The following is a 57,671-nucleotide window of genomic DNA, read 5'->3' on the forward strand; positions in this document are numbered from 1 at the left end:
CCGGGGTGCATCTGTATGACCGTGACGGGCATGAATATCTTGATGCCTACAACAATGTCGTCTCGGTTGGCCATGCCCATCCGCGCGTTGCCGACGCCATCTGCAGGCAGGCCCATACATTATGTACGCATACCCGTTACGTGCAGGATGGCATCTTACGGTATTCCGATGAAATCCTGGGCACATTTGGCGGGAAGCTCGGGGCGACCGGTCACATGATGTACACCTGCACCGGGTCGGAAGCCAATGACCTGGCCTTGCGGATCGCGCAGCATCATACCGGCAGGCGTGGCGTCATCATCACGTCCGAAGCCTATCATGGCAATTCGTACCTGACGGCCGGGCTGTCCCCCTCCCTTGGCGCGCGTTCCCCGCTGGGCACATGGGTCCGGCGCATACCCGCGCCAGATTCCTACCGCCCGCCCAGCAGCGACATGGGCGCATGGTTCGCCGACTGCGTGCGCAGGCAGATCCACGACCTGGAACGCCATGGCAACGGGCTTGCGGCTTTCATTGCGGATTCCATTTTCTCGTCCGATGGCATCTACGCCCACCCGACCGACCTTCTGGCGCCCGTGGCGGAGGTCGTGCGTGAAGCCGGCGGGGTGTTCATTGCCGATGAAGTGCAGTCCGGCTTTGGCCGTACCGGGGACAAGATGTGGGGCTACCAGCGCCATGGCGTCGATCCGGATATTGTCTCCATGGGCAAGCCGATGGGAAATGGTTTTCCTGTCGCCGCCATTGCCGTCCGCCCCGAAATTGTTGCGAAATTTGGCGGCGACATGCGTTATTTCAATACATTTGGCGGGAATTCGGTTGCGATCGCGGCAGCGCAGGCGACCCTTGATGTGATCCGCGATGAACAGCTTGTCGCCAACGCGCAACGTGTTGGCGCCTTTTTGCGCAAGGGGCTGGGGGAACTCCAGGCACGTTATCCGCAAATGGGCGATATACGCGGCGCGGGTCTGTATATTGGCGTCGAGATGGTAAGGGACCCGGTTGGCAGGCAGCCGGATGCGGCGCTGGCGTCCGCCATCGTCAATGGCCTGCGCGAACGTCGGGTCCTGATTTCCGCCACCGGATTTTATGCCAATATCCTGAAAATCCGGCCTCCGCTGGTGTTTTCTGAAGGTGACGCCACCCGCCTGCTGGAAGAACTGGATCGCGTGTTATCCAGTCTCTGAAATGACGATATGCCGTATTTTCCACACATGTTCAGGCGCGCCACATAAAATTGCGAATTCGGTACAATGACGTTAAAGAAACGATAGACATAAAATATCGAATCGCGACTTTCTGTGGCATATAGGGAAGACCTCATCGGTTATTTTATTTATTCACCATTCCGTGATATTGGTGATTTATTATTGGATGGTTGTTTTGTTTGAGTGCGCAATCAGTTACGGTGTGGGAACGTGCGGTGCGTTTCTGGCGGGCATGGCCATGCCAGAAACGGTGATGCACCAGATTGATGGCTTTTTGGGAAAAATCATGACTACAATGTACGTTACTTACCCTGGCAAATCTGACGCATGGTTCGATCGCGACTATTACGTGGCGCACCATATGCCACTGGTCATGGAAGCATGGGGCAGTATCGGCCTGAAATCCGCCACGGCCTTTTTCCCGACGGATACCGGCAACGGGACAGTCGCGATCTGTGAATGCCAGTTCCGGGATGAAAGCGCTCTTCAGGCTGCCCTCGCCTCCCCTGAAACCCCCCGGGTTCTGGCTGACCTGAAGAATTTCACAAAAATTGAGCCGGTTCTTCAGCGTGGCGTTAACATTTGATATTTTGATATACAGATACTGAATTTGCCATTCCGGGCCTGGAATGGTCAGGCAGGCCATATGACGCATGTAACCGCGCGTCATATGGCCTGTTTTCATTTGTGGAAACCTTCTGGCAGTTGTCCTCCATTTTGAATGGTGGCCTGTTCTCCCGCCTCATGCGCCTTGTGCCCGGATGCATGCCGCTGGCCATGCATGGTCGGCTGCCCCGGTCCATTCGCCTGCTGCCTGGTATCTGGCATTATAAAATGTGGAAATTGGCGTTGGCGCCATAAAGATATTTACGTTACGAATTTATAGTAACGTAGCAATTTGTGCTTTCATTCCTGTAAAATTTACTCGCTTGGCCTCGGCCACAGGCTGATGTCGAAACGGCGTATATTACAGAAAAAGAATGTTAACAGAAATCATGTTGTAATTTTGCCATATCCCGGACTGTTCAGCATCCAGCATGTTTGAGCGTTTGACAGATCATTGTTCTGAAAAATAGGATCGATAACGAAATTATGGTTCACAAGAAACAATATGAAATAACAACCAGGCAGCAACGGCCTTGTTCGTATGCATGCACTTCCTATAGGTATTTCTTCGCGCTGGGGCCAATATCTGTTCCGCATTCGACGTGAGAAAAAAATGACAAGATCCCGATTTTTTTGCTCCCTCCTCGTTACGACGGCTTTTATTTCTGCGTTTTCGGAAACAGGCCGGGCAGCACCTGCCAGTAGCGGAAAAACTGTTCACCCCACCGCGAAACCCGTCCGTACGGCTGCCGCAACCCCGTCTGCCCCCCCGGCGCCAAAGGTTGAAACGCTGAACGCCGTCGGCATCCGCAGGCGTTCGCATGGCACCCAGATCAGCATGGGGCAACAGGTGCTGCGCACCATGGTGCCCGGCACCAACCCGCTGAAGGCGCTGGCCCAGACCCCGGGCGTCGTATTCCAGTCGGACGACCCGCAGGGCGTGGATACCTATTCCGTCAACCTGTACATGCATGGTTTTGCCCAGAACGAAATCGGCATGACCATGGATGGCATCCCGCTGGGTGAGCCGGTCTATCGCGCCTATAACGGCCTTAACCCCGTACAGGCCATTTCGTCCGAAAACGTCGAGCGGCTGGATGTCACCCAAAGCGCCGGCGCGGAAGGGGCCGCCAGCACCAACAACCTTGGTGGTTCCATCAATTATGTCAGCAGCGACCCGAAAGACCGCATGGGTGGCCAGGCGGCCCAGACTTTCGGCAGCAACAAGATGTACCACACGTTCTTCCGCTTCGACAGCGGCGCGCTGAACAGGACGGGCACCAAGTTCTACGCATCCTACATGCGTAACGAGACCGGAAAATGGAAAGGCGGCAGCGACCAGTTCATGCAGCAGGTCAATGCCAAGATCGTGCAGCCCATCGGGCAGGACAGCAAGATCACCGCGTTCTTTGACTGGGATAACCTGCAGCAGACCAACTACCAGGATTATTCGCCTTACTGGATGCAGCATAACGGCACCGGCCTTGATAACTTCATCGGCACGCCGAATGGTTACCAGAACGCCTATAACTATGCCGTAGGCCATGGCCTGCCATCGAATGTCTATGATGCGCGTGATTCGTCCTATTACGACAGCACCTCCATGTCATATGACTATTTTGGCGGCCTGACGGCGGACCTGGCGCTGACGAACCATGTCCGCTGGAAAACGACCATCTACGGACATGAGGAACTGACCCGCGGCACCTATACCAACCCCTATGGGTGCGGTTCGAACTATTATATCGCCGATCCCACCGGTACAAGCGCCGATGCGGCGTACTGTTCCAACAACCGGGTCGGCCTGAACGGCAACCCGATGTTTGAACAGACCAAGCGGCCCACGGACCACCGTTACGGCATCCTGTCATCCGTGACCTATAATGTCGCCCATCACCAGATCACGGGCGGGGTCTGGTATGAAAACAACAAATACGTCTCAGACGAATATGGTTATGCCGTCCCCTTCCCGAAGGAAGGGCAGATGTGGGACCAGTATGGCAACCTGCCATCGGGCGGCCGCGAGCTGTGGGGCCAGACGTATAACACCAATACATTCACTGCCTTTGTCGCGGATACCTACCATCCGGTCCACAACCTGGCGCTGCATTTCGGATTCAAGTCGATGCTGAATACGACCCGCGTCGGCCAGGATGGCAATTACGAACCGTTTACGGGCGTCAGCGCCATTACCGGGGGCGAAAGCCTGACAACGGCAGAAGCCTTCATGCCGCATATCAGCGCGGACTGGACCTTCCTGCACAATCATGAACTGTTCTTTGATATTTCAAAGAACGCCCATGCCTATTCCCAGTCGGGCTATAACCTGACGGCATCGCCCATGGCCGTGTCACAGGCCGCGTTTAATGACGCCAAGAGTTCGCTCCGGCCGGAAACGGCCTGGACCTATGCCGTCGGCTACCGTTACCACGACCGTCTGGTGCAGGGTTCGATCTATGCCTACCGCACCAATTTCAGCAACCGCATGCAGCAGATCGTGACCGGCGGCACGGTGTCCAGCCTGCTGTCCGAAGTGCGTAACGTTGGCGGCGTTACCATGAACGGCGTTGATGCCGGTGTGACCCTGACCCCGGTTCGCGGTCTGGCGATTACGAACAGCATCAGCTACAATCATTCCACGTATGATAGCGACATGACGGCTTCCGGCGTCACATACGGAACGCACGGCAAGCAGGTGGTTGATTATCCCCGCCTTATGTACAAGGCGCGGGCGGCCTATAACTGGCGCAATGCCGAGTTCTATGTCGATGCCCAGTATATGGGCCAGCGCAGCTATTCCTATACGGGCGATTACCAGCTACCCAGCTACTGGCTGACCAATGTTGGCGCGCGCTATGTGCTGGGTGAGATGGGTCATTACAACAAGCACCTGTCTTTCATGCATAACGTGACCTTCGCCTTCAACATCTACAACATTACCGATACGAAATACGCATCGACTGTTGGCCAGAATGGCTTCCTGATGAGCGATCCGAAGGGCCAGAACCAGTCCATCCTGCTTGGCGCGCCGCGTCAGTTCTTCGGCAGTGTGAAGGCTGATTTCTAACCGGCAAGGACGCGCCCGACGCGAAAATGGATAACGCATTTCCCGGCATTGCATTCCTGTATATGCCGGGAAACGGGTTTCCGGGGCGCCTTTCGCCGTAAGCCCCGGTCCCATCCATGGGGTGCCGGTCGCATGGCTTTGAAATCCCCGGCCGCACTGTCCGCCAAAGTCATGCCGCATGCGGGACAGGCTGCCCGGACAGGGCCGCGGCACGGCAGGACACATGGCCGGAAAGATGTGACCTTCGGCCAGCAGTCTTGAAGGCGCCGGGTGGGCATCCCTGCCTGCCGGTCATGGCGTAAGGCCGCATGTCCATGTGGCCTTGATGCGGCTGATCAGCCAGATGGCGTCCCTCCCTTTTCCTACCTTCAGGCAGGGTGTGTCAGCCAGACCGTTTGCGGTACGGCCGTCATGCCCGCCCGGTCTTTCATGATCCGGGCAAAGGCCCGTCTTTCCGGCTTTTCCGGTGCTTGCAAGACGCCTTGCCTGGAGCAGTTCCACTGAACTCTGGCTCAGTGAAATTGCTCTAACTCATTGTTTACCGGGCATCTTCACCAGTTCGAATGTGTCCATTCAAACTGGATCTGCTCTGGCGGTGACATGCCAGGGCGGGCCATGGCGGCTGGCGAAGGTCACGCCGTTCGGCATATGATGGGCTGCGTCACCAGGGTGGCGTCACGCCACAAAAAACGGGCCGGAGCCAATGCCGCCCCCACAGCCGGTCCCGGCACGGAATTCACTCCATATAATCGATATCGTAATATAGGATCGTGTTTTTCCGTGCTGGCGATCGGCGGGCTGAATTCCTTGGTCATGATCTGTATTGCGGCCTATGTTCCGGCGATGATTGTCCGTAACTGTCCGGCCCTGGCCTTCCCACGCTATTTTTAATGGCCTGATATTCAATAGCAGCCCTTAAACGCCTATACGTGTGGGGAATGTGATGCGCCATCCGCAGGAAAGGATAGAAACCGTATGTTGCCATCTTCCATTTTCGATGCAGGCAGCGGGCAGAAACGGGGAGCCGCCTCGGTCATGGTCAGTGCGGCGTTACGGACCTCCATCCTGTCGGGCATATTGCCCGCGGGCCAGCCTTTGCCGCAGTCGGAACTGGCGACGGGGTTCGGCACCAGCATCATTCCCGTGCGTGAGGCGCTGAAGCAACTGGAGGCCGAGGGGCTGGTCACCTTCATGCCCAACCGGGGGGCCATGGTCACAGGCATGTCGGAACAGGATATTATTGAATATTCCGAAATCCGTGCCGCGCTGGAAGAAATGGCGGCCCGCCATGCGGTCAGCCGGATGTCGCGCGTTGACCTTGCGCGGGTGGAAGATGCCTATGACGCCTTTGTGCAGGGTGCGGCCCAGGCAACGGGCCGGCATCATTCAGGCGACCTGAACCGGGCTTTTCACAACGCGATCTATGCCGCTGCCCAACGCCCGCGCCTGCTGGAAATGATCGATGACCTGCACATACGGCTTAACCGCTATATTCGCAGCCATCTGGAAATCGAAGGCCGCAAGGAAGTCACGGATATCGAACACGAAGCCATCATGCAGGCCTGCCGCCGCCGCGATGCGGAAGAAGTCGCCCGCCTGACAAAACGCCATATCCTGGAAGCTGCCGATATTTCCCTGCAGGTCATTCGCGGGCGCGTGCCGGACTGACGCAGGCTCCCTTGGGGGGCACATATCGCAAGGGCGCTAATGACGGGACATGACGGCCTGCGCCACGGTTCGCCCTGCAAGGCAGGCAGAAGCAGGGCGGACACGACGCCACCAGTGAACAGGCCAGCGAGAGGAAGCACGGGACCGGCCCAACGTCACGGATGGGCCGAACAGGGACAGGCGGCGGCTCAGCCCAGCGTCATCAGGCTGGCGTTGCCACCGGCGGCCGTGGTGTTGATGCTGATGGACTGTTCCTCCACCACGCATTCGGCATGGGGCAGGCCGCCGCCCGTCAGCCATGCGGAAACGATCGGCCGGTTTGCGTCACACAGCGCCTGACAGGCGGCGGCAAAGGCCGCGTCATCCGTTTCACTCAGGATAACGGCGCAGGATTCCGCCGTGGCGCTGTCCACTGGCCTGACCCTGGCCCGCACGGCATCAGGCAGGGCGGCATACCATGCGGCCGGCATGGCATGGCCCGGCACAAGGGCGGTATTCCCCCCCGACAGCGCAAGGGATATCTGGTCATACAGCGCCGCCCTGCCGGTCGCCAGACACAGGACATTGCCGCGGCCTGTCAGTTTATAAAGGTTTTCCTCCCCTACCGGGCCGGGCAGGGTCAGCGTCCCCCCGGTCAGCGGCCTGTCACGCAGGGTTATGGCTTTATTGGCCGCAGCCGTTTCCCCCTGCCCCCGCAACCAGTCTGTCCATACGGACATGGCCACAGGTGCCTGTCCCTGTACCAGTCGGGGCAGGACCGGCGCCTGCGCCAGCAGCCTGCGCAGGATAAGCGGCCCGCCCGCTTTCGGGCCGGTCCCCGACAGGCCACGCCCGCCAAAGGGCTGGACGCCCACTACCGCCCCGATCGTATTGCGGTTTACATACAGATTGCCCGCGTCCACCCGGGACAGCACGTGTCTCACCGTGGATTCAATGCGCGTGTGCAGCCCAAATGTCAGGCCATAGCCGGTGGCATTGATATCGGCCAGTACCTGGTCAAGGTTGCGGCGGGAATACCGCAATACATGCAGGACCGGGCCAAATACTTCCTTTTCCATCTCCTGCACGTTCAGGATTTCGATCAGGGTGGGGGAAACAAAGCTGCCGGCGGCACAGGATTCCGGCATGGGCGGGGCAAAGACGGGCGCCTTTTTCTGGCGAAACGCCTCGATATACCGGGTAATGTCCTGAGCTGCCCGTGCCGTAATGACCGGGCCGACATCGGTGGACAGCAGGGCCGGATTGCCCATGGCCAGTTCCCGCATGGCGCCGCGCAGCATGGTCAGGACATGATCCGCGCACTCTTCCTGCACACATAGCAGCCGCAGGGCGGAGCAGCGCTGCCCGGCGCTGTCAAAAGCCGATGCCACGACATCCGCCACCACCTGTTCCGCCAGTGCCGATGAATCAACGATCATGGCGTTCTGGCCCCCCGTTTCCGCAATCAGCGGTACAGGCTGGCCGGTATGCGTGCGCCGTGCCACAAGCTGGCGGTTGATGGCCTGCGCCACGGCGGTGGACCCGGTGAACATAACGCCCGCGATCCGGTCATCGCCCACCAGCAGCGCGCCGATATCCCCCTCGCCGGTCAGCAGTTGCACGACATCCGCGGGCACCCCGGCTTCATGCAGGACCCCCACGGCCATGGCCGCGACCAGCGGGGTTTCTTCCGCCGGTTTGGCCACAACCACGTTGCCCGCCGCAAGGGCCGCCGCAATCTGGCCCAGGAAAATGGCCAGCGGGAAGTTCCATGGGCTGATACACGCCACCGTGCCAAGCGGGACATGGGTGGCGTTATCAAAATCCCGGCGGATGGTGGCGGCGTAATAGCGCAGGAAGTCCACGGCCTCGCGCAGTTCGGCAATGCCGTTTGGCAGGGATTTCCCCGCCTCCCGCGATAGCAGGGCCAGCAGTTCATCGCGGCGGGATTCCAGCAGGTCGGATGCCTTTTCCAGAATGCTGGCACGGGTCGCGGGCGGCGTGCCGGCCCAGCCGGCGCACGCGACCCCGGCCGCGGTCAGGGCCTGTTTTACGATTTCCGGTGTCGCCACAACGACCGTCCCGACCTGATCGCGATGATCGGCGGGGTTGGTCACGGGCATGGCCGCGCCATCAGGCCGCGCGCCGGCAACAAGGGGAACGGCTGTCCAGCTTTCCGGGGCCTTTCCCAGCCCGGCGGCCAGTTCGGACAGGACCCGGTCATCGGCCAGGTCCAGCCCCGCGGAATTGCGGCGTTCCGTGCCGAACAGGTCGCAGGGCCTGCGTATTTCCGGGTGGGGCGCGCCATAGGGAACAAAACCGCGTGCGACGGCCAACGGGTCTTCCACCAGCTTCGCAACCGGAATGGCGTCATCGCCGATCTGGTTTACGAAGGACGAGTTCGCACCATTTTCCAGCAAGCGCCGCACCAGATAGGCCAGCAGGGTTTCATGCGTGCCAACCGGGGCATAGATACGGGTCGGGCGGCCAAGTTTGTCCGGACCGACCACCTGCCTGTACAGTGGTTCCCCCATGCCATGCAGGCACTGGAATTCATACGATCCGACTTCAAACGGTTCGCCAGCCAGCGTGTGGATGGTCGCCAGCGTGCGGGCATTATGCGTGGCGAACTGGGGAAAGATCACATCGCGCGCCGCCAGCAGCTTGCGTGCGCAGGCGATATAGCTGATATCGGTGTGGCATTTGCGCGTAAAGACGGGAAAGTCGGGCAGCCCGTCAACCTGCGCTTTCTTGATCTCGCTATCCCAATACGCCCCTTTGACAAGGCGGACCATCAGGCGGCGGTTGCTGCGGCGCGCCAGGTCGATGATGTAATCCAGCACGTAGGGACAACGCCTGCCATAGGCCTGCACGACAAAGCCGATGCCGTTCCAGCCTTCCAGCCCCGGCGTGTGGCATAAGGCTTCCAGCAGGTCGAGCGACAGGTCGAGCCGTTCGCTTTCCTCCGCATCGATATTGATGCCGATATCGTAGCTGCGCGCCAGCAGGGTCAGTTCCCGCACCACGGGCAGCAGTTCGGCCATGACCCGTTTGCGCTGGGCGCGGGCATAACGGGGGTGCAGGGCCGACAGCTTGATGGAAATGCCCGGGCGTTCATAGACGTTGGCGCCACGGGCGCTGCGCCCGATGGCATGGATGGCGTGAAGGTAGTCCTGCCGGTAGCGGCGGGCGTCATGCGCGGTAAAGGCAGCCTCGCCCAACATGTCGTAGGAATAGGAAAAGCCGGCTTCTTCCAGCCTTACGCTGTTTTCGCGCGCCAGTTCGATCGTCTCGCCCAGCACGAACTGCTCCCCCATAAGCCGCATGGCGGCATCGACCGCCGAGCGGATGACAGGCTTCGTACTGCGCGAGACAAATCCCAGCAGGGCGGATTTCAGGGTCCCTTCGCCATGCCGGGCAACGATCACCCCCGTAAGCGCCAGCCCCCACGCGGCGGCATTGGCAAAAAGCGGCCGGTCGCGCGATACATGCGCCAGCCAGTCGCCATCGCCGATCCTGTCCTGGATCAGCGCATCGCGCGTGGGCATGTCGGGAATGCGCAGCAGCGCCTCGGCCAGGCACATAAGCGCCACGCCTTCAGCCGAGGACAGGGCGAATTCCTGCACCAGCGTTTCCACAAGGCCGGGATGGCGCTTCGCGCGCAGTCCCGTCGCAAGCCGGGTCGCCAGGGCGTCGGTCCGCGCGTTTTCGGTGGGATCAAGCGTTGCGGCGGGCGTCAGCGCCGCGACACACTCGGCTTCCGGTCTGCGGATCGCCGCCATGACGGCCTGGCGCAGGGGGGAGCGGGATGAAAACGCGGGAGCGAACGTGTCATGAAAAGACATGAGTGCCTGTTCCGGTATGTAAGACGTTGCCCCTCCGGCGCGTGGCGCGGAAGGTTCTGGCATCAGAATGATCCCTCCATTGCACGATCATATACGATTTGCAATATAATATATAACGTGGCCACAGCCACCGGGACGCGCCATGAAAACACCGGAAATGCTCGCAGGCGCGGGGGCTGCCGCCGGGGTCAGGACCACATGGCGCCGCGCGGCGCGTCAGTCGGTCGTGCCCGTCACGCGCCATACGACGCCGCCGACATCATCAGCGACCAGCAACGCCCCGGAGCGGTCAAGCGCCAGCCCCACCGGGCGGCCATGCACATGCGCCTCGTCGGGTGTCAGGAACCCGGTCAGCGCATCAACCGGCGGCCCTGATGGCTGCCCATTGGCAAAAGGCACGTAAATGACCCGGTAGCCGCTTTTGGGGCGTCGGTTCCACGACCCGTGCTGGGCCACGAACAGGCCATGGCGCCATGCCTCCGGCAGCAGGGCCGCGTCTTGGGAAAATGCAATGCCAAGCGAGGCCGTGTGGGGACCAAGCGCATAATCAGGCGCGACCGCCTCCGCCACCAGGTCCGGGCGCTGGGGCGCGACACGGGTATCGACATGCTGGCCGTAATAACTGTAAGGCCAGCCATAGAATGCCCCCTCCTTCACGGCTGTAATGTAGTCGGGCACGAGATCACTGCCGATTTCGTCCCGTTCGTTGACGGCGACCCAAAGCGCGCCACTTTCCGGTTCAAGGGCCAGTCCGTTCGGGTTGCGCAGCCCCGTCGCATAGGGCGTGAGCTTTCCTGTCGCCAGGTCGAGCCTGTCTATCCGCGCGCGCCCTTCCTCGACCTTCATCCCGTTATCGGCGACATTGCTGTTTGACCCCACCGTCACGTACAGGAACTGGCCGTCCGGGCTGGCGAGCAGGTTTTTCGTCCAGTGATGATTATACCCCGCCGGCAGGTCCGCGACCTTTGTGCCCGGCGTGGCGATCCGCGTGTCACCGTCATGATAGGGAAAGCGGAGGATTGCGTCGGCATTGGCGACATACAGGTCATTGCCGACCAGCGCCATCCCGAAGGGCGAATAGAGATGGTCGAGGAAAACCGTGCGGCTATCCGCCACGCCCCTGCCCGTCGTGTCGCGCAGCAGGATGATCCGGTTCGGGCTGGGCGCGCCCGCGCCCACCTTTCCCATCACGAACCCCGCCACGCGGTTCTTGAGCGTCGAGATATCCGTTTTCGGCGAGTTGCTTTCCGCGACAAGGATATCGCCGTTGGGCAGGCGGTAAAGCCATCGTGGATGGTCGAGGCCAGTCGCGTAAGACGCCACCGCAAGCCCCGTGGCGGGCAAGGGTTTCTGTTCGCCCGACCAGCCGACGGGCGTGGCCACATTAACGGTCGGGAACAGGGTCCTGTCCGGCTGGGGCAGGTCCGGATGGGGGCCGGTCCCGGCCATGACGGGCAGCGTGGCCACTTCCGGGCGCGCCACGATTTTCCATGTGACGGCACCGAGCACCGCAAGGCCGATCACGCCGGCGCTGCCCCAACGTCTCCATGTTTTCATGATGTTCTCCCGCTTCCGTGTTGTCGTCAGAATTCTGGCAACCAGTATGACGCGTCTCCGCCATCGTGCGACACAATAAAGCCCGGAAGCCTTGAAAGATGCGCCCGCCCGCCCGATCGGTGGCGGGCGCGTCCCTGACGGCCGTAGCACGACAGGCCGGGCGCGGGCCTGTTTCCAGTGACCGACCGGCCGCGCGGGGGCGGGCCATGGGCCATATCGATGGCCTTTGCCCGCAAAGAACGCCCCGGACATAAAAAATCCCCGGGCCACGGAACCACCGTGGCCTGGGGACGCCTGAAAGGGGGACGCCCGAAAGGGGAATGCCCAAAAGCCGGTCCCCGCCCTTCTGGCGCAGGCCCGGACCGGATCAGGCGCAGACGCGGGCGGGTTCATCCCCTGCGAACGCCATCTCGCCCCAGACCCGGTTGCATATCATCCCCACGACCGCGGTATCGGTCAGCGCCGACAGGTCGCCCAGGTTGCCTGTCTCGCCCGATGCGATCTTGCGCAGCAGGCGACGGACGATCTTGCCGGAGCGGGTGCGCGGCAGGTCGGGCACGATATAGACCGCCTCGGGCGCCGCGTACCGGCCCAGGCGCTGGCTGATCAGGCGCGCCACCCCCTCCCCGGTCAGCCCCGCCGCATTGTCGCCACGTGGCATGATGAACACCACCAGCCCCTCGCCCTTGACCGGATGGGGCACGCCAACCGCCGCGCTTTCCAGTATCCGGTGGTCATCCCCCAGCACGTCCTCGACTTCGGCCGTGCCCAGCCTGTGCCCGGCGATGTTGATGACATCGTCCATGCGGCCGGTAATCCAGTAATATCCGTCACTGTCACGCCTGGCCCCGTCACCCGTGAAGTAAAACCCCGGCACCTTGCTGAAATAGGTCTGGCAAAAACGTGCATGGTCCCCCCATATCGTGCGGGCCTGCCCGGGCCAGGAACGGGCGATGCACAGGCTGCCCTCCGCCGCGCCGTGGAGGATGCGCCCCTGCGCGTCGGCTATCGCCATTTCGATCCCCGGCAGCGGCCGGGTGGCCGAACCGGGTTTGAGCGGCTGCACGCCGGGGACCGGACCAAGGACGATGCCGCCCGTTTCCGTCTGCCACCATGTATCCGCCACGGGGCAGCGTTTCCTGCCCACCACGTCGTGATACCACAGCCAGGCGTCGGGGCTTATGGGTTCGCCCGCGATCCCCAGAAGGCGCAGGGAGCCGAGGTCGTGGCGGTTCACGACATCATCGCCATCCGCCATCATGGCGCGTACCGCCGTGGGCGCGGAAAACAGCATGGTTACCCTGTATTCATCCACCAGGTCCCACCACCGCCCCGGATGCGGATAGGCTGGCAGGCTGTCGGAAATCATGGTCGTCCCGCCATTGGCCAGCGGTCCGTACACCACCGAGCTGTGCCCGGTGATCCACGCGACATCGGCCGTGCACCACAGCACGTCCCCCGGGCGGTGGGTGTAGACCATGTCCATCGTATAGGCCGCCCACACGATATAGCCGCCACACGCATGCACGACCGCCTTGGGCTTGCCGGTGCTGCCCGAGGTGTACAGCATGAACAGGGGGTCTTCGGCCTTCATGATGACGGGCGCGAAATCCGCGTCGCACCGATCGACAAAATCATGATAGTCACGGTCCCTGCCGGGCAGCATCGGCACGGCGTCATCGGCGGTGCGCACCACCAGCACCGCACGCACCGCGCTGGCGGCCCCGGCCCTGGAAAGGGCTGTATCCATCGTTTCCTTGAACGGGACCCGTTTCGTGCCCCGCCAGGCGACACTGGCCGTAATCACGGCCACCGCCCCGCTATCGACCAGGCGTTCGGCAATGCCGTCGGCCGAAAAACCGCCGAACAGCACGACATGCACCGCGCCAATCCGCGCGCAGGCCAGCATGGCCACCACCGCTTCGGAAATCATGGGCAGGTTGATGGCCACGCGCTGGCCCTTTTTCACCCCCAGGGCGGTCAACGCATTGGCCAGGCGGCAGACACGTTCGTGCAGCATGGCGTAGGTCAGCCTTTCAGCCTCGCCATGGCCCTCACGGTGCGCGATCAGGGCGACCTGGCCGGCCCTGTCGGCCAGGTGGCGGTCCAGGCAACTGGCGGATACGTTCAGCAGCCCGTCCGCGAACCACGCGATGGAGACATTGCCTTCAAAACTGCCCTCAAATCCGCGGGTCGGCCTTTCGTGCCACTGCACGCGCCCGGCCTGTTGCAGCCAGAAGCCATCGGGGTCCTCGCGGGCCTGCCGGGTCATGGTGTCCAGGGCCGCCTGCGTCATGATGGCGGGATAGTGCCCGTAATGGCCGGGCTGTATGACTGTGGGGTCCGACATATTTCCGTTTCCCTGTATTTTGTGGTGTTGGGGGGGGACAGCAGGGACAGGGCTACGCCGCGTCGCGGCCGCCCCGGCCGATATGGGGCAGCACGGTCGCGACAATGCCCGCGTCAAGGGCTTCGTAGTCGTAATACCGCAGGGTGCGGTACAGCTCCTCACGCGTCTGCATCCGGTCCAGCATGTCCCGCGTGCCGCCCGTGCGGGCTATGGTCCTGTACAGCTCGTCCTGCGCCTTGTTGGCGACACGCAGCGAACTGACCGGCCATATGACCATGGCGTATCCCAGTTCCTCGAACGCGCGGTCCGTAAGGTACGGCGTGCGGCCGAATTCCGTCATGTTCGCAAGCAGCGGCACATCGGGCAGCCTGCGCGCGAATTCCCTGAACATGTCTTCGGAAATCAGGGCTTCGGGAAAAATGGCGTCGGCCCCCGCCTCATGATACAGCCGCGCGCGGGCCACCGCCCCGTCCAGCCCTTCGGACCCCGCCGCGTCGGTGCGGGCGATAATGACCATGTCGCGCCGCGCCCGGGCGGCGGCGGCGACCTTCTGGGCCATGTCGTGTGGCGAGACGAGTTTCTTGTCGTTCAGGTGGCCGCATTTCTTGGGCAGGACCTGGTCCTCGATATGCACGGCGGCGGCCCCTGCCTCCTCAAAGGCGCGCACCATGTTCATGACGTTCAGGGTCTCGCCATAGCCGGTGTCGCCATCGACCAGGAGCGGCAGGCCGGAGGCGCGCACGATCTGGCGGATGAAGAAGCAGACCTCATCCACCGTGATGATGCCCAGGTCCGGCAGGCCCATGCTCGCCGTCATGGCCGCGCCCGACAGGTACAGGGCCTCGAACCCGTTATCGCGCGCCTGAAGGGCCGCCTGACCATTATGCGCGCCGGGCATGCGCAGGATGCCCCGGCCCGCCATCATGTCCCGGAACCGCCGGCCGGCGGGTGTCGCGGGCAGGTCCCGCCCTACGAGATACGTCATGCCGCGTTCTCCAGTCCGTCCCGCTCACGCAGGGAAATGAAGGGCCGGGCGTCCGGCCCGGTATAATTGGCCGAGGGGCGGATGATCTTGCCATCCCTGCGCTGTTCCATCACATGCGCACACCAGCCCGTAACGCGCGAGATGACGAAAACAGGCGTGAACATGGCGGTCGGGATTCCCATCGCGCTGTAGGAGACGGCGCTGAACCAGTCCAGATTCGGGAACATCTTCTTCTGCTCGGCCATGACCCGCTCGATGCGTTCGGCAACGTTATACAGCCGCATGGACCCGTTGCGCCGTGACAGGTTGCGCGCCACGTCCTTGATGATGTCGCTGCGCGGGTCGGCCCTGGTATAGACCGGGTGGCCGAAGCCGATGACGACCTCCCTTTCCGCCAGGCGGCGGCGGATGTCGGCCTCGGCCTCGTCGGGCGTGCGGTAGCGTTGCTGGATATCCAGCGCCACCTCGTTCGCGCCGCCATGCTTGGGGCCGCGCAACGCGCCGATGCCGGCCGTTACGGCGGAATACATGTCCGAACCCGTGCCCGCCACCACGCGGGCGGCGAAGGTGGAGGCGTTGAATTCATGCTCGGCATACAGGATGAGCGAGGTATGCATGGCCTGTACCCAGTCCTCGGGCGGGGGCGCGCCATGCAGCAGGCGCAGGAAATGGCCCCCCGTGCTGTCATCATCCGTATGGGTTTCGATCCGGCGGCCATGGGTGGCGTAATGGTACCAGTACAGCAGCATGGACCCCGTCGAGGCCACCAGCCGGTCCGCGATCGCGCAGGCGCCCGCATTGGGGCAGTCGCTCCGTTCAGGCAGGGCGCAGCCCATTACGGATACGGCCGTGCGCAGCACGTCCATCGGGTGGGTGGCGCAGGGCAGGCGCTCAAGCGTGGCGCGCACGATGTCGGGGATGTCGCGCAGGCCGGCCAGGTGGCGCCTGTAGCTGTCCAGTTCCGCGCTGCCCGGCAGGTAGCCGTGGATGAGCAGGTGCGCGACCTCCTCGAACGTGCTGGCGCGCGCCAGGTCCCTGATGTCATAGCCACGGTAATGCAGGTCGTCCCCGCTGTGCCCGACGGTGCTCAGCGCCGTGTTGCCTGCAACCGTTCCCGAAAGTGCGACGGATTTTTTTGCTTTTTTATGCAGTTCGGTTGTCATGGTTCCTCTCCTTGATCGACGGGTCCGATCCTGGAAATCTGGTTGGTCTGTTTCAGGACATCACTTCGGCGGATTGCCTGCCCATGCCTGTCGCGGCCTGCGCCTGGCCGAAATTGAAAATGCCCCCGGCCGTGTTCTGCTGAAGGTCCTGGCGCGGGATCTGGATTTCGAGGTCATGCAGTTCCCCCGCCCTGAGGTCAGGCAGCGACTGCACGACCTGCACGAAGCGCTCGATCTCCGGACCGGGTACGACACCGTCGGCCAGCATGCGGAATTTGCCGATGTAGTCGGCCCGTTTCCATGGCGTGGCCCCCAGCGTGTGCGCGTTGGCCACCGCCAGTTCATCCGCGATGACCGAGCCATCCTTCATGCGGATGATGATCCGCCCGCCAAACGCCTTCCTGTCCGGGTCCGTCTCGTGGTAACGCGCGGTCCATTCCGGCGTTTCGACCGTGTGGATCTTGCGCCACAGCCGCACCGTGTCGGGCCTGCGTGCCCGTTCGGGGGCGTAGGATGCGACCTGGTGCCATGCGCCGTCCTGCAGCGCCACGGCCACGATATACATGATGGAGTGGTCCAGCGTCTCACGCGTGGCGTTGGGGTCGAACTTCTGCGGATCGTTGGAGCCGGTGCCAATCACGTAATGGGTGTGGTGGCTGGTCTCGATCAGCACATCCTCCACGTCATCCCAGTTGCCGACCCGCCTGCCCATGCGGAACGCAAGGTCAATTAGCGCCTGGCTCTGGTATTCGGCCGAATGCTCCTTGGTAAAGGACGACAGGATGGCGCGCTTGGGTTCGCCCGCCCCGGGCAGTGCGACGCGGTACCGCGCGTCCTTGCCGTCCAGCATCCAGGCGATGACGCCATCCTCGCCTTCATAGATGGGGGTGGGCGAGGTCTCGCCCATCATGGCGCGGTCGACCGCCTCTATCGCCATCTTGCCCGCATGGGCCGGGGCGTAGGCCTTCCAGGACGAAATTTCACCCTTGCGGCTCTGTCGCGTGGCCGTTGTCACGTGCAGCGCCTGGCCTATGGCCTGATAGACGATGGCGGGCGGCAGGCGCAGGAGTGTGCCGATCCCCGCCGCCACCGACGGGCCGAGATGGGCGACATGGTCGATCTTGTGCCGGTGCAGGCATATCGCGCGCGCCAGGTCGATCTGGATTTCATACCCCGTGGCGATGCCCCGGATCAGGTCGGCCCCGCTGCGCCGGCATTGCTGGGCCACCGCGAGGATACCGGGTATATTGTCCCCCGGATGCGAATATTCCGCTGCAAGGAAGGTGTCGTGGTAGTCCAGTTCACGCACGCAGGTCCCGTTGGCCCAGGCCGCCCATTCCGCGTGGACCCGCACATTCGGCCCCATGCCGAACAGGGTCGCCCCGCCCGGGCGGGCATGGGCCAGCGCCTCGGCCCGCGCGCTCATGACCGGGTGGCGGTTCACCGATGCCATGGCGACGGCCGCGTTGTCGATCATGCGGTTGATGATCATGTCGGTGATATCGTCTTCCACCCCGACAGGGTCCGTCGCAACCTGCGCGATTTTCCACGCCAGTTGTTCGGTGCGGGGCAGGCGATCGCTTTCAGGGTGTACGCGCACGTCATAATACTGCATTGAACCAACCCTTGTTCCATTAGGTGTGTGGGCTGAGTGTCGCAAAGTATTGTGTAGAACTGCACATGGATAAGAGTAGAAAGAAGCGAAGGGAATAATCCCGTTTGTATAGTTTGCGAAGTCAGCCAGCATGCCAAAATCAAAAACAAAACTTTTTGCCGGCCCCAGATTACGCCAGATCAGGCAGCGCGAGGGCCTGACCCAGGCGGCCCTTGCCGGCCTGCTTGACATCTCGCTCAGCTATCTCAACCAGATGGAGCGTGATCACCGTCCCCTGCCCGCGCACCTGCTCGTGGCCCTGTGCGAGCGCTTCGACCTGGGGCCGGCATGGTTCACCGACACGCGCGAGGCGCACAGGGTGCAGGCCCTGCGTGAGGTCCTGGCCGATCCCGTATTCAAGAACACGTCCCTGCCACTTGCAAAGATGGCTGATGCGGCAAGGCATAACCCTGATCTATGCGAGGCCTTTCTGACCCTGTACCGCGCCTATGCGTTCGAGCAGGCCCGCACGGACCATGAAAAGGACAGCAGCCCGCCGCTGGAACCTTACGAGACGGTTGGCAACTGGGTGCAGGAACACAGGAACTATTTCCATGAACTGGACCAGGCGGCGGAGCAGTTCTACGAACAGCTTGATATCGACGATGGCGCGCTTGACCAAGCCCTGGCCAGCCACCTGCGCGCCCGGTACGGGCTGGAAATAGACCGCGACATTACAATGGAAGCGCGCGGACTGGTCTGGCGCATAGACCGGCAAAGGCAGCGTATCCTGCTCCCCCCCAACCAGCCGCCCGAAAGCACGCTGTTCTGCCTGGCGCAGATCATCGGCCAGCTTGAATACAACCAGCTCATGACCCGGATATTGCGGCGCGAAGGCCCGCGTGACAGTAACGCCCAGGCGCTGGCCCGGGTATTCCTTGGCAATTATTTCGCAGGTGCGCTGCTGCTGCCCTATGACCGATTTTTACAGTGCGCCGGACAGACCCGCTATGATATCGACTGCATGCGCCGCCATTTTCGCGTCAGCTTCGAACAGGTCAGCCACAGGCTGGGCACCCTGCAGCGCCCGGGACACGAAGGCATTCCCTTTTATTTCCTCAAGCTCGATATTGCCGGCAATATTTTGAAAAGCTTTTCCGCCAATCGCTTCTCGCAGTCCCGTTTCGGCGGCCCGTGCCCGTTGTGGAACGTGTTCCGCGCCTTCGCGACGCCGGGACAGGTCCAGATCCAGCTATCCCAGACCACGGACGATTCGATCTACCTGAACGTCGCGCGCACGGTCAGCCGTGAAGGGCTGGCCTATGGCGACAGGCCCCGGCAGACCGCGATTGTGCTGGGGTGCAGGCTTTCGGACGCCGCCGGGACGGTTTACGCCAGGGGGCTGGACCTGGAAGACAGGAGCCTGGTGGTGCCGATCGGTCCGGGCTGCCGGGCCTGCCTGCGTGACGATTGCAGCCATCGCTCCCTGCCCGTGTCCGGGCGCATGCTGGATACGGGCAATGACGCGCGCGGTGTCGTGCCCTATCGGGCGCTGCCCGAAAAAAGCTGAAAAACCACGGGTAAACATCCTGAAATCATAAAGAAGTTTTTGGTGAAGCTTTTTGCAAAAGCTTCGAAAGAACGCCGCCTTTTTGAAAAAAAGGCAGCACCCAAAAACTTTTATTGTTTTTTATCAATGGGTTGTTTTCAAACAGTCTCTTATGCGCCAATATGGCAATCGGGCGCGGTGCAGCCCGGCGCATAAACATGCCATACAGCATCGCGGCACAGCCCCGCCGAATTGATCCCGCCCGCCACAGCAGCCAGATATCCAGCCCGATCATGACGATGTAAATGACGGGGCCGGCCCCGTCGACAAAATGGCGGATGACATCCATGCCGTGCCAGAATACCAGCGCCTGCACGACCCACAGCGTGATGAACGCCCCCCGGCCCATGGGCGCCATCAGGTCGCCCTGTCGAACGCCCTGCCCTGCCGCGCTACTGACCCGCCGCCAGCCGTCCGGGTGGCTGGTGCTTGCGCATGATCCCGCCCGTCATGTCACGGCTGCCTGCCGCACCCATGCGCTGGTGGCAGGCGGGTTGGATCAGGGGCCAATGCGGATGGCGGACACGTCCACCGCATCGGGTGCCTGCCGTGCCGCGGGCAAGGCCGGCGGGGTAGCCGCCTGGCGGGATGGACGCCGTGCGCGTGTGGGGAAATCTGGCGGCATGCAGTCCCTTGGCATGTCACGCCCGCCAGCCTGTCCCGGCATGAACGGGCCGCCGTCATCCATGGCTGGCCCCATGCCCGTCCCCATGCCCGTCGGCACGGGGCCGGGCATGCCGCCTGCCCCTGCCATGCCGCCGCCCATGGGGAAGCCACCCGCCATGCCGCGCCCGCCACCCACGCCAAAGCCGGTGGTTATGCTGCCATGCAGGCTGCTGTTGCGCGGCGATGGGGCGCGCCAGCATTTATCCGTATGGTCCGGGGCCTGCTGGCAGCCCGCCACCGCAGCCAGCAGGACCGGCAGGAGGAACGTGATGGCACGTCCAGTCATTCGCTTGGGCATGGACAGCGGCGGCATCTCACCTGTTGGGGCCTGGACCTTAGCCTGCCGCCGTGTCGTGCGCCCGTCACGAAATGTAAAGCCGTGGCCTACCAGTCATCGACCGTTCCGCTGTCTTTCTCGGCGGGTTCAAAGGGGTCAAGCGGTTGACCCGTGTCCGGATCAACCGGCCTGTCATCATTGTCCCAGTCCGGTACATCCGGCTCGGGGTCATCGAGCGGATCGTCATCCGGGTCGGGTCCGGGGTCCGCGATGGGTGTGGGGGGTGGCATGGGCGGCGGGTCGGATGGCACGGGGTTATGCGGATTGTCCTTTACCTGCGTCCTGAGCATGATGATCCTCCGCTGGTCGGTCTGCCTGCAACGGCAATGGCGGGCGGCAGGTTGCATCCATGCCCCTGCCGGCCCGCATGTTTTTCTACCGCGCGGCCAGACCGCGCGGCATCCGTGGATGCAGGGTCGGCCGGGGCGACATGCCGGGCCGATGGCGCCCGCGCGCCGCGTGCGGTTCATGCGGCACGCCGGTCTTTACCCGGCCCGATATGACCCGGCCCGATATGACATGGACCCGGATGCTCGGCTTCAGGTCCCGTCGGACGAGCGTGCGATGTCGGGATCGGGAAAGGTGACGCAGGCGCCAAATCCCCTGTCCGATCCGGCCAGCGGGGACCGCAGGCGCAGGGTTACGTCCATCTGGGCTGCGATGTTGCTGGCGATGGCCAGGCCAAGGCCGTTGCCATGCGTGCCGCTGCCGCCGCGCACGAACGGGCTGGTCAGCCGCGCCAGGATGTCGGGCGGCAGGGCCGCGCAGTCGTTGGTGATGTCGATGCCGCCATCGGGCAGGACGGCCACCCGCACGGGCGTGTCAGGGCCGCCATGCAGCAGGGCGTTTTCAAGCAGGTTGCGCAGCATGATGCCGGTCGCGTCCATGTCGCCATGGACGAATATGTGGCTGGCCCCATCCGGTGTCATGACGATGCGCTGGCTGCTGCGCGGGTTCTGGCCCAGGTCATCGACCAGCACGTGCACGACGGTCAGCAGGTCAAAGCGGTTGCGCCGGAAGGCGACGCCGGAGGACGCGCGGGAAAACTGCAGCAGTTTTTCCACCGTGCGGCCCAGCCGGCGGGCACGCCCGGTTATGATGTCCACCCGCCTGGCCGCCTCCGACCCCGCTGGCACCATGCGGCCCAGCATCTGCACCTGCGCCAGCAGGGCGCCCAGCGGGTTGCGCAGTTCGTGCGCGGCACTCGCGGCAAAGGCCCGTTCGGTGGAAAGCGCCGTTTCCAGCCGCGACAGCAGGGTGTTGACGGCGTGCTGGATGGGGATCAGCTCAACCGGCAGGTCAAGTGCGCCGATGGGTTGCAGGTTGCCGCTGCCGCGTGCGTGCATTTCGTCCTGCAGGCGGTCCAGCGGGCGCAGGGCGCGCCGCACGATCAGGCGCACCAGCCACCAGATGACCGGCAGGGAAACCAGTATCGGCAGTATCGCGATCGCCGTGGCGCGCCACGTGGCGCCCCGGCGGTGCAGTGTGGGTTCCCCCACCAGCACACGATAGGCCGTGGCCGTGGGCGCGGCGACATAGACCCGGAAACGGGGCGTATTGGCAAACCCGGTACGGATGTCGGGCACGAAGGGCTGGACCGGCGCGTTCTGTGAGCGCAGCACGACATGCCCGGACTGGTCGACCACCTGATAGGCAAGCGTCCGTGGCCCGACATCGGGCACCCATGCAACGGTGCCCCCCGGCCCGTGGGGCTGTGCCGCGATGGTGGCCTGCAGCCGTTCGGAGACTTCCTGCAGGGAATTGTCCAGCCGTTCCGTGATTTCGTAGCGGGTGAACCCCGCGATGGCGAGGCTGAGCGCCAGCAGGCTTAGGGTTACGGCCCCCAGCACGCCGCTGACGATCCGGGCGGCAAGGCTCCAGCTTTTCATGCGGCTTCCCCGTCGGCAAGGCAGTATCCCCGGCCCCGGATGGTCCTTATGACCGCATTGCCGACCTTCTTGCGCAGGCGGCTGACAAAGACCTCGACCGTGTTGCTGTCCACGTCGCGGTCCAGCGCATACAGGACCGTGTCGATCTGCTGGCGGGAATAGATCCGGCCCGGATTGCGCGACAGCAGTTCCATGATGGCCCATTCGCGCGCGGTCAGGTCCAGCCCCTGCCCGTCGCGCGATATGGACTGGTTTTCCCGGTCGATCACGATATCGCCGATCCGGTAGCGCGCCTGCCGGCGCGGCGCGGCGTACCGCCGCGCCACGGCGGCGATCCGGGCGGCGAGTTCATTCAGGTCATAGGGTTTGACGATATAATCATCCGCCCCGTCGGACAGGCCCGCGATACGGTCACTGATCTGGTCCTGCGCCGTGGTGATCAGGATGGCGATATCGGATGATGTCCGTCGGATTTCACGCAGCAGGTCGCGCCCGTTCCCGTCCGGCAGGCCAAGGTCGAGCAGCATGAAGTCGTAGTCCACCGTCGCCATGGCCGCGCGCGCATCTTCCAGCGTCGTGAACCAGTCCACCGCATGCCCGTCCAGCCGCACGCGTTCATGCACCGCCGTCCCGAGGTCATGTTCATCTTCCACGATAAGGATGCGCATCAGTCCTGAACCTTCTCCCGCATGACCCGGGCATAGAGTGAGGGTAGCACCAGCAGCGTCAGCAGCGTGGACGAAACCAGCCCGCCAATGACCACGCTGGCCAGCGGGCGCTCGACTTCCGCCCCCGCGCTTTCGGAAAACGCCATGGGGAAAAAGCCAAGGCTGGCCACCAGCGCCGTGGCCATGACCGGGCGGAAGCGGGATTCGGCCGCGGCAAACGCCGCCTGCGCCACCGCCATGCCGCCCGCGCGCAGGGCGGCGATTTCACTGACCAGCACCACGCCGTTGAGGATCGCCACCCCGAACAGCGCGATGAAGCCGATGCCTGCCGAAATGCTGAACGGCAGGCCGCGCAGCGTCAGCGCCACGATGCCGCCGGTCGCCGCCACCGGCAGGTTGACAAACACCAGCAGCGCGGGCCGGACCGCGCCAAACGCCACCACCAGCAGCGCAAAGATCAGCCCCAGCGCGATGGGCAGGACGATTTCCAGCCGCAGCACCGCCGATTGCAGGTTACGGAACTGGCCATCCCACTGCATGGTGTAGCCCGTGGGCAGCCTGACATCATGGGCGACGCGGGCCTGTGCCTCCGCCACGTAGGATGCAAGGTCGCGCCCGCGCACATTGGCCTGCACCACCATGCGCCGGCGCACGCCGTCACGGCTTATGCGCGGCGGGCCATCGACTTCATGCACGCGCGCCACCTGCGACAGCAGGACATTCCCCTGCCCGTCCATCCGCCGGACCTGCAGCGCGCCGATCGCGGCGGCGGAGGCCACGCGACGCGGGTCAAGGCGCACCTGCGTGCTGATGATGGCGTTGTCCACGATCACCGGCCGGGCGCCGATATGGCCGCCGACCGCCTCCACCGTGTCCAGGATGTCCTGCACCGCCACGTTGCGGCTGGCGGCCTGCGTGCGGTCGATATCGGCCACGACCAGCGGCACGGTGCCATCGCCCGCCGCCGCCACGTCCGCCGCCCCTTTCACACCCGACATCGCGGCCACCACCCGGTCGCCCAGATCAGCCAGCGTGGCCAGGTCATCGCCAAAGATCGACACGGCGATTTGCGTGCGCACGCCCGACAGCAGGTCGTCCATGCGCATCTGCACCGGCTGGCTCCATGAATATAGCGCATCGGGCAGTTCGCGCCGCAGGGTGTCGTCCATCGCGGCCACAAGCCCCGCCTGCGTGCGGGCGGTCTTCCATGTGGAGGGCGGGTTGAGGAAGATGAAGCTGTCGGTCTCGTTCACGCCCATCGGGTCGGTGGGAATGGCGGACGTGCCGGTATTGCTGACCACGGAACGGACTTCGGGGAAGCGGCGCAGGATCTGCTCCTGCTTCGTGACCGAGGCCAGCACGGTGTCGAGCGAGGCCGAGGGCAGCCGCGTGGTGGTGACCGCAAGCGCGCCTTCGTCAAGCTGGGGAATGAACTCGCCGCCCAGCCGCGTCGCAAGCCCCGCCGATACGGCCAGCACCGCGATCGTGCCGCCAAACAGGATGCGCGGATGCGTCTCGCCCCATGTCACCATGCGGGTATAGGGGCGGCGCATGAAGGCGATCAGCCGCGTGTCACCCGTGGGCCGCACGCTCCCCAGCGCCAGGCTGGCCAGCACGGGTATGCAGATGAAGCAGTAGGCCAGCGAGGCCAGCAGCGCCATGATGACCGTCTGCGCCATGGGGCGGAACATGTGCCCCTCGATCCCCTGCAGGGTCAGGATGGGCAGATAGACCATGATGATGACCAGTATGGCGAACCCCACCGGGCGCATGACCTGCTGCACGGACGAGACCACGAGCGGGATGAATTCCACCTCCGGCTCCTCCTCGCGCCGCGACAGCACATGTTCGATCACCACCAGCGAGCCATCGACGATCATGCCGAAATCGATCGCGCCAAGGCTGAGCAGGTTGGCCGATATGCCGAACTGCCGCATCCCCGCCATGGCGCAGACAAGCGCCACCGGAATGACGGAGGCGATGACAAGTGCTGCCTGCCAGCTTCCGATCACCACCACTAGCACGCCCACCACCAGCACCGCCCCCATCAGCAGGTTGTCGCGCACCGTGGCGATGGTCTGCCCGGTCAGGGTGGCGCGGGTGTAATAGGGTTCCAGCGTAACGCCTGCGGGCAGCGCCTGCCTGATGCCCGGCAGGGCGCGGTTGATGGCGGCCAGCGTGGCGTTGGAACTGGCCCCGCTTTCCATCATCACCACGCCAATCACGATTTCCCCCTGCCCGTCGCGCGTCACCGCCCCCAGCCGGGTGCGCGCGCCCGTGGTGACGCGCCCCAGGTCGCGCAGCCGCACGGCGGAGCCATCGGGGTTGGTGCGCACGGCGATGTTGCCGAAATCCGCCAGGCTGCCGACCAGCCCGCGTCCGACCACGCTCTGCTGTTCGGCATGGTGGGTGATCCAGCCGCCGCCCGATGCCGCGTTGCTGGCGTCGACCGCGCGGTAGACCTCGCCCACCGAAAGGTTGCCGCCAATCAGTCGCGCGGGGTCCAGCGTGACCTCATAGGTTTCTTCCGCCCCGCCATTCACGTTCACGTCCACCACGCCGGGCACAAGCCGCATCTGCGGCACCACGGTCCAGTTCATGATGCGGTTGAGGTCCATGAGCGAACGCCCTGTACCCCGGATCTGGAACTGCATGATCTCGCCCATGCCGGTGGCCAGCGGCCCCATGCTGACGGTGATGCCGGGCACGGATATGCTTGAACGCGCCTGCTGCATGCGCTCGTTCACGCGGGTGCGGTCGAGGTTGATGTCGGTGTCGTCGGCAAACTGCACGTACACCACCGACACCCCCCCGCGCGAGACGGAGCGCAGGTCGGTCATGCCGGGGATGCCGGTCATGCTGGCTTCAAGCGGGAAGGTGATGAGCTTTTCGACTTCCTCCGTCGCAAGGCCGGGGGCCACGACCGAGACAAGCACCTGCCTGGGTGAAATATCCGGCACCGCCTCCACCGGCAGGCCCAGCACCGCCATGATGCCCGCCACCAGCAGCAGGCCAAGCGCGCCCAGCACCAGCATGCGCGCGCGTATCAGCGCCTCAAGGTACCTGCGCGCCATCAGTCCGCATCCATGCCGGCAAGGCTGATGACCGAACGCAGGGCGAAGCTGCCATGGGCCGCCACCGTCTCGCCGCCTTTCAGGCCGGAGCGGATGACCGCCCGCGTCCCGTCATCCAGCGCCACGTCGACCACCACGGGCCGGTAGTCCGTCTGGTCCACCCGCACGAACACGACCTGGTCGCCGCCGATGCGCTGGATGGCCTCGGATGGCACGACAATGCCCGCAACACCATGGCGCTGCGCCAGCGTGGCGTCCAGCACCATGCCGGGCACCAGCGCGCCGGTGGGGTTGGCCACGCTGCTTATGACCCGGACCAGCCCGGTCAGGGGGCTGGCCATTCCGTCCACCGTGTCGATACGGGACGTGAACGGGCCATCCGCCGTCCGTGTCACCTGCTGGCCCCCCGGCGCGACCTGCGCCGCCTGATCGGGCGGGATGTCGGAGACGAGCCATATGCTGGACAGGTCGGCCACGGTCGCCACATCCAGGGTCGGGTCCACGTCGCCCGCCACCGACGTATTGATCGCCTGCACCATGCCATCGACAGGGGAAATCAGGGTCGAGGTCTCATCCTCCGCGCCCTGGCTGTCCTGCTCGGATGATGAATTGAACTCTTCGGCAAAGCGGTGGCCCAGCGTGTCCATGTCCGCCTGGCGGGCGCGCATGGTGGCGTCCGCCTGCGCCAGCGCATCCTGCCTGCGCCGCAGTTCGGCCATGGATATGCTTTCGCCCGCCAGCGCTTTTGCCCGCTGCACCGCGCCGGCCGCATCGTTGCGCGCCGCGATGGCGGCGGCAAGGGCTGCGCGCATCTGCACCGCCTGCAGGCGCGCGACGTGCAGGGAATGGTCCTGGTAGCGCAGCAGCGCCTGCCCCCGCCGCACCGGCGTGCCGGGCTGGACCAGTACCGCCAGCACCTTGCCGCTGCCCGCCGGGTGGATATGCACGACCCGCGCCGTATCGGGCATGACCCGGCTCATGACCGGCAGCACGGGGGCGATGGTGCCCGGCATGGCCGTGGCGGTGGTGACGCCTTCATTGGCGACGGCCGCCGCATCCAGTTTCACGACCGGGGGCAGCGCGCTGTCCCCGGCATGGGCGGGCAGGGCCGGCAGGCCGAGCAGGAATACGATGGGGGCGATCCGCTTCATGGCACGACACCAGTTGCAATCAGCATGCGGATGCTGGCGACATGCCAGTCCACCTCCGCCCGGGCGCTGGCCAGCCGGGCGCTGGCGGCCGCCTGCCGGGCGGCAAGTGCTGTGTCCAGGCTGGCCTCGCCAACCCGCCAGGACCGTTCCTGCGCCGCCGCGCGCTTTTCCATGCCTGCGGCGGCGGCCTGTGTCGCCTGTCGCGCCGTCGTGGCCGCGATCAGGCGTTCACGCACGCGCAGCATTTCCAGATGCACCATGCGCCGCGCCTGCGTTTCCTGGCTGGTCGCGGTGGCCAGCCGGTTGCGGGCTTCGGACATGATGGGGGTATTGCGGACCTCGCTGGGCAGGGGGATGCTGAAATTCACCCCCACGCGGTCATCCCACGGGCTGCCGTACTGCTTTTCATGGATGGCGTCCACGCCGATTTCCGGGTTGGGCATGAAGGAACGGCGCGCCAGCTTCATGTTGGCCTCGGCGGCTTCCACGTTGCGGTGCGCCACTTTTATGCGGGGGTCGTTGTCTTCCATGTCGCGCGGGCTGACAAAACGGGCCTGGGTCACGTCGCCGCCGCCATAACGGGTCAGGTCGGGCATGGCCGGGCGCCCCAGCAGCACGTCCAGCGCCGCGGTGGCGTCCTGGGCTTCCTCCTGCGCCAGCGCCAGTTCATTGCGGGCGTTTTCCATCGCCGCCTGCGCCATCTGCCCGTCGGCCGAGGCCAGTTCGCCGCCATGCACCGCATGCGTGGCGCTGGCGGCCATGCGCGCCGCCGCATCGTACAGGGCATGGGCCACGTCCACCCGGGCGCGGGCGATCAGGGCCGCGGCGCCGGCGTCAAGCACCCGGATGGACAGCGCCATGTGTTCCACATTGAGTTGTTCATCAATCGACGCGGCTTCCGCGCTGGCGACCTGTTTCGTGGCGCTGCCCTGTCCCGGCAGCCACAGCGGCACCGATACCCCGCCCTGATAGGTGGTATAGCCTTCGTTACTGCCCAGCATGTGGTCATCCATGTATTCACCTGAAAGGGTAGGCCCGCCGGCGAACCACGACCCCGCCGCGCTGGCCCGCGCCCTTGCGGAATGGTGGCCGACCTGCAGTTCGGTGCGGACGGGGTCGATGGCCCATGCCATGCTGACCGCATCATGGAATGACAGCCCGGGTTGGGGCGCCTGCGCCCGCAGGGGGAGCGCCCATGTCATGGCGCAGGCCATGGTTACGAATATGATGGGAAGCATGGGGCGGTTCACGCCATGCCCGTCATGGAATGGCCGGGCCGTTTCGTGGCCGTGCGGGAACTGCCCCCTGCCGCCCCTGCCCCGTGGCATGCGGCCGCGCCGCGCCGGACGGGCTGGCCACGCCCTGCCCTGTGGTCATGCATCGGCCTTGTGTTCCACTTTCCGCCCGGGTGGCCCGTACTGCCGGAATGACATGACAGGCTGCGTACAGGCTGGCCAGAAATATCCTTACGCATGGTGTGCGTCTGTTCCCCGGTATGCATAAAGCGGCTGTCACCACGATGATGACGCCGCACTGATAACAGGGAAACCTGACACGAACCTGAATATCCGGGTTACGGGGGAAAATTCACATGGAATTCTATTATGAAAATGATTATCATTTAAATAAAACATGACCCGCATCGCCGGTCATGGCCTGTAATTACTTTCCCGGACGGATTCCATATCCTGCAAAGGCCAGTCCCGCCACCGCATGGCGCGCCCCGGGTGATGAACCGGGCGGGTGGGCCTGCCGGGGCCATCATGCCCCGGGTGGCGGGGTTACGTACGGACAAGGGCATCCTGGTCCGGGCCTATGCCTTTTGATGTTGGTTCATTATTGTCAAACCGGGCCAGGTAATGCACGGCATGGGCGCGGTACAGGTCCAGCCCCTTGTAGGCGGACAGCGCGGGATCAAGGTCGCGCAGGACGCGATGCAGGCGGATGCGCCATTTATGGACCAGTGCAATATCGCGCAGCGGCAGGAGATAGCAGCGCACCGCGAACAGGATGGCATTGGAACGTGGCAGCCGGAATAACGCCTGCAGTTCCACCCGCAGGTGCACCAGGTCCCTTGCGTTATCGCCGGTTACGCCCGCCCGGTCCCTGCCCCAGATGGTGAAATTTTCGGGGGATGTGTCAAGGCGCGGGTTGACTGTCATGGTCCAGTTCAGGCGGCGCACCGGCCTGCCATGCTGCAGCATCAGCAAAAATCGCAGCCCCCGGTCGAATATGCCCATTTCCCCCGCCTTGGGCACGGGGGCATGCCATTGCCCGAACGACATGCCCAGGTCGAACTTCAGGGACCAGTCCGCCTGGGATGTGACCATGCCGCCATCCATCCACAGGTCGTTATCCCTCTGGTCCTGCAGGGTGAAATCGCCCTGCATCTGCCGGGCCATGAATTCGAACGGCGCATAAGGCAGCGTGCCCGCATCCCCGAACACAAAATGCTGGTCGATATTCAGGGGGCGGTTGATCCAGCGCCATCGCGTGCCGTCGCGGGAGAGGTGAAACAGGTCGGGATAGTCTTCCGACAGGCTGCCCATGGCCAGTTCGACGAAATCCCACTCCGCCGCGCGCATATGGGGCAGCACGATGCACCGTCCGGGGTCTTCGGACAGGATACGGGCTTTTTCCCGGCATTCCACGACATAATGCTCGTCCACGTCGAAGGTGCGGCGCAGGGAATCAACCGCGCCCGCCTTTACATGTGGCTCGATATTCATGGAGTACATGTAGTGATCTTCAGGAAACGGGAACGGAAAGCGCAGGATCGCGGCATCGCTGTTCTCCATATGATAGGGCGCACGGTAACTGCCTGCCGACCTGAACCTGGTGTCGATGCTCATGTTTTCTGCTCGCTGTCCAATTCGTTCCCTACAGGTCAAGGGTCAGTGTGGGTGACAGGGAGCGTGAAACGCAGGTCAGCATGACATCGCCGCTGTCGCGCTCGGCCCCAGTCAGCACATGGTCCCTGTGGTCCGGCCTGCCATTGATCACCCCCACGCGGCACATGCCGCATGCCCCGCCCCGGCACAGGCAGGGAGCGTCGATCCCCGCGTTTTCCAGTGCTTCAAGCAGCGTTTCATCCGCCCCGACCGTAATGGTTTTCCCGCTGCGTGCCAGCATGACCTCAAACACGCGACCGCCAGCGGGTGAGATAAAGCGTTCGGAATGGATCTTTGTCGCGGCGTATCCGACCGTGGCGGCGGTCTGGCGGACCCATTCCATGAACCCCCCCGGCCCGCAGACATACAGGTGGGACGCAACCGGTTCGCGCGCCAGCAGCATGCGTAACGATGCAACCGCTTCCTGCCGCCCTTCATGCACCCGCACCCTTGACGGGTCGCACGGTGACAGCATTGCCCTGAACGCGTCGGCTTCCTCCGGGCGCGTGTAATGGTGCAGGGCGTAATCCATGCCGTCCTTGCGCATTTCCGTCATGTAGGACAGGAAAGGCGTGATCCCGATGCCGGCGGAAATCATGATATGCCTGCGCCCGGTCCGGACAATCGGGAACAGGTTGGAAATGCCCAGGACCGAAACATTCAGTCCCGGCCCGCCATGCCGGTATAGAAAATCGGACCCCCCACGGGTGGGTTCGGCCCGGCGGACAATGATTTCCAGCGCGCGGCCATCTTCGGACCGGTTTACGATGGAATAGGCGTTTTTCCAGGTGCGCTGCCCATTCCCGAAGGCGAAGACGCCATGGCTGCCGGGGGATATGGCGGGAAACGCGCCTTTTGTGCGCGACACCACAAAACGCCGCAATGCAGGCGCCACCACATCGACGGAAGATATCGTGGCGGCATATCCAGTAGCCGGATTCATGTTACGGTCCTGACAGGGGATATATCATCTTCACCCGCGCGCCTGCATTCATCGGGCATGTCAGTCCTTCACGGTTCTTTTGGTTTTTTTCGGATCATCAAACGGGAGCGAATGGGTGACGCCCCTGAGAACCCTTTCACCGGAATGCACTTCCATGGCGATGCCCGCCTGCGCGCAGGACGGCTCAAGCCGCGCCAGCGCCATTGACCGGTTGGTAAGGCTGGAGAACATGCCGCAGGTCACGACGCCAATCTTCCTGCCCTGCGCGTAGACGCCGTCCCCACCCTGCGCCACGTCCCGCCCTTCCAGCAGCAGGCCATATATCCTGATGCGTTCATGTCCTTTCAGCGCATAATGCGCCGCAGCCCCGCGGAAATCGGTTTTGTTCGGGCTGACAGTAAAATCCAGCCCCAGTTCCCACAGGCTGTCGCCGGCGGGTTCGTGGTCGAATGGATATGTTTCGGAATTGTCATAGGGATAAAACAGCAGGTAGCTTTCCACCCGCAGCAGGTCGAGCGCCGTAAAGCTGGTTGCCACGATACCCAGCGACCTGCCTTCCGCAAGGATCGTGTCCCATATCCGTGGCGCATCCTCCCCCTTGCAGAAGATTTCGTACCCACGCTCCCCCGTATAGCCGGTCCGCGATATCATGACCGGCGCGCCGAACAGGACAGTCTGCATGTGGTGGAAATACCTCAACTGCCGGATGCCCGGGACATGCCGTTCCAGGAAGTCGATGGCGACAGGCCCCTGTAGCGACAGGTCATGCAGGTCATCATCAAACAGAAGGCTGGCGTTCCGGCCCACGACCATGGCCGCCAGCACTTCATGCAGCGCGCCCGCACCATGGACCACCATCCAGCTATTCGGGCCGGTACGATACAGGATGCAGTCGTCAATGAACCTGCCCTGGTCGTTCAGCACCGTGGCATAGGCCGAACGCCCCGGTGTGATTTTCCGCACATCGCGGGTTGTGGCGTAATTCAGTATCGCCGATGCATGGGGGCCGACCAGGTGCAGTTTTTTCAGGCCGGATACATCCATCAGGCCCGCGCGGGTGCGGATGGCGACATGATCATCCTGCACATCGCCATCATAGGTCCACGCGGTCGCCATGCCGTTCCAGTCTTCCAGCGCGGAGCCAAGGGCGGAATGCCGACTGGAAAGAGCACTATGACGCCAGCTATATGCCATGTTCATGTTTCCCTGCATGGGTGATGTTTTGTGCATGTGTGCGTTATTTCAGGATACATTGCGGATTGACCTGAAATATTGTTCCCGCCGTACCGCAGGGGCCTGTCCGTTTTGGCATGCCCTTATGTTTTACTTGTCAATAATTCGCTCGCATCATAGGCGGGGGAATGGTGGAGCGTCAACCTTAAAGAACATAACTTTCTCAAAAAGAAACTTTTGGCTTTCTGGCTGGTATCATCCGTCGCGTCCTTCTGGTATGCGTGCGAACAGGGCAAGGAAACGCTCCCCGCCCTGTTCCTGTCATGACGGTCCTATGCCGGTCGCCTGGCCACTTCCCGTGTTTCCGCCTGTTGCGCAACCGCCCTAGAAATGGGCGCTGACCGTGCCGAAATACTGGCGTATCGCCCCGCGTTCCATCGAATACAGATCCCCCGACATGGGATTGCCATTTTCGCCCATCATGGAAATGTATTTGCTGTTGGCCAGGTTATAGACGCTGAAATCGAATGTCAGGTTCTTCATGGGGCCGTAATCACCAAAGCGATAACGCGCGCCCAATGTCACCAGCCAGTATGCGGGTACCGATGTGTCATTGGTATAGCTGTACTGGCGGCGTGAATAGTAGTTTGCGTCGATATGCGCTTCCATGCCACGGAAAGCATATGTCAGGTTTGATTTATACATGACCTGCGGATAGTTGACGATATTCTTCTTGTTGACGGAATAAAGCCGGCCACCGGATTCCAGGTCGCTGCCATATGTCGCGTGGTTGTAGCTGACGCTGTTGAACATCGACAGTCCCTTCATGACACCATGCTGGAAGGGATGCAGGGTCAATGCGGCATCCACCCCATACATGGAAATATCCGTGGGGGCGACGGACAGGATCGGGTTGTTCTGGTTGCCGGCATTGATTTCAAGCAGGTGATGGTAATCATTGACATGATAGGCATCGACCGAGAAATTGGCGTATCTGTCATTATACCGATAACCAACAAGATAGACCCAGTCACGTTCGGCCGGCGTGCTGCCCTGCAGCCTGCGGAATACCGACTGGTCCTGCACGGCCCATAGCGATGCCTGCCCGGCGGACCCCCATGACTGCACGCCATAGCCGCGCATGTTTTCAGCAACGTCAAAATACAACTCATGCCCGGGCAGGAAGCGCCAGTTGACGCTGACATGGGGCAGGAAGGCCGCGGCTGCGGTCATGCTGCCATTGGCCAGGGCCGATGCGCCGGTATAGGCTTCGTTATTATACTGCACGCCACCCGACGTGGTGGTTATGAGCGATTTGAAGCCCGCATGTATGTCCAGGTTGCGTATGGGGCGGTATGTATCGGACAGGAAATACTGGAACGTATCGGTTGTCCATTTGAAATCATAGGATTCCATGAACGCGCGGCCATAGACGTCATAGGGGCCGATCGTCTTCAGCGGCGCCAGGCCGCTGGCCAGCGAGGGTTCGTTATAGAAAAACTGCCCCATTTCCTGATTGTTGTTTTCCAGCCAGATGCCACTCTGGATGGTGTGGTGCGCGATGTTGTACTTGACCGAGGAGGTCATGCCATAACGGGCCTGGTGGGACTGCCAGACCTCCTCCGACAGGGGGGCGGCTTCGGTCGCGCCGGGCAGCACCTGTGACGAGACGGCTGGGTCGGCATAGGTTCCGTAAAGCACCTGGCTATTGGCGTAGAACAGGGTTTTCCAATGCAGGTTCCTGGTCATCGCCATGTCGAATGTCAGGCCGCCAAGGTAATTGACCTGGTGCTGGCCACCATCATACAGGTCGGCGCCGCCACCATATTTCTGGGCTTCGCGGTAGGCTTTGCCGTAATTCGGGTAAAGGTATTCGCTGCTCCAGCCGCCGTTCTGCACTTCGGTCAACGAAAGGTCGTAATAGGACCACTGGGAATTGTTCGACCAGCTCATGAACCCGGCAATGCGGCTGTCCTGCCCGATGGGCTGCACGATCTTGGCTTCCGCCTGCTGCTGTAGCTGGTCGCCTGCCCCCTTCCATTTGTGTGTGTCGGAACGGGCATAGGAAATGTACATTTTGGTGCCGGTCCGGTTCATGGCGCCGGTATCAAACCGTCCATATGTGCGGAATGACGCATTGCTGCCGAACATCTGCGACACATCCCCGCCCATCCTGTCCGACGGGTCGGCGCTTGAAATCTGTATGGAGCCGCCAAGGTTGGTGGTGGACATGGTATCGACCGCCCCCCCACCCTGGGACACCGACATGCCGGCGATATTGTTGGTGATGATGGCCTGCGACAGGTTTTCACCATTCAGGGTGCCATAGGACTGGTCGTTCAGCGGAATGCCGTCAAGCGAGATCCCGACGCTGTTCCAGTAAAAGCCGCGCATGTACAGGCTGCTTGACCATGCATCCAGCCCCAGCGCGTCACCGGAGCTGAAGCTCAGCCCCGGCGTGCGCGCCGACAGGACCTTCAGGGGATTGGTGCCGGGCACGAACTGCTGCATGACCTTCTGGCCCATGCGCTGTTCCGTGCCGGTGGAAATGTTCCGGCTGGTGCTGACCGACAGCGTTTCCGCCCTGGCCGACCGGGGGGATGCGGCGGCCGTGCGCGCGCGTGTTTCCCGTGCGCGGCTGCTTTCCCCCGGGGCCTGATTATGCCCCGACTGCGCAAGGGGCGCGGCGGTCGCCGCATGGCAGTCAAGGGACGTGGCTGCGAGAAGCAAGCCACAGAGAGGCAATTTCCGGACCATATATTTCATTCCCGTTCCAGCTTACTGTTTCGGTGTCACATATATCCAACACGCAAAATAAAACGGTTTGCATGAATGATGCATTATTATGAAGTGTTGGTTTTATATTTGAAATAGTCAGGTGTTGTTATACTGGCGCGGCCTTGGGATGTCTGTCGTGGTCCATACGTCCACATGCACCAGAAAACGTTTCATCAACGAAACCATATGGCCAAAAAACTGGATTTACAAGAATTAAAATATCCTGTCAGGAAAAAATATTGCACCTGTCCGTGATGGACAGGCCAGTTGACTGTTTTTGAATAAAAATATGCGGTTTTATTTTTATCCCGGCCTGAATCCGTCGATCAGGGATTTGGACACTGTTTGAAAAGTCAGTTCATGATAGCGCTTTAAAATTAAAGGAAGTTTTTGGTGAAGCTTTTTGCAGAAGCTTCGAAAGAACGCCGCCTTTTTGAAAAAAGGCAGCACCCAAAAACTTTTATTGTTTTTTATCAATGGGTTGTTTTCAAACAGTCTCTTGGACAGGGATACGTTTGACCTGATATTCAACAAATTGATGTGAAATGATATTCAGAATCAGCGCGGCGTGCGTGGCGGCATGGATGCATGGGGCCATGACCGGGGTCTTTACTTGCGGTCCCAATGGGCTGGCGCCCCTGTCCTGGCGCGCAACAGTCTATTCCGTCTGCACTTCAGAAATATTAATGTCCGATTCCTGTTCTATATAGTACATAAATTTTTCTTATTATTGATCGCGTGTCCTTTATGGCGTTTCACGCTCAGTCGCTGCCAATCCTGTCTGTATGGTAGGCGACCTCGCCATGGGCGCCAAGGTCCAGCCCCATGGCCTCCTCATCTTCGTCGACCCGCAGCGGACAGACATGGCGCGTCAGCGCCAGGGACAGGTATGTCGTGACAGCCGATACCAGCACGCTGAAGGAAATGCCCAGTATCTGGATGCCCATCTGCCCCCATGGCGTGCGGCCGTGGGGATAGCCCGTCCCCCCAAGAAAGGATGCGGCAAAGACAACGGTCAGCAGCCCGCCCGTGGCCGCGCCGACGCCATGGATTGAAAAGACATCGAAGGCATCATCAAACCCGAAGCGTTTTTTCAGGTTGTTGACGGACCACAGGCAGGCCATACTTGTCATGGCGCCAATTGCCAGCGCCGCCATGGGGGCCACATAGCCGCATGCCGGCGTAATCCCCACCAGCCCGGCTATGGTGCCGGAAATGATGCCCAGCGTACTCGGGCGGCCATGGCACCGCCATTCAGCCAGGCACCAGCCGATCGCCCCGCCTGCCCCGCCGATCAGGGTATTGAGCATCAACAGGATGCCCAGCCCGTCGATCGCGTAATTGCAGCCGCCGCAGAAAGCCAGCCAGCCCACAAAAAGCAGGCATCCGCCCGTATAGGTCATGCTGACGTCATGGGGGGCCATATGCGTGGTGCCCAGTCCGTGCCGCCTGCCCAGCATGATGGCGGCGACCAGTCCGGCCACCCCGGCATTGAGGTGGACGACATTGCCCCCGGCAAAATCCTGTATGTCCAGCGGGGCGATCCATCCCCCGCCCCACGCCATATGGGCCATGGGCACGTAATTGATGAAAAACCATATTGATATGAATATGACAAACGCGCTGAAGCGCATGCGTTCGGCAACCGACCCGACAATGATCCCGACCGTTATGGTCGCGAACAGGGCCATGAACAGGCAGTAAAGATATTCCGGCAGGCTGCCCGTGGCGCTTTCCACCGTAATGCCACGCAGGAACATCCTGCCAGACCCGCCTATGACCGGCTGCAACGGGCCTTTGCTGAATATGAGCGAGTAGCCGGCGATCATCCACAGGGCGATGATGAACACCCCGGATGAAAAGACCTGCGTCAGGACGGACAGCACATTCTTGCTACGCGCCATCCCCCCGTAAAACAGGGCCAGCCCCGGCAGCAGCATCAGCATGACGACAAGACTGCACATCGCAACGAACGTGGTGTCAGCAAGGCTGTAGGCATGACCGGGCCGGGCGGTGCTGGCGTTCCCCACCGCCGGGAACAGGACGGGCGTAAGGAATACATGGAAAAGCAGAATGATATATCGATGGTATGCCATGTCGTGACCTGCATGTATGCCGGGTGCCGCTAGGCCTCGTTATGGGGCGAAACCGACAGGGCGGGTTCGGGGTCGCGTTCACGCAGCCGCAGGCCGCCCTTGTCCTGTATCCCGCGGCGGTACAGGCACATGAGCAGCGCCAGCACGATCGCCGACAGGGCGATAAGCTGCTCGCGTCGCCCGCCATACCCGACCAGCGACGGGTTGCAGAACCCGACGACAAGCATGGACATGTTGAACAGCGTCAGGACCCCGGCCACGCCAATCATGCGCCATGGCGGCGCGCCGCCCGCGCCGCGCCGGGCGTAATGCAGGCGGATGAAGCCGCTCAGCGCCAGGATGATGCACAGGATATACCCGACATTCCCCGCGAATATGATGCCGGTTATGTCGGATATGAAAAACACGATGAACAGGTTGATGACCAGGTCGATGGTCATGGCGCGTCCCGGCACGCCCCGTTCGTTGATGGAATCCAGTTGCCGGACCGTCAGGCCCCGCGCGGCCAGCCCGTGCAGGGCGCGGCTGGAACCCGAAATGGCGGACCCCATGGCGACAAACTGCGCCAGGCACATGACGGGAATGGCGATATTGGCAAGGCCAGGCCCGATAATCCGGTTGAGGATATCAACATAGAACCCGATCGGGTCGGCGTTGATCGCGGCCTCCCCTTCCGTCGCGGGCAGCATGACGCAGCTCAGGATGGTAATGCCGATCACCAGCATGGAGGAAACCAGCAGGGCAAGGCGGATATGGAAGCGGGGATTATGGTATTCAGGCGCGAAGGTGGCGCACAGTTCCGTGCCGTACGTTGTCCATGACGCAATGAACGACCACACCAGCATGGCCTGGAAGAACGTAAATGCCGATGTATGCGGCAGGTGCCAGTGCAGGTCATGGAAATTGAGCCTGACCGTAAAAAAAGGCCCGACAAGGCAGATCAGCGCCATGACCCCCAGCAGGCAGCTTGCAATACGGTTGATGGAGGCGACCAGCCGGACGCCGCGTATGTTGATCGTGAACACCACCACCATCATCAGGCCCGCGATACAGTGGGGCAGCCCGATTTCGTTTCCAAGCAGGCGGACCGTGCCGGTCCATGTCGGGAACCACTGCGCCTGCGCCAGCCGGCCGATCTGCAACCCGTTGACGGCCAGTGAAAAACTCCACCCCGTCCAGTAGCCGAAAATGGCAATCGCCCCCAGCGGGGTGGCGTCACGCCGCCATGCCTGATGCGCGAACGCCCCGATGCCGCCCGAACATCCGGGCAACGCCAGGGCCATGTCGGCGAAAATCATGTTCTGCGCCAGCGCGATCAGGCTGGTCATGCACCATATGGCCAGCGCGCCCCATGCCCCCAGCGGGCCGATTTCAAGACCGATAAGGCAGAAGGTGGTAATCGGCGGACCAAGGGACAGCAGGACGCCGTCACTCCATTTCAGGGACTGGATATAGCCATTCGTCTTTGGTGAACTCATGCCGTTATTTTCCCAAGATGTCGTGACGGACCCGGTCCTGCATGCCAGTGGTCACCCGCGCGGGTTCAGATGGCCGCCCCCACGCGCAGGCCGTCGTAAACCGCTTCTTCCGCGGTCCGGGGCGCCAGGCTGTCGCCAATGACACGGATATCGGGCACGATGCCCCGCGCCGCGCTTTCCAGTCCCGTCACGGATGCATGCCCGGTGGCGAGTACCAGCGTATCCACGTCGTTCACCATCACCGGCTCATTCGTGACGACATGCTGCAGGAACACCGTGCTGTCATCATGCCCGAACAGCCGGACCAATGGCATGACGCCGATTTCCTGGCGGGCAAGGACCCCCAGCAGGTCGTCACGCACATAGGGCGGCAACTGGGCGGCGGCATGATGGACCGTGGTGGCGAGACGGACATCATGGCCACGGGCCGCCAGGGCCTCGGCAATGCCCGGGCCGATCCAGTCGCCACGCCAGTCAACCACGACGACACGGCGGCCGGGATTGATTTCGCGCCTGAGGATCTGCCACGCATCGGCAACCTGCATGTCGCCCGCTTCCTCATAAGGCGGCCGGAACGGAATGGCGCCCGTGGCGACGATAAGGGCGTCGGGACGCTCCGCCGCCAGCATCTCACCCGTAACCGGCGTATTCAGCACGACCTTCACGCCAGCCAGTTCGATCTCGCGCGCCAGATTGGTTATGATGCCGCCAAACTCCGCCCGGCGCGGCAGTTCCTGGGCCAGGCGGGCCTGCCCGCCCAACTGCCCCGCCGCCTCGAACAGCGTCACGTCATGCCCGCGTTTTGCGGCCGTGACCGCAGCCTTCATGCCGGCAGGGCCGCCACCGGCGACAAACACGCGCCGGGGGTTTTCCACCGGGGCAAGGTTGCCATAAATCTCTTCACGGCCCGTTTCAGGGTGCTGGATGCACGAAATGGGCACGCCAAGCTGGAAATGCCCGATGCAGGCCTGGTTGCAGGCGATACAGGCGCGGATATCCCCGCTATGCCCCGACTGCGCCTTTTCGGGCATGCGCGGGTCACAGATCAGCGCGCGCGTCATGCCGCACACATCCGCGGCGCCTGACGCGATGATGGCGTCGGCTTCCTGCGGCTGGTTGATGCGGCCGGTCACAAAGACGGGAATGGACAGGTCCGCCCTGATGCGCGCCGCCGCCGGGGCGACGTAGCCCGGCGTCCATGACATGGGGGCCACGATATGCACCGCCGCCCCGGCCGAGGCGGATGTCCCCGTCGTGACATTGACATAATCCAGCAGGGGTTCCAGTTCGCGGCAGATCGCGCGCACCTCGTCCGACGTCAGGCCTTCATCATCGCGTTCACTGTCGCTGATACGCATGCCGACGACAAAGTCGTCGCCTGTCGCAGCACGGATGGCGGCCAGGATTTCACGCGCGAAACGCAGGCGGTTTTCCCCTGACCCGCCATATTCATCATCGCGCAAATTGACGCGGGGGTTGAAGAACTGCGCGGGCAGGTAGCCGTGGCTTGCAACGAATTCGACCCCGTCCAGCCCCGCGCGCTGCAGGCGGATGGCGGCGGCGACGAACCCGTCGATGATTTCGCGTATCATGCCCGCGTCCAGCGCGCGCGGTATGACATGGAAGCGTTCGCTGGGCACGGCGGATGGCGCGTAGGCGACGGTCAGCAGCCCTTCGTGGCGTTCGCATATCTCGCGGCCAGGATGGAATATCTGCCCGAAAATGGTGCAGCCATGGGCATGGCAGGCATCGGCCAGCCGGGTATAGCCTTCCATGCAGCCATCGTCATTGGCCATCAGGATATGGTTGGTGTAGCGCGCGCTTTCATGCACGCCCGCCACCTGGATCACGATCAGCCCCGCGCCGCCCGCCGCGCGCGCCGCCTGATAGGCGACCAGCCGGTCATTCACGGTGCCATCCGTCGGTATGGTCGTATCATGGCCGGTGGACATGATGCGGTTTTTAAGCGTTGCCCCCCGGATACGCAGCGGCTGGAAAAGATGGGGAAAGCTGGCGGCCATCATGCGGCGTCCCGATCGGTGGGCGCGGGCCTGTCCCATGTGGGCGGTTTTGGTGCGCCTGCTGTCCCGCAGGGGTGTTTCTGGAAAAGCGCTGACATCGCTGATTATAACCCTCTCCACATTTAATGTTACTTGTATGAAACATGTTTGCGGGCGGAACCGGAACAGGCAGGACATGCCGATGCTGCGTGACCGGGATGATCATTCCGGATTCGGCCATGATAGGATAATATTTCCTCAAGGGGAAATTTTATTCCTGCTGGTTGCGTCATCCGGGAAATATCGCCATGTAACGTTGCCTGTCCCTTATTGTGGAACACCATGCAGTGTATCCGTACCGGCACAATGTTTCTTAGACGAAACATTGCAGGCGTGCGTGTTGTCCGTATGTGCCCGAAACCGGCGCCCTTGCGGCCCTGACGGATTTTTTCCCGGCAAGGCGGGGTGGGCTGGAGCAGATCCGGTTTGAATGGACACATTCGAACTGGTGAAGATGCTCGTTAAACAATGAGTTGGAGCCATTCCACTGGGCCAGAGTTCAGTGGAATGGCTCTAGCAGTCCAGCGTGGCCTGTCGTTCCCATTCGGACAGATGACCACAATAGGCGTTCCATTCCGCCATTTTCAGGTGAATGTACGGATCGACCAGCCCATCGCCCAGCAGGCCGCGCATCGCGGTGCTTGCGTCCAGCGCCCGCACCGCATCCAGCAGGTTCAGGGGCAGCGTTCTGGCGTCCCGGACCGTGTGGCCTTCGGTATACATGTTGATATCAAGGGGCTTTCCCGGGTCCAGCCTGCGCTCCAGCCCATTCAGCCCCGCCGCCAGCAGCGATGCCTGCAGCAGGTACGGATTGGCCGCCCCGTCAGGCAGGCGCATTTCAAAGCGCCCCTTGCCCGGCACGCGGATCATATGGGTGCGGTTGTCGCCGGCATAGGTCACGGCATTGGGGGACCATGTCGCGCCCGAGACGGTGCGCGGCGCGTTGATGCGCTTGTAGGAATTCACGACGGGGTTGAGGAACGCGCACAGCGCGCGCGCATTTTCGATCAGGCCGCCGACAAAATGATACCCTTCCGCCGACAGGCCCAGCGGGTCCGTGTCCGCCTGGCATATATTCGTATCCCCCTTCCACAGCGAGATATGGGCATGGCACCCGCTGCCGGTCAGGTCCATGAAGGGCTTGGGCATGAACGTCGCCCGCAGCCCGTGCTTTTCGGCGATGGCGCGCGCCATGAATTTGAAAAAGACGTGGCGGTCCGCCGTCACCAGGGCTTCATCGAACATCCAGTTCATCTCGAACTGGCCGTTCGCGTCCTCATGGTCGTTCTGGTACGGCTCCCAGCCCAGGTGCAGCATGGCGTCGCATATTTCGGTAATCACGTCATAACGCCGCATGAGGGCGGATGCATCGTAACAGGACTTGGGCGCATTGTCGTGCGGGTCGCCAATGGCCTGCCCGTCGGGCGTCAGCAGGAAGAACTCGCACTCGACCCCGGTCTTGACCGTAAGGCCCATTTTCGCGGCGCGGGCGATCATGCGGCGCAACGTGTTGCGTGGTCCCTGCGCGATCAGCCCACCATGCATTTTCAGGTCGGATGCAAGCCAGCCGACTTCCGGTTTCCACGGCAACTGGACCAGGGTGGCGGGATCGGGCACGGCGACAAGGTCGGGGTCGGCGGGGGAAAGCTGGAACGCCGCCGCGAACCCGGCAAAGCCCGCCCCCCTTTCCTGCATGCCCCGTATGGCTGATGCCGGGACCAGCTTGGCCCGCTGCGCGCCGGACAGGTCGGTGTAGGAAATGAGGAAATAGCTTATGCCCCGCCTTTCGGCCTCGGCGGCAAGGTCAACAGGCGTGCATGCCTTGGTAACATCTTGGTCCATCACCACAATATCCGTATTCAGTATATTTGAAAAACACGAAGGGGGGCGCGCCCTGCGCGGCGTTGCTCCCTGTGGTTTCAGAACCCCTGCCGGCCCGGGTACCATTCCGTTCCCGCCAGCGGGATGCGGGTCATGGCGGCGGCTTCCATCGTCAGGGCGACAAGGTCTTCCGGCTCAAGGTTATGAAGGTGGCTCTTGCCGCATGCCCGCGCGATCGCCTGTGCCTCCATGGTCATGACGGACAGGTAATTGGCGATCCGCCGCCCACCCAGGATCGGGTCAAGGCGCGCGGCCAGCTCGGGGTCCTGCGTGGTGATGCCCGCGGGGTCGCGCCCGTCCTGCCAGTCATCATAGGCGCCGGGAACCGTGCCCAGCTTTGCGTATTCCTCCGCCAGGTCGGGACTCTGGTCGCCCAGCGCGATCAGGGCCGCGGTACCGATGGCCACGGCGTCCGCCCCCAGCGCCAGCGCCTTGGCCATGTCCGCGCCGCTGCGGATGCCGCCGGATACGATCAGCTGCACCTTGCGGTGCATGCCCAGGTCCTGCAACGCCTGCACGGCCGGGCGGATGGCGGCAAGGATGGGCAGGCCCACATGTTCGATGAACACTTCCTGTGTTGCCGCCGTGCCGCCCTGCATGCCATCCAGCACCACCACGTCCGCGCCCGCCTTTACCGCAAGCGAGACATCGTAATACGGGCGGCTGGCCCCGATCTTGATATAGATGGGCTTTTCCCACGCCGTGATCTCGCGCAGTTCCTCGATCTTGATTTCAAGGTCGTCCGGCCCGGTCCAGTCCGGGTGGCGGCAGGCGGAACGCTGGTCGATGCCTTCGGGCAGGTCGCGCATCTTCGCGACACGCTCGGAAATCTTCTGCCCCAGCAGCATGCCGCCGCCGCCGGGCTTGGCCCCCTGCCCCACCACCACCTCGATCGCATCCGCGCGGCGCAGGTCGTCGGGGTTCATGCCATAGCGCGAGGGCAGGTACTGGTAGACAAGGGTGGTGGAATGCCCGCGCTCCTCCGGCGTCATGCCGCCATCACCCGTTGTGGTGGACGTGCCCACCGCGCTTGCCCCGCGCCCCAGTGCCTCCTTGGCCTGCGCCGACAGCGCGCCAAAGGACATGCCCGCGATCGTGACCGGCGTTTTCAGGCGGATGGGCTTGCTGGCGAAGCGCGTGCCCAGCACGACATCCGTATCGCAGCGTTCCCGGTACCCTTCCAGCGGATAACGGGACATGGAGGCGCCAAGGAAAAGCAGGTCGTCAAAATGGGGCAGCTTGCGCTTGGTGCCCGCGCCACGGATGTCATAGATCCCGGTGGCGGCGGCGCGCTGGATCTCGGAAATGGTGAACGGGTCGAATGTCGCGGAAAAACGCGGCTTCGTACGCGGAATCTTTCTGGTGTTGTCTGTCATGGTGGCCTCAGTACGCCGCGGCGTTATCAACGTGGAAATGGTACAGGCGACGCGCTGACCCATAGAGGCGGAAGCTGCCGGCCGGGTATCCGGTGATGCCGGCGCTGTCCAGCAGGGATTGCAGCAGGACCGTGTCCTGCGCGGTCATGTCCTTTTCCTCGCAGTCCGCGCCCAGGCTCCTGACTTCGCCGCGCACGAAGATTTTCGCTTCATACAGGCTGTCCCCCAGCGCCTCCCCCGCGTCGCCGCATACGACCAGCGTGCCGGACTGCGCCATGAAGGCGCTCATGTGCCCGACCGAACCGCGCACCACGATGTCGATGCCCTTCATCGATATGCCGCAGCGCGCCCCGGCATCCCCGTCGATCACCAGCAGCCCGCCATGGCCGGTGGCGCCCGCCGCCATGCTGGCGTTGCCGCGCACGTGGGTGCGGCCGCTCATCATGTTTTCGGCCACGCCGGGGCCGGCATTGCCTTCGATGGTGATGGTGGCGCGCTGGTTCATGCCACCCGCGTAATACCCCGCCTGCCCGTCAATCAGCACATCGATCGGGGCGGTCAGGCCCACGGCCAGGGCGTGGCGGCCGCGCGGGTTGCGGATGGCCCATGCCCCGGTTGCGTCCTCGCTTTGCAACTGGCTGTTGGCCTCGCGCAGGGTGCATTGGGCCAGGTCGATTTCCTGCATGTTGGTCATGCCGCGTGTTCCCAGTGATAGACGCGCTGCGGTTCGGGTTCAAAGACGGTTGCGGTCTCGATGCCCGGAAGCCGGGCGAAGGCGCGGTATTCGGACGCGAAGGCGACGTAGTCATCCGTCTCGGCGATGACGGCGGGCTTGCACGCCACCGGGTCGCGCAGGACCGCAAACCCGTCCCGGGTGCCCACGACAAAGGTGTAGAAGCCGTCAAGGTCGGCAAGGGCGGCCGTCAGGGCCTCATCCAGCCGCTCCCCGCGCGACAGCCGCCACGACAGATAGCCCGCCGCCACTTCCGAATCATTTTCGGTGGCGAATTCCAGCCCTTCGCGCACCAGCTGGCGGCGCAGGGTGTTATGGTTGGACAGCGAGCCGTTATGCACCAGGCACTGGTCCGGCCCGGTTGAAAACGGGTGCGCGCCGGCGGTGGTCACGGCTGATTCCGTCGCCATGCGGGTGTGCCCGATGGCGTGGGTGCCGCTCATGCCCGCAAGGTCGAAGCGGGTCGCGACAGCTTCAGGCAGGCCCACGCCCTTGTACAGCTCGATGCTGTCGCCGCTGGACACGAACGCAACCCCGTGGCCGAAGGATGAAATGAACCGGCGCGCGGCCTTTTCATGTTCGCTCGGCACGGTAATGACCATGTGGTCATCGCGAAAGGCCACGGTCATGTCGGGACCGGCGATATCGGCCAGCCCCCTTTCAAAGGCCGCGCCGTGCGCCGGGGCAAGGTCGCGCACCGTGATCTTGGTCTGCCCGTGGCGCGCGCCCCCGTAAACGGCAAAACCGGCGCTGTCGGGGCCGCGCTCCGTCATGACCTTCAGCATCTGGGATGTCAGCCGCCCGAGTTCAGGCTGAAGCGCGGGATTTTTCAGAAATAACCCAACGATGCCACACATCGTCATTCTCCGCCGAGATAGGAAAGGATGCGCCCATCAAGCGCCCATCCCGGCGGGGTGTCAACTTAAAAGAACAAAACTTTCTTTTAAGGAAATGACGCAATCAGTCGTCCTGGCGTGGGTAGACGATTATCGACAGGTAATTCATGGGTTTTTCGATCAGCACTTCCGGCCCGTGCGGCGCCTGGCAGTCAAACATCAGGGTATCGCCCGGCCCCATTTCATACGATTCGTTACCATGTCGGTACACAACGCGCCCGCTGAGCATGTAGATGATCTCCACCCCCTGGTGGCGGAAACTGGTATAGGGCCGGGCGTCCTCGTGCAGGGTGATCAGGTAGGGTTCGACCACCATGCTGCCCCCCAGCAGGTGCCCCAGCAACTGGTATTCATGCCCCGCCTTCGTGCCCCGGCGTTCAATGACGACCCCCTTGCCCGCCTTGACGAAGGAACAGTCGCGCTGTTCCTCAAACGTGGCGAATAGCTGGCTTAGCGGCACGTTCAGCGCCCGGCCCACCGATTGCAGCGTGGAAAGCGAGGGGGAAATCTGCCCGTTTTCTATTTTCGACAGCATGCCCAGCGATATGCCCGCGCTGCTGGCCAGGTCCGCCCCCGTCAGCTCGGCCCGCCGCCGCAGCAGCCGGATCTGCGCGCCCAGCGATTCCTCCAGCGTCAGTTCGCGGACCGGCCCGGCCGACGACCCGGTGGTCAGTTCGGCCGGGGCCTTTTCGGTGCGGGACTTGCGGGGTGCGGCCATGCATGCTCTCCAGAAAACGCAAGAATCAGGACAGGACGTCCATCTGATCGGCAAAGGCGGGAAAATAGCCCGCCAGTTCGCCACGTGTCTGCTCCATAAGAACAGTCCGGAGTGATTTCGCAAAATCCAGCGGCAGGCGCCCGAATTCCCGCCGCCGCGCCACCAGCGTCAGCCGCCGCCGGAACGTGCCCACCGGCAGCCTGTGGCATGTCAGCCCGCAATGGCCGTCAAACCCCGCCTCATACAGGCATAGCGGCGTCGTGATGGCCACGCCCCCCAGCCTGCACGCGGCCAGGACCCCCTCGGGCCGGTCGAATTCCTGGCCATGGGGGATGTCCAGCTTCAGCCGCCGCAGGTAGCGTTCGATCTCGTTGCCCGTGCGTGAGCGCAGGGAAAAGCGCACGAACGGCCGTTCGGTGAAAAAGGCGGCCAGGTCCGCGGCCGATGCCGGGGGGCTTACGCCTGCGGGGCACAGCAGCATGTAGGGTTCCTCGAACAGCGGCCAGCGTTCGAGGTCGGCGATGTCTTCCAGGTCATCGACGCTGAGGATGAAATCGATCTGGCGCGACAGCAGGGCGGCGGCGTGGGATTCGGTCAGGCCGGCATGCACCACCAGGCGGTCGACGCGCGCGCGCATGAAGCTGGAGACTTCCCCCATCACGGCGCGCGACAGGGAATCGACCACGCCGATCCGCAGCAGGTGGACCCTTCCCGACTGCATTTCCTGCAGGCGGGCGGCGATCTGGCGCATCTCGACCATAAGCCCGGTGGCGTACTGGCGCAGCACCGTACCGGCGGTTGTCAGCGCCATGGGGCGCACCCCCCGGTCAAACAGTTGCGTGCCCACGCGTTTTTCCAGGTCGGCGATGGTCTGTGAAACGGCGGGCTGGGTTATGCCCAGCATGCGCCCGGCCGCCGCCATGCTGCCATTGTCGCACACGGCCAGGAAGACATTCAGTGCGGAAAAATCGAACGGTGGAACATGAAGCGCCATCATACCATACCATAAGAAAAATTTATAATGTTCCTGTGCCGAAACCATCTAGCATGGATTTCAGTAACGGATTGAAGATTTCGTAATGAAAAATGATCGTTATTCCATTTTTTCCCTGCTGCGGGAAACATTGCGCGGCCAGACCGGCTGGAAACCCGCATGGCGCGACGCCACCCCCCAGCCCAGCTATGATGTCGTGATCGTGGGCGGCGGCGGCCATGGGCTGGCCACCGCCTACTACCTTGCGCGGCGTTATGGCGTCCGCCGGGTGGCGGTGGTCGAAAAGGGCTGGATCGGCAACGGCAACATCGGCCGCAATACGACAATCATCCGTTCGAATTACCTGCTGCCGGGCAACGTGCCCTTTTACGAATGTTCCATGAAGCTGTGGGAAGGGCTGGAACAGGACATCAATTACAACGCCATGGTCAGCCAGCGCGGCGTGCTCAACCTTTTCCATAACGACGCCCAGCGCAACGCCTATATCCGCCGTGGCAACGCCATGCGGCTGCATGGTGTGGATGCGCAGCTTCTGGATGTGGACGCCGTGCGCCGCAGGCTGCCGTTCCTGAATTATGACGCGGCGCGCTTTCCCATACGCGGCGGCCTGCTGCAAAAGCGCGGCGGCACGGTCCGCCACGACGCGGTGGCGTGGGGATACGCGCGCGCGGCCGACCGGCTGGGCGTGGACATCATCCAGAACTGCGAGGCCACCGGCCTGCGCATGCGCGAGGGCCGTGTCGTGGGGGTCGAGACCACGCGCGGGTTCATCGGCGCGGGGCGCGTCGGGCTGTCCTGCGCGGGCAATTCGTCGCGGGTCGCGGCCATGGCCGGGCTGCGCCTGCCAATCGAAAGCCACGTGCTTCAGGCCTTTGTCAGCGAGGGGCTGAAACCCTTCATCGACTGCGTGGTGACGTTTGGCGCGGGGCATTTCTACATCAGCCAGTCCGACAAGGGCGGGCTGGTATTTGGTGGCGATATCGATGGCTACAATTCCTATGCCCAGCGCGGGAACATGCCGGTCATCGAGGATGTGTGCGAAGGCGGCATGGCGCTCATGCCCCGGATCGGTCGCGTGCGCCTGCTGCGCCACTGGGCGGGATTGATGGACATGACCATGGATGGCAGCCCCATCATCGACAGGACGCCGGTGGGCAACCTCTACCTCAACGCCGGGTGGTGTTACGGCGGGTTCAAGGCCACGCCCGCGTCAGGCCTGTGCTTCGCCCACCTGATCGCCCGCGACGAACCCCATCCGGTGGCCGCGGCCTACCGGCTGGACCGCTTTGGCCGCGGGGCCGTGATTGATGAAAAAGGCATGGGCGCGCAGCCCAATCTGCACTGAGGTTCCAATGCGTCTGAACTGTCCCTGCTGCGGACCACGCGGCGTTGAAGAATTCACCTATCGGGGCGACGCCACACTCCGTCGCCCTGCCCCCGATGCCGCAGCGCCGGACTGGGTGGACTATGTCTACCTGCGCGACAACCCGGCGGGCTGGCACCGTGAACTGTGGTACCACGGCGCGGGCTGCCATGCGTGGCTGGTCGTCACGCGCGACACCCGCACCCATGAAATCGCCGATGTGGCCCGTGCGGTCGATATCGCACGCCACGGCAGGGAGAATACGGGGTCATGACACTGTTTGGCAGGAAAACGGCAGCCGCCCCGCGCACGGGTGGCGGCAATGGCGTCGACCCGGCGCGGGTCATCCATTTCACCTTCGATGGCGTGCGCTATCCCGCCCATCCGGGCGATACGCTGGCATCGGCCCTGCTGGCCAACGGGCAGCGGCTTGCAGGCCGGTCGTTCAAGTACCACCGCCCCCGTGGCATCCTGTCGGCAGGACCGGAAGAACCCAACGCGCTGGTGGAACTGCGCACCGGCGCGCGGCGCGAACCCAACAGCCGCGCCACCGTGACCGAGGTGTATGACGGGCTGGTGGCCTGCAGCCAGAACCGCTGGCCATCGCTGCGCATGGATGCGCTGGGCGTAAACGGCCTGTTTTCGCCCATCTTTACGGCCGGGTTCTACTACAAGACCTTCATGTGGCCCGCCCCGTTCTGGGAAAAGGTGTACGAACCCCTGATCCGCCGCGCCGCCGGGTTGGGGCGTGCGGCGGATGAGGCCGACCCTGACCTGTATGAAAAGGCCACCACATTCTGTGACGTGCTGGTGGTGGGCAGTGGCCCGGCAGGGCTTGCGGCCGCCCTTGCGGCGGGACGGTCGGGCGCGCGGGTCGTGCTGTGCGAACAGGACAGCGTGACCGGCGGCCGCCTGCGCGCGGAGCGGGGCGAACTGGACGGCGTGCCGGGCTGGCAATGGGCACGGCAGGCCATGGACAGCCTGCGCCAGATGCCCGAGGTGCGCATCATGACGCGCACCTGCGTTTTCGGGGCGTATGATGGCGGGACCTATGGCGCGCTGGAACGCGTGGCCGACCATGTCGCCATGCCTGCGGCGGGGCAGCCGCGCCAGCGCCTGTGGCGTATCGTGGCGGGGCGCTGCATTGTCGCCAGCGGCGGGATCGAACGCCCCATGGTGTTTGTGGGCAATGACCGGCCGGGCATCATGCTGGCGGGCGCGGTGCGCACCTACATCAACCGCTTTGGCGTGGTGCCGGGACGGCGCGCCGTCATCTACACCAATAACGATGATGGCCTGCGCACGGCAACGGACCTGGCCCATGCCGGCGCGGTGGTCGCCGCCATTGTCGATACGCGCGCCACGCAGACCGCGCGCGCCACGCAGGTTGCGCGGGAAACCGGGGCGAAGCTGTTCACCGGCGGGGCGATTGCCGCCACATACGGGCGGCTGGGGGTGCAGGCCGCCGCCATCCGCGACCGTTCGGGCCGGGTACAGCACATTGCATGCGACCTGATCGCCATGTCGGGCGGATGGAACCCCGAACTGAGCCTGACGACGCATCATGGCGCGAAGCCGTCCTACAACGCGGCGCTGTGCGCGTTCGTCCCCACCACCTTCCCGCCCGGCATGCAGGCGGCGGGTGTCGCCAACGGGGCCTTCACGACGGCTGCCTGCCTGCGCGAAGGCGCGGAACAGGGGCAGGCGGCCGCGGCCGCCTGCGGGTTCGCCGCCGACCTGCCGGCCCTGCCCGCGGCGGACGCGGAAAGCTACGGCATTGAATCCCTTCAGCCCCTGCCGCGCGACCGCTCGGTCAAGGATGGCAAGGCCTTCATCGATTTCCAGAACGACGTGACGGCCAGGGATGTGCGGCTGGCGGCGCAGGAAGGCTTCCGCAGTGTCGAGCACCTCAAGCGCTACACCACGCTTGGCATGGCGACTGACCAGGGCAAGACGGCCAATGTCAACGGTATCGTGCAACTGGCGCAGCAGACCGGCCGCGACATTGCCAGTACGGGCACGACCATGTTCCGCCCCCCCGTGCAGCCCGTGGCCATTGGCGCCATCGCGGGCGCGCATACCGGCACGCATTTCAAGCCCACCCGCCTGACGCCCACCCATGAATGGGCGCGCCAGCAGGGCGCGGCCTTTACGGCCAACGGTCTGTGGCAGCGCGCGCAGTGGTTCGCGCAACCGGGAGAAAGCCACTGGCGCGACACCGTCAACCGGGAAGTCCGCACCGTCCGCACCGCTGTCGGGTTCTGTGATGTCACCACGCTGGGCAAGATCGACATCCAGGGGCCGGACGCCGCGACCTTCCTTGAACGGCTGTATGTCAACGCATGGCGGAAGCTGCCGGTCGGCCGCGCGCGCTACGGCCTGATGCTGCGGGAGGACGGCTTCGTCTTTGACGATGGCACCACCGCGCGGCTGGGGCCACAGCATTATGTCATGACCACGACTACCGCGCATGCGGGCGCTGTCATGCAGCATATGGAACTGTGCCACCAGTGGCTGTGGCCGGAACTGGATGTCCACTTCATATCCGTGACCGACGAATGGGCGCAGTTCGCCATTGCCGGGCCGCGCGCGCGCGATGTGCTGCGCCATGTCGTCGATCCGGATTTCGACCTGTCGCATGAAGCCTTCGGGTATATGGGTGCGGCGGAGGTCACGATATGTGGCGGGCAGGCGGCGCGGCTGTTCCGCCTGTCCTTCTCCGGGGAACTGGCGTTCGAGCTTGCGGTGCCCGCGCGTTATGGCGACGCGCTGGCCCGCCTGCTGATGAAGGTGGGCGCGCCGTATGGCATCGCCCCTTACGGCACCGAGGCGCTGGGGGTGATGCGCATTGAAAAGGGCCATCCCGCCGGACCCGAGCTGAACGGCCAGACCACGGCGCATGACCTGGGCATGGGGCGGATGCTGTCCGGCAAAAAGGACTTCATCGGCCGCGCCATGGCCGCGCGCCCTGCGCTGACGGATGCATCCCGTCCCACGCTGGTCGGCCTGCGGCCGGTCAGCCCGTCCGATGAACTGGTGGCCGGCAGCCACCTGCTGCCCCGTGGCGCCGAAGCCACGGGCGCGCATGACCAGGGATGGATATCGTCCGCCGCATGGTCGCCCACGCTGGATGGCTGGATCGCGCTGGGCTTCCTGTCGGATGGCCCGGCGCGCCATGGCGAGACGGTCATGGTCCACAACCCGCTGGCCGGCAGCGTCGTCGCGGCGACGGTAGGCCCGCCCGTATTCCTTGATCCTGAGGGAGCACGCCTGCATGTCTGATCTCCTGCCTGCCACCGCCCCCTTTCCGCCAGCCGCCTTTACGCCGCCCCCGGGCGCGCAGGCTGCCCGTGTCACCATCGCGCCCGCGCCGTCGCGCCAGCTTGTCAGCCTGCAATGCGCCCCCGGCGCGCGCACGGCGGTCCAGGCGGCCCTGAAGGCGGCCTACGGCGTGGAGTTGCCCGTGACCCCCGCCGCCATGACCGGCCGCGACGGGGTGTGCTTCATATGGTCGGGGCTGGACCAGTGGCTGGCCAGCGCCCCGGATGGCGCGCCCGACCTCGCCACCGCCCTGCGCGATGTCACCCACCCCCACGCGGCCATTACGCGGCAGGGCGACGGGCGCGCCACGGTGCGGGTCAGCGGCCCGGATGCGCGCGCGATCCTGTGCAAGCTCGTGCCCATCGACCTGCATCCGCGCGCATTCGGGCCGGGCAGTACGGCGCTGACCCTTGCGGGCCATGTCCCGGTCCAGATCCTGCGGCAGGACATGGCGCCCACATACGATATTTTCGTTTTCCGCAGCCTTGCGCACAGCCTTCACCACGACCTTTGCCACGCGGCATGTGGCGGCGTGCCTTTATCGGAAATGTCCACATGACCAGTAACGTCAATACAACCTACATCGTGACCATAAGCTGTCCCAACCGGCCCGGCATTGTCGCGGGTATCAGCCACGGCCTGGCCGAACTGGGGGCGAACATTACCGAAGCCCAGCAGTTTGACGAGACCGAAAGCCGGCGGTTTTTCATGCGTATCGTCTTTGACATACCGCAGGGCGCGACGGACAGGCCGGTACTCGAAAACGAATTCAGCCGCCTGGCCCGCGAATTTTCAATGGCGTGGTCGCTGACGACCACGAGTGTGCGGCCAAAAGTCCTGATACTGGTTTCCCGGTTTGACCACTGCCTGGTGGACCTGCTGTACCGCTGGCGCATCGGGGAACTGGCGATTGACCCGGTGGGGATCATTTCCAACCACCCGCGTGAGATCTACAGGCATCTGGACCTTGATGGCATACCCTTCCATTACCTGCCCATAACCCCCGCGACCAAGCCGGAACAGGAAGCCCGCATCATCCGGATCATGGAAGAAAGCGATGCCGAACTGGTCGTGCTGGCGCGTTACATGCAGATCCTGTCCAACGAACTATCGCGCAAACTGTCGGGGCGGTGCATCAACATCCATCACTCCTTCCTGCCGGGGTTCAAGGGCGCGCGGCCCTATCACCAGGCTTTTGCCCGTGGCGTCAAGCTGATCGGGGCAACAGCGCATTACGTGACAAGCGACCTGGATGAAGGGCCGATCATCGAACAGGATGTCGAACGCATTTCCCATGCCGACACCCCCGATGACCTTGTGCGCAAGGGGCGTGACATCGAACGCCGCGTCCTGGCGCGCGCCGTCCGCTACCATATCGAACGGCGCGCCATCATGAACGGGCACAAGACAATCGTATTCACATCCTGAACCCGTGACGCCCTGATATGGAACACCATGACATGCCCGTGCGCACAGCACCGGGAAAACTGATTGACGGCCGGGCCTTCGCGGCTGGCATCTGCACCGAAATCGCGCGCGAAGTCAGCGACCTGCACGCCCGGCATGACCGCGTGCCGGGCCTTGCGGTGATCCTGGTGGGGGACGACCCGGCCAGTGACATCTATGTGCGCAGCAAGGTGCGCAGGACCATGGCGGTGGGCATGCGCTCCTTCGCCCATCGCCTGCCTGCCGCGACATCGCAGGTGGCGCTGCTGGACCTGGTCGCCACGCTGAACGCGGATGGCGACGTGCATGGCATACTGCTCCAGCTTCCGCTGCCCGGCCATATCGACGTAAAGGCGGTTCTGGACGCCATTGACCCGGCCAAGGATGTCGATGGCTTCCATATCGTCAACGTGGGCAAGCTGGGCGTGGGGCGCGATGACGGGTTCATCCCGTGCACGCCGCTGGGGTGCCTCATGCTGCTCAGGGCCGAACTGGGCGACCTGTCGGGGCTGCATGCGGTGGTCATCGGGTGTTCCAATATTGTCGGCCGGCCCATGGCGCAGCTTCTGCTGCGGGAAAACTGCACGGTTGTCGTCACCCACATCAATACCCGCGATGTCGCGGCGGAAACCCGTCGGGCCGATATTGTCATTGTCGCCGCCGGCCATCCCGGCCTTGTGCGCGGGTCATGGATCAGGCCGGGCGCGACAGTAATTGACGTGGGGATCAACCGTATCCATGATGATGCGGGCAGCCATGTTGTGGGGGATGTCGCCTTTTCCGAAGTCCGCGCCGTCGCGGGCGCGGTGACGCCCGTTCCCGGCGGGGTGGGACCGATGACCATCGCCTGCCTGCTGCACAATACGCTGCGCGCGGCACGGGCCGTAATCGAGAATGCGAAAACCTGAACCGCACGTTCCTGCCGTGACCTGCCTGTCAGGTCGGCCATGGCAGGGGTAATGTGACCGTACCGGGGGAGAATGCGCACATGACGGATAGTAGCCTTCCATGCCGGCGACTGCGTTTTGACATGACGGGAACACGTCATCTCTTTATCAGGCAGGACCCGGACTGCCCCCTGCCCGATGGCGGGGTTCCGGCGGCTTTTGCAATCTGGACCGTCCGGCGGCAATGTGACGTGCTGCCCGACGGGCAGGCGCGGGAGGGGTTTTTCCGCTCCGTTTCCCACATGCTGGAACAGCTTGCCTGCCGGCTGGAAACCGAACGGGTCGGATTGCGGGTCTATGCCGCGGGCAGCATCCAGTTCATGGGCGATGTCGCGCGGGTTACGGATGGCGCGGGGCTGGGCGCGGCGGAGGTCTTTCTGGATACGCCCCGCTCCCCTGCCCGCCGGGTCATGTGCATTCACTGCGACACCATGCACGAAAACGTGACCCGTGATGAACTGACCTGCCATGGCTGCCGGGCGGCCCTGTCGGTCCGTACGCATTTTTCACGTCGTATCGGCGCGTATATGGCGGTGTCCGAAACCGGGGCCTGTTGATCGCGCGGCCTGCTGGCAATTCCGGGTTGATGTCTTGTGCCGGCTGAATATCATTACTGTAAAATAACGAAACTGGCCGGGAATTTTCATGCAGAAGACCGTCTGAAAAGCCAGCCCGGCAGGCCGCCTGCAATCATCGGGACGTTTCCGGAAGCTTTTTGAAAACAGGTGGCATCCGAAAACCTTTATGTTTTATCAATGGGCTGTTTCCAGACAGTCTTTGGGGCACGGATCGCGTTGATGATCAGAATTGCATGGAACAACACCACACTGCATGCCAGCCCCGGTGATACCGTCGCCGCCGCCCTGTACCGGCATGGCATCACCACCATCGCCAGCACACGCAAGCTGCATGAACCGATGGGTTATTCCGGCAGTTACGTGGGCGGCGTGCTGGCGCGCGTGGACGGGCGGCCCAATGTGCGCCTTGACCAGCAGCCCGTGCGCGAGGGCATGCGGGTGGAAAGCCAGAACCGCTGGCCCGGCGCGTCGTGCGACCTTCTTTCCCTTGCCCGTTTCCTGCCGCCCCGCTGGGTCCATGGCGGGTTTGAACATGGCCGCTTCACGCCCCGGCGCGGCCGGGCCTACCTGCTGTGGGAAAGGCTGCTGGCGCATCTGGCGGGGGTTGGCCGCCCGCCGCCGCGTCTGCCTTCCGCCAGTGAACGCCCGGCCCGTAAACTGTGTGTTGACGTGCTGGTTGTTGGCGGCGGCCCGGCGGGACAGCGGGCCGCGAATGACCTTGCCCGCAGCGGGCGCACGGTCGCCCTTGTTTCCCGTGGCGCGACGCTGGGCCGTTACGCGCAGGCCATGGGCATCGCGCCCGCTGCCTTGCATGGGGATGTCACCGTCCTTTCGGGCATGGAGCTGTGCGGCAGCTATCGTTGCGGCAGGCTGATGATCGCCGCGCCAGTGGACCCTGAACGCGGTGCCGTGGCGATCGAAGCCGGGCGCCTTGTACTGGCCACCGGCAAGTCATCCATGCCGCCGATGGTGCGCAACAGCCACCTGCCCGGCGTGATGGACGCGCATGCCGCCGTGCTGCTGGGCCATTTCCATGCCGTGCCGGCCGGCACGGCGGTTGCCGTTGTCGGCACCGGGGCCGAAACCATGGTGGCGCGGCGGCTGGCGCGTCTGGGTTCGGGTATCGCCTATTGCGGCGATGTAAGCGGGCTGGCCCGCATCCATGGCCATTCGCGGGTCACGGGCATTGATATCGGGAACAGGCGCATCCGGTGCGACGCCGTGGTGCATGCGGGCGCGTGGCGCAGCGACCCTGCTTTGGCGTTCCAGGCGCGGGCCGAAGGGGTGTTGCAGGTTTCCGACGTGATGGCGGCGGATGCCGATATAAGCAGCGTCGGGTTCTGCCATGAACCGGATCAGGATATCCACGTGCCCGACAGGATGGACCCCGCGCTGCGTATCTGCCCGTGCATGGATGTGACGGCGGGTGAACTGATGGGCCTGATCGACCGCGCGGTCACGGACCCGGAAATCCTGAAGCGGCTGACATCGTGCGGCATGGGGCCGTGCCAGGGCTTTCCCTGCTGGGAAAGCATGCTCGCCCTGCTGGCGAAACGGACGGGCCAGCCCGTGGGCCGCCTTGTCCGCCCCAGTCACAGGCCGCCGCGCCGCGCCCTTACGGTTGCGCAGGCGGCGGGGCTGTGTGATGTGGTGGAACCACTATGACGGACCGCGCCCTGCCGAAATCCGCATCGGTTGTGATCGTGGGTGGTGGCATGCAGGGGTTAAGCTGCGCCGTCAACCTTGCGCTGCTGGGTATCCGTGACATCGTCGTGCTGGATGCCGGTTACTGGCAGGGCGGCGCATCGGGCAGGAATGGCTGCCTGATCCGCCCCGGTTTCGGGGGGCATGAGTGGACCCGCCTGTTTGAACTGTCGTGGCGGGAATGGACGACGCTGTCGCGCAAACTTGGCCATAATGTCATGTTTACCGAACGTGGGTACACCATGATCGCGGAAACGGGGCCAAGCGCCGACATGCTGCGCAACGCCAGCCGCCTGCACCGCGAGTACGGCATCACGTCGGAAATCCTGACCCCTCGCCAGTTGTCAGGCGTGCTGCCCGCCATAAACCAGGCATGCGTGACGGCGGCCCTGCACCAGCCCCGTGGCGGCATGGCCCCCCATCACAGCGTGATGAAGGGGTACCTGCATGCCTGCCGGAAAAAAGGCATCGACGTGCGTTACCGGACCGCCATGACGGGGTTTGACATGCACGATCGCAGCGTGCGCGGGGTGTATGTCAAGGACCACCTGATCCGCTGCGATACGGTCGTGATTGCGGCAGGCCCCCAGTCGCCCGGGCTGGCCCGGCAGGCGCAGGCGGAAATTGACGGCTACATGATGCGGATCGAGGCAATGGCGCTGGAACCCATGCGGCCGCTTATCGGCCCGGCGCTGGCGCTGATCGACAGCCTGGCCTATTTTCACCAGACGGCGCGCGGCGAAGTGGTGGGCGGGACGGAAGTGCCCGAAACACCGCAGGAAAACCTGCGCGCCGACGTGCCGGCCATGGCGGCCATGGCCCGTGTCTATACCCGGCTGTTTCCCCAGCTTGCGGATATACGCATCCTGCGGCAATGGGCCG

At 63.5% G+C, this 57,671-nt stretch carries 42 protein-coding genes (2 of these 42 cut by a window edge); 15 read left to right on the forward strand and 27 right to left on the reverse strand.

Annotated features, from left to right (window positions below; genetic code table 11):
- From CFR76_RS04220 to CFR76_RS04235, 4 genes are all read left to right on the forward strand, one after another.
- Positions 1 to 1,184: the 3' portion of an aspartate aminotransferase family protein gene (locus tag CFR76_RS04220; RefSeq protein WP_110555988.1), read on the forward strand. Its footprint begins 163 nt before the window's first position; the window shows 1,184 of its 1,347 coding nt (coding positions 164-1,347); its start codon lies off the left edge, out of view; its stop codon occupies positions 1,182 to 1,184.
- Positions 1,185 to 1,371: 187 nt separating this feature from the next.
- Entirely contained in the window at positions 1,372 to 1,791 is a 420-nt protein-coding gene (locus CFR76_RS04225; RefSeq protein ID WP_244191778.1) for an EthD family reductase, read from the forward strand.
- Between the two features lie 858 nt (positions 1,792 to 2,649).
- The gene (locus tag CFR76_RS04230; RefSeq protein WP_244191779.1) at positions 2,650 to 4,878 is read left to right on the forward strand and encodes a TonB-dependent receptor domain-containing protein; all 2,229 of its coding nucleotides are present in this window, start codon (positions 2,650 to 2,652) and stop codon (positions 4,876 to 4,878) included.
- 975 nt (positions 4,879 to 5,853) lie between these two features.
- A complete protein-coding gene (locus CFR76_RS04235; RefSeq protein WP_110555990.1) occupies positions 5,854 to 6,546 on the forward strand; it encodes a GntR family transcriptional regulator in 693 nt (230 codons plus the stop codon).
- Between the two features lie 188 nt (positions 6,547 to 6,734).
- Here CFR76_RS04235 and putA read toward each other — a convergent pair whose 3' ends face one another.
- The 6 genes from putA to CFR76_RS04265 form a co-directional block, all read right to left on the reverse strand.
- Complete coding sequence (putA, locus tag CFR76_RS04240) at positions 6,735 to 10,370, reverse strand: bifunctional proline dehydrogenase/L-glutamate gamma-semialdehyde dehydrogenase PutA (protein ID WP_110555991.1); 3,636 nt, start codon at positions 10,368 to 10,370, stop codon at positions 6,735 to 6,737.
- Between the two features lie 216 nt (positions 10,371 to 10,586).
- A complete protein-coding gene (locus tag CFR76_RS04245; protein WP_110555992.1) occupies positions 10,587 to 11,927 on the reverse strand; it encodes a PQQ-dependent sugar dehydrogenase in 1,341 nt (446 codons plus the stop codon).
- Positions 11,928 to 12,294: 367 nt separating this feature from the next.
- Positions 12,295 to 14,277 carry an acetate--CoA ligase gene (acs, locus tag CFR76_RS04250; RefSeq protein WP_110555993.1) on the reverse strand — a complete coding sequence of 661 codons (1,983 nt, stop codon included), beginning with the start codon at positions 14,275 to 14,277 and terminating at the stop codon, positions 12,295 to 12,297.
- Positions 14,278 to 14,329: 52 nt separating this feature from the next.
- The gene (gene prpB, locus CFR76_RS04255) at positions 14,330 to 15,262 is read right to left on the reverse strand and encodes a methylisocitrate lyase (protein ID WP_110555994.1); all 933 of its coding nucleotides are present in this window, start codon (positions 15,260 to 15,262) and stop codon (positions 14,330 to 14,332) included.
- Positions 15,259 to 16,425, reverse strand: a complete 1,167-nt coding sequence (gene prpC, locus CFR76_RS04260) for a bifunctional 2-methylcitrate synthase/citrate synthase (protein ID WP_110555995.1) — start codon at positions 16,423 to 16,425, stop codon at positions 15,259 to 15,261. The genes prpB and prpC overlap by 4 nt, the downstream gene beginning before the upstream one ends.
- A 52-nt stretch (positions 16,426 to 16,477) precedes the next feature.
- Positions 16,478 to 18,040 carry an MmgE/PrpD family protein gene (locus CFR76_RS04265; RefSeq protein ID WP_110555996.1) on the reverse strand — a complete coding sequence of 521 codons (1,563 nt, stop codon included), beginning with the start codon at positions 18,038 to 18,040 and terminating at the stop codon, positions 16,478 to 16,480.
- A 130-nt stretch (positions 18,041 to 18,170) separates the two neighbouring features.
- Here CFR76_RS04265 and CFR76_RS04270 point away from each other — a divergent pair, with 130 nt between their 5' ends.
- Positions 18,171 to 19,589: a helix-turn-helix domain-containing protein gene (locus tag CFR76_RS04270; RefSeq protein ID WP_110555997.1), complete on the forward strand. Its 1,419-nt coding sequence runs from the start codon at positions 18,171 to 18,173 to the stop codon at positions 19,587 to 19,589.
- A 25-nt stretch (positions 19,590 to 19,614) separates the two neighbouring features.
- On the opposite strand, the gene CFR76_RS18355 is transcribed toward CFR76_RS04270, so the two are convergent.
- The 12 genes from CFR76_RS18355 to CFR76_RS04330 all read right to left on the reverse strand — a co-directional run bounded on the left by CFR76_RS18355 (position 19,615) and on the right by CFR76_RS04330 (position 35,177).
- Complete coding sequence (locus CFR76_RS18355; protein WP_244191780.1) at positions 19,615 to 19,986, reverse strand: hypothetical protein; 372 nt, start codon at positions 19,984 to 19,986, stop codon at positions 19,615 to 19,617.
- 141 nt (positions 19,987 to 20,127) lie between these two features.
- Positions 20,128 to 20,580 (reverse strand): hypothetical protein, encoded by a 453-nt coding sequence (locus tag CFR76_RS04280; protein WP_244191781.1) that lies wholly within the window; start codon positions 20,578 to 20,580, stop codon positions 20,128 to 20,130.
- A 98-nt stretch (positions 20,581 to 20,678) separates the two neighbouring features.
- The gene (locus CFR76_RS04285; protein ID WP_110555999.1) at positions 20,679 to 20,921 is read right to left on the reverse strand and encodes a hypothetical protein; all 243 of its coding nucleotides are present in this window, start codon (positions 20,919 to 20,921) and stop codon (positions 20,679 to 20,681) included.
- Positions 20,922 to 21,170: 249 nt separating this feature from the next.
- Positions 21,171 to 22,520 carry a sensor histidine kinase gene (locus CFR76_RS04290; RefSeq protein WP_110556000.1) on the reverse strand — a complete coding sequence of 450 codons (1,350 nt, stop codon included), beginning with the start codon at positions 22,518 to 22,520 and terminating at the stop codon, positions 21,171 to 21,173.
- The gene (locus CFR76_RS04295; protein ID WP_110556001.1) at positions 22,517 to 23,188 is read right to left on the reverse strand and encodes a response regulator transcription factor; all 672 of its coding nucleotides are present in this window, start codon (positions 23,186 to 23,188) and stop codon (positions 22,517 to 22,519) included. The genes CFR76_RS04290 and CFR76_RS04295 overlap by 4 nt, the downstream gene beginning before the upstream one ends.
- Positions 23,188 to 26,262 (reverse strand): efflux RND transporter permease subunit, encoded by a 3,075-nt coding sequence (locus tag CFR76_RS04300; RefSeq protein WP_110556002.1) that lies wholly within the window; start codon positions 26,260 to 26,262, stop codon positions 23,188 to 23,190. The genes CFR76_RS04295 and CFR76_RS04300 overlap by 1 nt, the downstream gene beginning before the upstream one ends.
- On the reverse strand, positions 26,262 to 27,413 hold the full coding sequence (locus CFR76_RS04305) for an efflux RND transporter periplasmic adaptor subunit (protein ID WP_110556003.1): 1,152 nt from the start codon (positions 27,411 to 27,413) through the stop codon (positions 26,262 to 26,264). Before CFR76_RS04305 ends, CFR76_RS04300 begins: the two co-directional genes overlap by 1 nt.
- A complete protein-coding gene (locus CFR76_RS04310; RefSeq protein ID WP_408884351.1) occupies positions 27,410 to 28,651 on the reverse strand; it encodes a TolC family protein in 1,242 nt (413 codons plus the stop codon). The genes CFR76_RS04305 and CFR76_RS04310 overlap by 4 nt, the downstream gene beginning before the upstream one ends.
- A gap of 543 nt (positions 28,652 to 29,194) precedes the next feature.
- Positions 29,195 to 30,265, reverse strand: coding sequence for a heme-dependent oxidative N-demethylase family protein (locus tag CFR76_RS04315; protein WP_110556005.1), 1,071 nt, complete (start codon positions 30,263 to 30,265; stop codon positions 29,195 to 29,197).
- Between the two features lie 28 nt (positions 30,266 to 30,293).
- On the reverse strand, positions 30,294 to 31,247 hold the full coding sequence (locus CFR76_RS04320; RefSeq protein WP_110556006.1) for a PDR/VanB family oxidoreductase: 954 nt from the start codon (positions 31,245 to 31,247) through the stop codon (positions 30,294 to 30,296).
- 60 nt (positions 31,248 to 31,307) lie between these two features.
- Positions 31,308 to 32,441, reverse strand: coding sequence for an aminomethyltransferase family protein (locus CFR76_RS04325; protein ID WP_110556079.1), 1,134 nt, complete (start codon positions 32,439 to 32,441; stop codon positions 31,308 to 31,310).
- Between the two features lie 363 nt (positions 32,442 to 32,804).
- Positions 32,805 to 35,177 carry a TonB-dependent receptor gene (locus CFR76_RS04330; protein ID WP_110556007.1) on the reverse strand — a complete coding sequence of 791 codons (2,373 nt, stop codon included), beginning with the start codon at positions 35,175 to 35,177 and terminating at the stop codon, positions 32,805 to 32,807.
- 414 nt (positions 35,178 to 35,591) lie between these two features.
- Here CFR76_RS04330 and CFR76_RS18660 point away from each other — a divergent pair, with 414 nt between their 5' ends.
- Positions 35,592 to 35,717 (forward strand): hypothetical protein, encoded by a 126-nt coding sequence (locus CFR76_RS18660; protein ID WP_264986432.1) that lies wholly within the window; start codon positions 35,592 to 35,594, stop codon positions 35,715 to 35,717.
- Between the two features lie 242 nt (positions 35,718 to 35,959).
- On the opposite strand, the gene CFR76_RS04335 is transcribed toward CFR76_RS18660, so the two are convergent.
- The 9 genes from CFR76_RS04335 to CFR76_RS04375 all read right to left on the reverse strand — a co-directional run bounded on the left by CFR76_RS04335 (position 35,960) and on the right by CFR76_RS04375 (position 47,430).
- Positions 35,960 to 37,294 (reverse strand): ammonium transporter, encoded by a 1,335-nt coding sequence (locus CFR76_RS04335; protein ID WP_110556008.1) that lies wholly within the window; start codon positions 37,292 to 37,294, stop codon positions 35,960 to 35,962.
- 29 nt (positions 37,295 to 37,323) lie between these two features.
- Positions 37,324 to 38,772 (reverse strand): APC family permease, encoded by a 1,449-nt coding sequence (locus CFR76_RS04340; protein WP_110556009.1) that lies wholly within the window; start codon positions 38,770 to 38,772, stop codon positions 37,324 to 37,326.
- Between the two features lie 65 nt (positions 38,773 to 38,837).
- Positions 38,838 to 40,796 carry an oxidoreductase gene (locus CFR76_RS04345; protein ID WP_208623928.1) on the reverse strand — a complete coding sequence of 653 codons (1,959 nt, stop codon included), beginning with the start codon at positions 40,794 to 40,796 and terminating at the stop codon, positions 38,838 to 38,840.
- Between the two features lie 549 nt (positions 40,797 to 41,345).
- On the reverse strand, positions 41,346 to 42,674 hold the full coding sequence (gene glnT / locus CFR76_RS04350; RefSeq protein WP_110556010.1) for a type III glutamate--ammonia ligase: 1,329 nt from the start codon (positions 42,672 to 42,674) through the stop codon (positions 41,346 to 41,348).
- 77 nt (positions 42,675 to 42,751) lie between these two features.
- Positions 42,752 to 44,089 carry an FMN-binding glutamate synthase family protein gene (locus CFR76_RS04355; RefSeq protein ID WP_110556011.1) on the reverse strand — a complete coding sequence of 446 codons (1,338 nt, stop codon included), beginning with the start codon at positions 44,087 to 44,089 and terminating at the stop codon, positions 42,752 to 42,754.
- Between the two features lie 7 nt (positions 44,090 to 44,096).
- Positions 44,097 to 44,783 carry a GltB/FmdC/FwdC-like GXGXG domain-containing protein gene (locus CFR76_RS04360; RefSeq protein ID WP_408884349.1) on the reverse strand — a complete coding sequence of 229 codons (687 nt, stop codon included), beginning with the start codon at positions 44,781 to 44,783 and terminating at the stop codon, positions 44,097 to 44,099.
- The gene (locus CFR76_RS04365; RefSeq protein WP_110556012.1) at positions 44,780 to 45,679 is read right to left on the reverse strand and encodes a class II glutamine amidotransferase; all 900 of its coding nucleotides are present in this window, start codon (positions 45,677 to 45,679) and stop codon (positions 44,780 to 44,782) included. The genes CFR76_RS04360 and CFR76_RS04365 overlap by 4 nt, the downstream gene beginning before the upstream one ends.
- Before the next feature lie 103 nt (positions 45,680 to 45,782).
- A complete protein-coding gene (locus tag CFR76_RS04370; RefSeq protein WP_110556013.1) occupies positions 45,783 to 46,436 on the reverse strand; it encodes a helix-turn-helix domain-containing protein in 654 nt (217 codons plus the stop codon).
- Between the two features lie 25 nt (positions 46,437 to 46,461).
- Positions 46,462 to 47,430 (reverse strand): LysR family transcriptional regulator, encoded by a 969-nt coding sequence (locus CFR76_RS04375; protein WP_110556082.1) that lies wholly within the window; start codon positions 47,428 to 47,430, stop codon positions 46,462 to 46,464.
- 85 nt (positions 47,431 to 47,515) lie between these two features.
- Here CFR76_RS04375 and CFR76_RS04380 point away from each other — a divergent pair, with 85 nt between their 5' ends.
- The 9 genes from CFR76_RS04380 to CFR76_RS04420 all read left to right on the forward strand — a co-directional run.
- Positions 47,516 to 48,775, forward strand: coding sequence for a sarcosine oxidase subunit beta family protein (locus tag CFR76_RS04380; RefSeq protein WP_110556014.1), 1,260 nt, complete (start codon positions 47,516 to 47,518; stop codon positions 48,773 to 48,775).
- Between the two features lie 7 nt (positions 48,776 to 48,782).
- Entirely contained in the window at positions 48,783 to 49,067 is a 285-nt protein-coding gene (locus CFR76_RS04385) for a sarcosine oxidase subunit delta (protein ID WP_110556015.1), read from the forward strand.
- Entirely contained in the window at positions 49,064 to 52,075 is a 3,012-nt protein-coding gene (locus tag CFR76_RS04390; RefSeq protein ID WP_110556016.1) for a sarcosine oxidase subunit alpha family protein, read from the forward strand. The genes CFR76_RS04385 and CFR76_RS04390 overlap by 4 nt, the downstream gene beginning before the upstream one ends.
- Positions 52,068 to 52,673, forward strand: coding sequence for a sarcosine oxidase subunit gamma (locus tag CFR76_RS04395; RefSeq protein ID WP_110556017.1), 606 nt, complete (start codon positions 52,068 to 52,070; stop codon positions 52,671 to 52,673). The genes CFR76_RS04390 and CFR76_RS04395 overlap by 8 nt, the downstream gene beginning before the upstream one ends.
- Positions 52,670 to 53,542, forward strand: coding sequence for a formyltetrahydrofolate deformylase (gene purU / locus CFR76_RS04400; RefSeq protein ID WP_110556018.1), 873 nt, complete (start codon positions 52,670 to 52,672; stop codon positions 53,540 to 53,542). The genes CFR76_RS04395 and purU overlap by 4 nt, the downstream gene beginning before the upstream one ends.
- Before the next feature lie 32 nt (positions 53,543 to 53,574).
- Positions 53,575 to 54,468, forward strand: coding sequence for a bifunctional 5,10-methylenetetrahydrofolate dehydrogenase/5,10-methenyltetrahydrofolate cyclohydrolase (locus CFR76_RS04405; protein ID WP_244191782.1), 894 nt, complete (start codon positions 53,575 to 53,577; stop codon positions 54,466 to 54,468).
- 122 nt (positions 54,469 to 54,590) lie between these two features.
- Positions 54,591 to 55,064 carry a dimethylamine monooxygenase subunit DmmA family protein gene (locus tag CFR76_RS04410; protein WP_110556020.1) on the forward strand — a complete coding sequence of 158 codons (474 nt, stop codon included), beginning with the start codon at positions 54,591 to 54,593 and terminating at the stop codon, positions 55,062 to 55,064.
- Positions 55,065 to 55,304: 240 nt separating this feature from the next.
- Positions 55,305 to 56,750, forward strand: a complete 1,446-nt coding sequence (locus tag CFR76_RS04415) for a 2Fe-2S iron-sulfur cluster-binding protein (protein ID WP_167402051.1) — start codon at positions 55,305 to 55,307, stop codon at positions 56,748 to 56,750.
- A protein-coding gene (locus CFR76_RS04420; RefSeq protein WP_110556022.1) for an NAD(P)/FAD-dependent oxidoreductase crosses the window boundary here: on the forward strand, positions 56,747 to 57,671 show its 5' portion. 239 nt of this gene lie beyond the right edge of the window; the window shows 925 of its 1,164 coding nt (coding positions 1-925); it begins with the start codon at positions 56,747 to 56,749; the stop codon falls past the right edge of the window. Before CFR76_RS04415 ends, CFR76_RS04420 begins: the two co-directional genes overlap by 4 nt.

Source organism: Komagataeibacter swingsii (genome assembly GCF_003207895.1).
GTDB classification, from domain to species: Bacteria; Pseudomonadota; Alphaproteobacteria; order Acetobacterales; family Acetobacteraceae; genus Komagataeibacter; species Komagataeibacter swingsii.

Bases quoted from the DNA above. Each gene is read 5' to 3' on its own strand.
- CFR76_RS04225 (WP_244191778.1), top strand. From the start codon at position 1,372: ATGGTTGTTTTGTTTGAGTGCGCAATCAGTTACGGTGTGGGAACGTGC.
- CFR76_RS04230 (WP_244191779.1), top strand. From the start codon at position 2,650: ATGGGGCAACAGGTGCTGCGCACCATGGTGCCCGGCACCAACCCGCTG.
- CFR76_RS04235 (WP_110555990.1), top strand. From the start codon at position 5,854: ATGTTGCCATCTTCCATTTTCGATGCAGGCAGCGGGCAGAAACGGGGA.
- putA (WP_110555991.1), bottom strand. From the start codon at position 10,370: ATGTCTTTTCATGACACGTTCGCTCCCGCGTTTTCATCCCGCTCCCCC.
- CFR76_RS04245 (WP_110555992.1), bottom strand. From the start codon at position 11,927: ATGAAAACATGGAGACGTTGGGGCAGCGCCGGCGTGATCGGCCTTGCG.
- acs (WP_110555993.1), bottom strand. From the start codon at position 14,277: ATGTCGGACCCCACAGTCATACAGCCCGGCCATTACGGGCACTATCCC.
- prpB (WP_110555994.1), bottom strand. From the start codon at position 15,262: ATGACGTATCTCGTAGGGCGGGACCTGCCCGCGACACCCGCCGGCCGG.
- prpC (WP_110555995.1), bottom strand. From the start codon at position 16,425: ATGACAACCGAACTGCATAAAAAAGCAAAAAAATCCGTCGCACTTTCG.
- CFR76_RS04265 (WP_110555996.1), bottom strand. From the start codon at position 18,040: ATGCAGTATTATGACGTGCGCGTACACCCTGAAAGCGATCGCCTGCCC.
- CFR76_RS04270 (WP_110555997.1), top strand. From the start codon at position 18,171: ATGCCAAAATCAAAAACAAAACTTTTTGCCGGCCCCAGATTACGCCAG.
- CFR76_RS18355 (WP_244191780.1), bottom strand. From the start codon at position 19,986: ATGGCGCCCATGGGCCGGGGGGCGTTCATCACGCTGTGGGTCGTGCAG.
- CFR76_RS04280 (WP_244191781.1), bottom strand. From the start codon at position 20,580: ATGACTGGACGTGCCATCACGTTCCTCCTGCCGGTCCTGCTGGCTGCG.
- CFR76_RS04285 (WP_110555999.1), bottom strand. From the start codon at position 20,921: ATGCTCAGGACGCAGGTAAAGGACAATCCGCATAACCCCGTGCCATCC.
- CFR76_RS04290 (WP_110556000.1), bottom strand. From the start codon at position 22,520: ATGAAAAGCTGGAGCCTTGCCGCCCGGATCGTCAGCGGCGTGCTGGGG.
- CFR76_RS04295 (WP_110556001.1), bottom strand. From the start codon at position 23,188: ATGCGCATCCTTATCGTGGAAGATGAACATGACCTCGGGACGGCGGTG.
- CFR76_RS04300 (WP_110556002.1), bottom strand. From the start codon at position 26,262: ATGGCGCGCAGGTACCTTGAGGCGCTGATACGCGCGCGCATGCTGGTG.
- CFR76_RS04305 (WP_110556003.1), bottom strand. From the start codon at position 27,413: ATGAAGCGGATCGCCCCCATCGTATTCCTGCTCGGCCTGCCGGCCCTG.
- CFR76_RS04310 (WP_408884351.1), bottom strand. From the start codon at position 28,651: ATGCTTCCCATCATATTCGTAACCATGGCCTGCGCCATGACATGGGCG.
- CFR76_RS04315 (WP_110556005.1), bottom strand. From the start codon at position 30,265: ATGAGCATCGACACCAGGTTCAGGTCGGCAGGCAGTTACCGTGCGCCC.
- CFR76_RS04320 (WP_110556006.1), bottom strand. From the start codon at position 31,247: ATGAATCCGGCTACTGGATATGCCGCCACGATATCTTCCGTCGATGTG.
- CFR76_RS04325 (WP_110556079.1), bottom strand. From the start codon at position 32,441: ATGGCATATAGCTGGCGTCATAGTGCTCTTTCCAGTCGGCATTCCGCC.
- CFR76_RS04330 (WP_110556007.1), bottom strand. From the start codon at position 35,177: ATGGTCCGGAAATTGCCTCTCTGTGGCTTGCTTCTCGCAGCCACGTCC.
- CFR76_RS04335 (WP_110556008.1), bottom strand. From the start codon at position 37,294: ATGGCATACCATCGATATATCATTCTGCTTTTCCATGTATTCCTTACG.
- CFR76_RS04340 (WP_110556009.1), bottom strand. From the start codon at position 38,772: ATGAGTTCACCAAAGACGAATGGCTATATCCAGTCCCTGAAATGGAGT.
- CFR76_RS04345 (WP_208623928.1), bottom strand. From the start codon at position 40,796: ATGATGGCCGCCAGCTTTCCCCATCTTTTCCAGCCGCTGCGTATCCGG.
- glnT (WP_110556010.1), bottom strand. From the start codon at position 42,674: ATGGACCAAGATGTTACCAAGGCATGCACGCCTGTTGACCTTGCCGCC.
- CFR76_RS04355 (WP_110556011.1), bottom strand. From the start codon at position 44,089: ATGACAGACAACACCAGAAAGATTCCGCGTACGAAGCCGCGTTTTTCC.
- CFR76_RS04360 (WP_408884349.1), bottom strand. From the start codon at position 44,783: ATGACCAACATGCAGGAAATCGACCTGGCCCAATGCACCCTGCGCGAG.
- CFR76_RS04365 (WP_110556012.1), bottom strand. From the start codon at position 45,679: ATGTGTGGCATCGTTGGGTTATTTCTGAAAAATCCCGCGCTTCAGCCT.
- CFR76_RS04370 (WP_110556013.1), bottom strand. From the start codon at position 46,436: ATGGCCGCACCCCGCAAGTCCCGCACCGAAAAGGCCCCGGCCGAACTG.
- CFR76_RS04375 (WP_110556082.1), bottom strand. From the start codon at position 47,430: ATGGCGCTTCATGTTCCACCGTTCGATTTTTCCGCACTGAATGTCTTC.
- CFR76_RS04380 (WP_110556014.1), top strand. From the start codon at position 47,516: ATGAAAAATGATCGTTATTCCATTTTTTCCCTGCTGCGGGAAACATTG.
- CFR76_RS04385 (WP_110556015.1), top strand. From the start codon at position 48,783: ATGCGTCTGAACTGTCCCTGCTGCGGACCACGCGGCGTTGAAGAATTC.
- CFR76_RS04390 (WP_110556016.1), top strand. From the start codon at position 49,064: ATGACACTGTTTGGCAGGAAAACGGCAGCCGCCCCGCGCACGGGTGGC.
- CFR76_RS04395 (WP_110556017.1), top strand. From the start codon at position 52,068: ATGTCTGATCTCCTGCCTGCCACCGCCCCCTTTCCGCCAGCCGCCTTT.
- purU (WP_110556018.1), top strand. From the start codon at position 52,670: ATGACCAGTAACGTCAATACAACCTACATCGTGACCATAAGCTGTCCC.
- CFR76_RS04405 (WP_244191782.1), top strand. From the start codon at position 53,575: ATGCCCGTGCGCACAGCACCGGGAAAACTGATTGACGGCCGGGCCTTC.
- CFR76_RS04410 (WP_110556020.1), top strand. From the start codon at position 54,591: ATGACGGGAACACGTCATCTCTTTATCAGGCAGGACCCGGACTGCCCC.
- CFR76_RS04415 (WP_167402051.1), top strand. From the start codon at position 55,305: ATGATCAGAATTGCATGGAACAACACCACACTGCATGCCAGCCCCGGT.